The 56,531-nt window shown below is 70.8% G+C and carries 52 protein-coding genes (2 of these 52 running past the window's edge); 29 read left to right on the plus strand and 23 right to left on the minus strand.

Going from position 1 to position 56,531, the window contains the following annotated elements:
• The 8 genes from CXQ97_RS07320 to CXQ97_RS20265 form a co-directional block, all read left to right on the plus strand.
• Positions 1-867, plus strand: the 3' portion of a protein-coding gene (locus CXQ97_RS07320; RefSeq protein WP_104180343.1) for an FAD-dependent oxidoreductase. Its footprint begins 270 nt before the window's first position; 867 of the gene's 1,137 nt are visible here — the last part of the coding sequence; its start codon lies off the left edge, out of view; it ends in the stop codon at positions 865-867.
• Positions 868-1,728 (plus strand): formyltetrahydrofolate deformylase, encoded by an 861-nt coding sequence (purU, locus tag CXQ97_RS07325; RefSeq protein ID WP_104180173.1) that lies wholly within the window; start codon positions 868-870, stop codon positions 1,726-1,728.
• Positions 1,729-1,752: 24 nt separating this feature from the next.
• The gene (locus CXQ97_RS07330) at positions 1,753-2,274 is read left to right on the plus strand and encodes a gamma carbonic anhydrase family protein (RefSeq protein ID WP_104180174.1); all 522 of its coding nucleotides are present in this window, start codon (positions 1,753-1,755) and stop codon (positions 2,272-2,274) included.
• Positions 2,275-2,306: 32 nt separating this feature from the next.
• Entirely contained in the window at positions 2,307-3,530 is a 1,224-nt protein-coding gene (locus tag CXQ97_RS07335) for an ROK family transcriptional regulator (RefSeq protein WP_104180175.1), read from the plus strand.
• Between the two features lie 126 nt (positions 3,531-3,656).
• On the plus strand, positions 3,657-5,195 hold the full coding sequence (gene mmsA, locus CXQ97_RS07340) for a multiple monosaccharide ABC transporter ATP-binding protein (protein WP_104180176.1): 1,539 nt from the start codon (positions 3,657-3,659) through the stop codon (positions 5,193-5,195).
• Positions 5,196-5,219: 24 nt separating this feature from the next.
• Positions 5,220-6,521 (plus strand): multiple monosaccharide ABC transporter permease, encoded by a 1,302-nt coding sequence (gene mmsB, locus CXQ97_RS07345; RefSeq protein WP_104180177.1) that lies wholly within the window; start codon positions 5,220-5,222, stop codon positions 6,519-6,521.
• 69 nt (positions 6,522-6,590) lie between these two features.
• Positions 6,591-7,688 carry a sugar-binding protein gene (locus CXQ97_RS07350; protein ID WP_104180178.1) on the plus strand — a complete coding sequence of 366 codons (1,098 nt, stop codon included), beginning with the start codon at positions 6,591-6,593 and terminating at the stop codon, positions 7,686-7,688.
• Positions 7,689-7,829: 141 nt separating this feature from the next.
• On the plus strand, positions 7,830-7,961 hold the full coding sequence (locus tag CXQ97_RS20265; RefSeq protein ID WP_258062400.1) for a hypothetical protein: 132 nt from the start codon (positions 7,830-7,832) through the stop codon (positions 7,959-7,961).
• Here the strand turns inward: CXQ97_RS20265 and CXQ97_RS07355 are convergent.
• Positions 7,958-8,182 (minus strand): hypothetical protein, encoded by a 225-nt coding sequence (locus CXQ97_RS07355; RefSeq protein WP_104180179.1) that lies wholly within the window; start codon positions 8,180-8,182, stop codon positions 7,958-7,960. The genes CXQ97_RS20265 and CXQ97_RS07355 overlap by 4 nt on opposite strands.
• Here CXQ97_RS07355 and CXQ97_RS07360 point away from each other — a divergent pair.
• On the plus strand, positions 8,181-9,260 hold the full coding sequence (locus CXQ97_RS07360) for a Gfo/Idh/MocA family protein (protein WP_104180180.1): 1,080 nt from the start codon (positions 8,181-8,183) through the stop codon (positions 9,258-9,260). The two genes, CXQ97_RS07355 and CXQ97_RS07360, sit on opposite strands and share 2 nt — an antisense overlap.
• Before the next feature lie 86 nt (positions 9,261-9,346).
• Here CXQ97_RS07360 and CXQ97_RS19770 read toward each other — a convergent pair whose 3' ends face one another.
• From CXQ97_RS19770 to purH, 4 genes are all read right to left on the minus strand, one after another.
• Positions 9,347-11,158, minus strand: a complete 1,812-nt coding sequence (locus CXQ97_RS19770; protein WP_104180181.1) for a chaplin family protein — start codon at positions 11,156-11,158, stop codon at positions 9,347-9,349.
• 84 nt (positions 11,159-11,242) lie between these two features.
• Positions 11,243-12,256 carry a hypothetical protein gene (locus CXQ97_RS07370; protein WP_104180182.1) on the minus strand — a complete coding sequence of 338 codons (1,014 nt, stop codon included), beginning with the start codon at positions 12,254-12,256 and terminating at the stop codon, positions 11,243-11,245.
• A gap of 127 nt (positions 12,257-12,383) precedes the next feature.
• Positions 12,384-14,606, minus strand: coding sequence for an NADP-dependent isocitrate dehydrogenase (locus tag CXQ97_RS07375; protein WP_104180183.1), 2,223 nt, complete (start codon positions 14,604-14,606; stop codon positions 12,384-12,386).
• Between the two features lie 130 nt (positions 14,607-14,736).
• Positions 14,737-16,341 carry a bifunctional phosphoribosylaminoimidazolecarboxamide formyltransferase/IMP cyclohydrolase gene (gene purH / locus CXQ97_RS07380; RefSeq protein WP_181035000.1) on the minus strand — a complete coding sequence of 535 codons (1,605 nt, stop codon included), beginning with the start codon at positions 16,339-16,341 and terminating at the stop codon, positions 14,737-14,739.
• A 142-nt stretch (positions 16,342-16,483) separates the two neighbouring features.
• Between purH and CXQ97_RS07385 the strand changes: the two genes are divergently transcribed.
• Both CXQ97_RS07385 and CXQ97_RS07390 read left to right on the plus strand, forming a co-directional pair.
• Complete coding sequence (locus CXQ97_RS07385) at positions 16,484-17,836, plus strand: MFS transporter (RefSeq protein WP_104180185.1); 1,353 nt, start codon at positions 16,484-16,486, stop codon at positions 17,834-17,836.
• A gap of 122 nt (positions 17,837-17,958) precedes the next feature.
• Positions 17,959-20,673, plus strand: a complete 2,715-nt coding sequence (locus tag CXQ97_RS07390) for an alpha-amylase family glycosyl hydrolase (RefSeq protein WP_258062402.1) — start codon at positions 17,959-17,961, stop codon at positions 20,671-20,673.
• Positions 20,674-20,728: 55 nt separating this feature from the next.
• On the opposite strand, the gene CXQ97_RS07395 is transcribed toward CXQ97_RS07390, so the two are convergent.
• Both CXQ97_RS07395 and purN read right to left on the minus strand, forming a co-directional pair.
• Entirely contained in the window at positions 20,729-21,745 is a 1,017-nt protein-coding gene (locus tag CXQ97_RS07395) for a magnesium and cobalt transport protein CorA (protein ID WP_104180186.1), read from the minus strand.
• Position 21,746: 1 nt separating this feature from the next.
• Entirely contained in the window at positions 21,747-22,343 is a 597-nt protein-coding gene (gene purN / locus CXQ97_RS07400; RefSeq protein WP_104180187.1) for a phosphoribosylglycinamide formyltransferase, read from the minus strand.
• A 56-nt stretch (positions 22,344-22,399) separates the two neighbouring features.
• Between purN and CXQ97_RS07405 the strand changes: the two genes are divergently transcribed.
• A complete protein-coding gene (locus tag CXQ97_RS07405; RefSeq protein WP_104180188.1) occupies positions 22,400-22,828 on the plus strand; it encodes a hypothetical protein in 429 nt (142 codons plus the stop codon).
• An 18-nt stretch (positions 22,829-22,846) separates the two neighbouring features.
• Here the strand turns inward: CXQ97_RS07405 and CXQ97_RS07410 are convergent, their stop codons facing one another.
• On the minus strand, positions 22,847-24,094 hold the full coding sequence (locus tag CXQ97_RS07410; RefSeq protein WP_104180189.1) for a DUF6350 family protein: 1,248 nt from the start codon (positions 24,092-24,094) through the stop codon (positions 22,847-22,849).
• Between the two features lie 80 nt (positions 24,095-24,174).
• On the minus strand, positions 24,175-24,927 hold the full coding sequence (locus CXQ97_RS07415; protein ID WP_104180190.1) for a sulfite exporter TauE/SafE family protein: 753 nt from the start codon (positions 24,925-24,927) through the stop codon (positions 24,175-24,177).
• 90 nt (positions 24,928-25,017) lie between these two features.
• On the opposite strand from CXQ97_RS07415, the gene CXQ97_RS07420 reads away from it, so the two are divergent.
• The 5 genes from CXQ97_RS07420 to CXQ97_RS07440 all read left to right on the plus strand — a co-directional run bounded on the left by CXQ97_RS07420 (position 25,018) and on the right by CXQ97_RS07440 (position 30,412).
• A complete protein-coding gene (locus CXQ97_RS07420) occupies positions 25,018-25,653 on the plus strand; it encodes a DUF1684 domain-containing protein (RefSeq protein ID WP_104180191.1) in 636 nt (211 codons plus the stop codon).
• Positions 25,654-25,747: 94 nt separating this feature from the next.
• Positions 25,748-26,536, plus strand: coding sequence for a potassium channel family protein (locus tag CXQ97_RS07425; RefSeq protein ID WP_104180192.1), 789 nt, complete (start codon positions 25,748-25,750; stop codon positions 26,534-26,536).
• Between the two features lie 98 nt (positions 26,537-26,634).
• Positions 26,635-27,807, plus strand: coding sequence for a glycosyltransferase family 1 protein (locus CXQ97_RS07430; RefSeq protein WP_104180193.1), 1,173 nt, complete (start codon positions 26,635-26,637; stop codon positions 27,805-27,807).
• A gap of 299 nt (positions 27,808-28,106) precedes the next feature.
• Complete coding sequence (locus CXQ97_RS07435; protein ID WP_258062425.1) at positions 28,107-29,522, plus strand: stealth family protein; 1,416 nt, start codon at positions 28,107-28,109, stop codon at positions 29,520-29,522.
• Between the two features lie 41 nt (positions 29,523-29,563).
• Positions 29,564-30,412: an MSMEG_6728 family protein gene (locus CXQ97_RS07440; RefSeq protein WP_104180195.1), complete on the plus strand. Its 849-nt coding sequence runs from the start codon at positions 29,564-29,566 to the stop codon at positions 30,410-30,412.
• Here CXQ97_RS07440 and CXQ97_RS07445 read toward each other — a convergent pair.
• Positions 30,399-31,319, minus strand: coding sequence for a phosphodiesterase (locus CXQ97_RS07445; protein ID WP_104180196.1), 921 nt, complete (start codon positions 31,317-31,319; stop codon positions 30,399-30,401). The two genes, CXQ97_RS07440 and CXQ97_RS07445, sit on opposite strands and share 14 nt — an antisense overlap.
• Positions 31,320-31,514: 195 nt before the next feature.
• Between CXQ97_RS07445 and CXQ97_RS07450 the strand changes: the two genes are divergently transcribed.
• Genes CXQ97_RS07450 through CXQ97_RS07465 form a run of 4 tightly spaced genes read left to right on the plus strand, consistent with a single transcriptional unit; the run spans position 31,515 to position 34,742 of the window.
• Positions 31,515-31,925: a hypothetical protein gene (locus CXQ97_RS07450; RefSeq protein ID WP_104180197.1), complete on the plus strand. Its 411-nt coding sequence runs from the start codon at positions 31,515-31,517 to the stop codon at positions 31,923-31,925.
• A 29-nt stretch (positions 31,926-31,954) separates the two neighbouring features.
• Positions 31,955-32,695, plus strand: coding sequence for an SOS response-associated peptidase (locus tag CXQ97_RS07455; RefSeq protein ID WP_104180198.1), 741 nt, complete (start codon positions 31,955-31,957; stop codon positions 32,693-32,695).
• A complete protein-coding gene (locus CXQ97_RS07460) occupies positions 32,692-33,435 on the plus strand; it encodes an MBL fold metallo-hydrolase (RefSeq protein WP_104180199.1) in 744 nt (247 codons plus the stop codon). Before CXQ97_RS07455 ends, CXQ97_RS07460 begins: the two co-directional genes overlap by 4 nt.
• 50 nt (positions 33,436-33,485) lie before the next feature.
• Positions 33,486-34,742, plus strand: coding sequence for a phosphatidylserine/phosphatidylglycerophosphate/cardiolipin synthase family protein (locus CXQ97_RS07465; RefSeq protein ID WP_104180200.1), 1,257 nt, complete (start codon positions 33,486-33,488; stop codon positions 34,740-34,742).
• Here CXQ97_RS07465 and CXQ97_RS07470 read toward each other — a convergent pair.
• From CXQ97_RS07470 to CXQ97_RS07495, 6 genes are read right to left on the minus strand one after another with little or no spacing between them, the layout of a single operon-like run.
• Entirely contained in the window at positions 34,711-35,475 is a 765-nt protein-coding gene (locus CXQ97_RS07470) for a GntR family transcriptional regulator (protein ID WP_258062403.1), read from the minus strand. The two genes, CXQ97_RS07465 and CXQ97_RS07470, sit on opposite strands and share 32 nt — an antisense overlap.
• Positions 35,441-37,102 (minus strand): ABC transporter ATP-binding protein, encoded by a 1,662-nt coding sequence (locus tag CXQ97_RS07475; protein WP_104180202.1) that lies wholly within the window; start codon positions 37,100-37,102, stop codon positions 35,441-35,443. Before CXQ97_RS07475 ends, CXQ97_RS07470 begins: the two co-directional genes overlap by 35 nt.
• Positions 37,086-38,894: a gamma-glutamyltransferase family protein gene (locus CXQ97_RS07480; RefSeq protein ID WP_104180203.1), complete on the minus strand. Its 1,809-nt coding sequence runs from the start codon at positions 38,892-38,894 to the stop codon at positions 37,086-37,088. Before CXQ97_RS07480 ends, CXQ97_RS07475 begins: the two co-directional genes overlap by 17 nt.
• Positions 38,891-39,790, minus strand: coding sequence for an ABC transporter permease (locus tag CXQ97_RS07485; protein ID WP_104180204.1), 900 nt, complete (start codon positions 39,788-39,790; stop codon positions 38,891-38,893). The genes CXQ97_RS07480 and CXQ97_RS07485 overlap by 4 nt, the downstream gene beginning before the upstream one ends.
• The gene (locus tag CXQ97_RS07490; RefSeq protein WP_104180205.1) at positions 39,790-40,743 is read right to left on the minus strand and encodes an ABC transporter permease; all 954 of its coding nucleotides are present in this window, start codon (positions 40,741-40,743) and stop codon (positions 39,790-39,792) included. Before CXQ97_RS07490 ends, CXQ97_RS07485 begins: the two co-directional genes overlap by 1 nt.
• A 1-nt stretch (position 40,744) precedes the next feature.
• Positions 40,745-42,445, minus strand: coding sequence for an ABC transporter substrate-binding protein (locus CXQ97_RS07495; RefSeq protein WP_258062404.1), 1,701 nt, complete (start codon positions 42,443-42,445; stop codon positions 40,745-40,747).
• Between the two features lie 133 nt (positions 42,446-42,578).
• Here CXQ97_RS07495 and CXQ97_RS07500 point away from each other — a divergent pair, with 133 nt between their 5' ends.
• Together CXQ97_RS07500 and CXQ97_RS07505 are read left to right on the plus strand one after the other, a co-directional pair.
• Complete coding sequence (locus CXQ97_RS07500) at positions 42,579-43,304, plus strand: YoaK family protein (RefSeq protein WP_181035001.1); 726 nt, start codon at positions 42,579-42,581, stop codon at positions 43,302-43,304.
• Between the two features lie 4 nt (positions 43,305-43,308).
• Positions 43,309-44,658: a CPBP family intramembrane glutamic endopeptidase gene (locus CXQ97_RS07505; protein ID WP_104180206.1), complete on the plus strand. Its 1,350-nt coding sequence runs from the start codon at positions 43,309-43,311 to the stop codon at positions 44,656-44,658.
• A gap of 18 nt (positions 44,659-44,676) precedes the next feature.
• Here the strand turns inward: CXQ97_RS07505 and CXQ97_RS07510 are convergent, their stop codons facing one another.
• On the minus strand, positions 44,677-45,348 hold the full coding sequence (locus CXQ97_RS07510; protein ID WP_104180207.1) for a pentapeptide repeat-containing protein: 672 nt from the start codon (positions 45,346-45,348) through the stop codon (positions 44,677-44,679).
• A 123-nt stretch (positions 45,349-45,471) separates the two neighbouring features.
• Between CXQ97_RS07510 and CXQ97_RS07515 the strand changes: the two genes are divergently transcribed.
• Together CXQ97_RS07515 and glsA are read left to right on the plus strand one after the other, a co-directional pair.
• Complete coding sequence (locus CXQ97_RS07515; protein ID WP_104180208.1) at positions 45,472-45,936, plus strand: hypothetical protein; 465 nt, start codon at positions 45,472-45,474, stop codon at positions 45,934-45,936.
• A 99-nt stretch (positions 45,937-46,035) separates the two neighbouring features.
• Positions 46,036-47,850 carry a glutaminase A gene (gene glsA / locus CXQ97_RS07520; RefSeq protein WP_104180209.1) on the plus strand — a complete coding sequence of 605 codons (1,815 nt, stop codon included), beginning with the start codon at positions 46,036-46,038 and terminating at the stop codon, positions 47,848-47,850.
• Here glsA and CXQ97_RS07525 read toward each other — a convergent pair.
• Entirely contained in the window at positions 47,847-48,362 is a 516-nt protein-coding gene (locus CXQ97_RS07525) for an SRPBCC family protein (protein WP_104180210.1), read from the minus strand. The two genes, glsA and CXQ97_RS07525, sit on opposite strands and share 4 nt — an antisense overlap.
• Positions 48,363-48,532: 170 nt before the next feature.
• Here CXQ97_RS07525 and CXQ97_RS07530 point away from each other — a divergent pair, with 170 nt between their 5' ends.
• Positions 48,533-49,375, plus strand: coding sequence for an SDR family oxidoreductase (locus tag CXQ97_RS07530; RefSeq protein ID WP_104180211.1), 843 nt, complete (start codon positions 48,533-48,535; stop codon positions 49,373-49,375).
• On the opposite strand, the gene CXQ97_RS07535 is transcribed toward CXQ97_RS07530, so the two are convergent.
• Positions 49,362-50,615, minus strand: coding sequence for a glycosyltransferase 87 family protein (locus CXQ97_RS07535; RefSeq protein ID WP_104180212.1), 1,254 nt, complete (start codon positions 50,613-50,615; stop codon positions 49,362-49,364). The two genes, CXQ97_RS07530 and CXQ97_RS07535, sit on opposite strands and share 14 nt — an antisense overlap.
• A 44-nt stretch (positions 50,616-50,659) precedes the next feature.
• Positions 50,660-51,379: a VOC family protein gene (locus CXQ97_RS07540; protein WP_219815383.1), complete on the minus strand. Its 720-nt coding sequence runs from the start codon at positions 51,377-51,379 to the stop codon at positions 50,660-50,662.
• Between the two features lie 102 nt (positions 51,380-51,481).
• Here CXQ97_RS07540 and CXQ97_RS07545 point away from each other — a divergent pair, with 102 nt between their 5' ends.
• Positions 51,482-51,871, plus strand: coding sequence for a glyoxalase/bleomycin resistance/extradiol dioxygenase family protein (locus CXQ97_RS07545; protein WP_104180213.1), 390 nt, complete (start codon positions 51,482-51,484; stop codon positions 51,869-51,871).
• On the opposite strand, the gene CXQ97_RS07550 is transcribed toward CXQ97_RS07545, so the two are convergent.
• Positions 51,852-52,562, minus strand: coding sequence for a TetR/AcrR family transcriptional regulator (locus tag CXQ97_RS07550; RefSeq protein ID WP_104180214.1), 711 nt, complete (start codon positions 52,560-52,562; stop codon positions 51,852-51,854). The two genes, CXQ97_RS07545 and CXQ97_RS07550, sit on opposite strands and share 20 nt — an antisense overlap.
• A gap of 137 nt (positions 52,563-52,699) precedes the next feature.
• Between CXQ97_RS07550 and CXQ97_RS07555 the strand changes: the two genes are divergently transcribed.
• Positions 52,700-53,650: an NAD-dependent epimerase/dehydratase family protein gene (locus CXQ97_RS07555; RefSeq protein ID WP_219815384.1), complete on the plus strand. Its 951-nt coding sequence runs from the start codon at positions 52,700-52,702 to the stop codon at positions 53,648-53,650.
• Between the two features lie 10 nt (positions 53,651-53,660).
• Here CXQ97_RS07555 and CXQ97_RS07560 read toward each other — a convergent pair whose 3' ends face one another.
• Positions 53,661-54,632 carry a D-2-hydroxyacid dehydrogenase gene (locus tag CXQ97_RS07560; protein ID WP_104180215.1) on the minus strand — a complete coding sequence of 324 codons (972 nt, stop codon included), beginning with the start codon at positions 54,630-54,632 and terminating at the stop codon, positions 53,661-53,663.
• Positions 54,625-55,935 carry an AI-2E family transporter gene (locus CXQ97_RS07565; protein ID WP_104180216.1) on the minus strand — a complete coding sequence of 437 codons (1,311 nt, stop codon included), beginning with the start codon at positions 55,933-55,935 and terminating at the stop codon, positions 54,625-54,627. Before CXQ97_RS07565 ends, CXQ97_RS07560 begins: the two co-directional genes overlap by 8 nt.
• Before the next feature lie 60 nt (positions 55,936-55,995).
• Here CXQ97_RS07565 and CXQ97_RS20535 point away from each other — a divergent pair, with 60 nt between their 5' ends.
• Positions 55,996-56,531, plus strand: the 5' portion of a protein-coding gene (locus CXQ97_RS20535) for a ScbR family autoregulator-binding transcription factor (RefSeq protein WP_104180217.1). 106 nt of this gene lie beyond the right edge of the window; only the first 536 of its 642 coding nucleotides appear in the window; it begins with the start codon at positions 55,996-55,998; the stop codon falls past the right edge of the window.

Consider the following 56,531-nt stretch of genomic DNA (forward strand, 5'->3'; position numbering starts at 1 on the left):
GCCTCCGCCGTCGTGAACCGCTACTACGGCGCCTTCGAGCGTGAGTTCGGGCTGCCGGTGATCCGGCCGGTCTCCGTGCTCCGCGTCGAACCGGACGGACTCGGCGCGGAGCGCCCCCTGAGGGTCACGACGACGGGCGGCACGTGGATCGCCGACGTCGTCGTCAACGCGACGGGCACCTGGGACCGCCCGTACTGGCCCTACTACCGCGGTCGGGACGTGTTCGCCGGACGCCAGCTGCACACGCACGACTTCCGGTCGGCGACCGAGTTCACCGGGCAGCGTGTCCTCGTCGTCGGCGGCGGGACCTCCGCGGTGCAGTTCCTGCTGCAGCTGGAGGAGGCCGGTGCGCGGACCACGTGGTCCACGCGCCGTCCGCCCGCCTTCACCCGTCGTGCGTTCGACCCGGAGTGGGGTCGGGAGGTCGAGGCGGAGGTCTCCGCGCGGACGAGCGCCGGCCTCCCTCCAGCCAGCGTCGTGTCGGTCACCGGCCTGTCGCTCACCCCGCGGTACCAGGCGGGGATCGACGCCGGCATCCTCGTCTCGCGCGGTCCCCTCACCGGCCTGCGCGAGCACTCGGCGGTCTTCGCCGACGGCTCCGAGGAACCCGTCGACGCGGTCCTCTGGGCGACGGGCTTCAGGGCCGCGCTCGACCACCTGGCCCCCCTGCGCCTCCGGGAGCCGGGCGGCGGCATCCGGACTGACGGCGTACGGGTGGCGAAGGAACCGCGGCTCCTCCTCGTCGGCTACGGCGCCTCGGCATCGACGCTCGGTGCATCCAGGGCCGGCCGTGCGGCGGCGATCGCGGCGATGGACGGGCTGCGGGACCTCGCGCCCCGCCCGGAGGCTACCGGTACGCTGGCTTAGGTGGACTCCCCCGACGCATCGCCCTCGTACTCCCTCACGCTGTCCTGCCCCGACAGGCCCGGCATCGTCCACGGCGTCTCCGGTGCCCTGGTGGGGGTCGGCGCGAACATCACGGAGTCGCAGCAGTACGGCAGCCCGGACACGGGCACCTTCTTCATGCGGGTCGAGCTCACCACCGGAGCGGGACTGCAGGATCTCCGGGCGGCCCTCGAACCCGTCGCCGCGGGCTTCGGCATGCAGTGGTCGCTCGCCGCGTCCGCCCGGCGCACCCGGACGCTCATCATGGTCTCGAAGGCCGCGCACTGCCTCAACGACCTCCTGTTCCAGCACCGCTCGGGCACTCTCGCCATCGACATCCCCGTCATCGTGTCCAACCACCGGGACCTCGAGGGCCTCGCCGCGTTCTACGGCATCGAGTTCCACCACATCCCCGTGACCCCCGGGACCAAGCACGAGGCCGAGGATGCGCTGCGCGCCCTGATGGACCAGCACGACATCGAGCTCGTCGTCCTCGCGCGCTACATGCAGATCCTCAGCGACGGGCTCTGCGAGGACCTGCGCGGTCGCGCCATCAACATCCACCACTCGTTCCTGCCCTCCTTCAAGGGCGCCCGCCCCTACCACCAGGCCCATGCGCGCGGCGTCAAGCTGATCGGCGCCACCGCACACTACGTCACGGCGGCACTCGACGAGGGCCCGATCATCGAGCAGGAGGTCATCCGCGTCGACCACGCGCGCACGGCCGAGCACCTGGCGTCGATCGGGCGCGAACTCGAGGGACGCGCCCTGGTGCAGGCCGTGCAGTGGCATGCGGAGCGGCGGGTACTGCTCGACGGGCGTCGCACGATCGTCTTCAACTGACGCCTGCTGGCCTAGGCTGGCGCCATGGCACACCTCACCACGTTCCGCGGGAAGACCCCGGACATCGGCGCCGCCGCGTTCACCGCCCCCACGGCCTCCCTCATCGGCGAGGTCACCCTCGGAGACTCCGCGAGCGTCTTCTACGGGGCGAGCGTCCGCGCCGACACCGCCCCCATCTCCATCGGGAACGGCACCAACCTGCAGGACAACGTGGTGGTCCACGCGGACCCCGGCTACCCCGCACGGATCGGGAACGGCGTCAGCGTGGGGCACGGCGCGGTCGTGCACGGCTGCACCGTCGAGGACGACTGCCTGATCGGCATGGGTGCCACCGTCCTGAACGGAGCGGTGATCGGATCCTGTTCGCTGGTCGCCGCGGGCGCCGTCGTCCTCGAGGGCACAGTGGTCCCACCGCGCTCGCTCGTCGCAGGGGTTCCCGCGAAGGTGCGGCGGACGCTCGACGACGACGAGATCCAGGGGATCCGGGACAACGCCGACCGGTACACAGCACTCGCGGAGGAGCATCGTCAAGCGTTAACTTCTTGACTACAAGCACGGCCTGCGGCAATCTAGGGAGCATGCCCGCAGAAATCCCCTCGACGGCGAGGACACCCCTGAGCGCCGCGCTTCCGAAGCCCGGCTCCCAGTCCGCACTGCGCGAGCAGAACCAGCGGCGGGTCATCGCCGCCCTGATGAGCGGCGGATCGCAGACGCAGGCGGAACTCTCCCGGCAGACCGGCCTGTCCACCGCGACCATCTCCAACATCGTGAAAGTCATGGCCGCCACGGGCGTCGTGAACACGGCACCGACCACGAGCTCCGGACGCCGGGCGCTCTCCGTGATCCTCAACGACAAGGGCCAGGTCGCAGCGGGGATCGACATCGGCCGGCGCCACCTCCGTGTGGTCCTCGCCAGCCCCAACTACCGGGTCCTGCAGGAGGCCTCGGTCAGCCTGCCCCCGGGACACAGCGCCGTCGAAGGGCTCCGCGCGGCCTCCGACCTCCTCGACGCCCTCCTGGCGAACGGCGGTATCGACCGCCGCGCGCTCCTCGGCGCCGGCATCGGCATCCCCGGACCCATCGACCGTCGCACCGGGACCGTGGTGCAGGGCGCCATCCTGCCCGAGTGGGTGGGCATCAACATCCATGACACCTTCGGCGAACGGCTGCAGGTCCCGGTCTTCATCGACAACGACGCGAACCTCGGCGCGCTCGCCCAGGTGACCTGGGGTCCGCACAGCGCCGTGGAGAACCTGCTGTTCATCAAGGTGGGCTCGGGGATCGGCTCCGGGATGGTCCTGAACGGGTCGCTGTACTACGGGAACGTGGGCGTCACCGGCGAACTGGGCCACACCACCATCAACGAGCACGGCGTCATCTGCCGGTGCGGGAACCGGGGCTGCCTCGAGACCGTCGCCTCCACCTCGACGATGATCGAACTGCTCAGCCGGGGCAGCACGGAGACCGTCGACACGCAGCGCATCATCGAGTGGGCCCTGGCCGGCGACACCGCCGCCCTCCGCGTCATCGACGACGCCGGTGCGGCCATCGGGCGCGCCCTGGCCCACGTGGCGAACATGATCAACCCCGAGACTATCGTCATCGGCGGGCCGCTGACGAGTCTGGGCGACATCCTGCTCGAGCCGGTCCGGCGAGGCCTGGCCCGCCACGCGGTCCCCATCATCGGCGAGACCACCGGCGTCTGCATGTCCTCCCTCGGTGACCGCGCGGAGGCGCTCGGCGGTGCCGCCGTCGTCCTCGCCCAACCGGGACTGTCGCCCGTCTTCGCCAGCACGGCGTAACATTCTCATCTCTATTTACTGTATGTTTGCGTTAAACACTTGACGACAACACCTTTCAAAGTGTTCAATTCTTTCGGGCCGAGGTTGGGCCTGCACCAAGACAACGCCGTCACTGCGGGAGGCTCCATGAACAACCACACCATCCTTGAGATGCGCTCCATCACCAAGGAATTCCCGGGAGTCAAAGCCCTCTCCGACGTGTCCCTCGAGGTCCAGGCGGGCGAGATCCATGCGATCTGCGGGGAGAACGGCGCCGGCAAGTCCACCCTCATGAAGGTCCTCTCGGGGCTCTACCCCCACGGCGACTACACGGGCGAGATCATCTTCCAGGGTGAAGAGGTCCGGTTCAAGGACATCCGTTCCAGCGAGGCCGCGGGGATCGTCATCATCCACCAGGAACTCGCGCTCATCCCCGAGCTCTCCATCGCCGAGAACATCTTCCTCGGCAACGAGCCCACCCGCTTCGGGGTGATCAACTGGGACTACGTCAACAACACCACGCTGGAACTCCTGGCCCGGGTCGGCCTGAGCGAGGACCCGATCACCAAGATCAAGGACATCGGGGTCGGCAAGCAGCAGCTGGTGGAGATCGCCAAGGCCCTCAACAAGTCCGTGAAGCTGCTCATCCTCGACGAGCCCACCGCCGCCCTCAACGAATCCGATTCCCAGCATCTCCTCGACCTCATGGCCGGGCTGCGCTCCAAGGGCATCTCGTGCATCATGATCTCCCACAAGCTCAACGAGATCGAGCAGATCGCCGACTCCATCACGATCATCCGTGACGGCAAGTCGATCGAGACCCTCCACGTCAAGAACGACGGCGTCGACGAGGACCGCATCATCCGCGGCATGGTGGGCCGGTCCCTCGAGTCCCGCTTCCCCGACCACACCCCGTCGATCGGCGAGACCTTCTTCGAGGTCCGCAACTGGACGGTCGGCCATCCCACGGTCTCCGACCGCCTGGTCTGCAAGAATTCGAGCTTCCACGTCCGCCGGGGCGAGATCGTCGGGTTCGCAGGCCTCATGGGGGCAGGGCGCACCGAACTGGCCCGATCCGTCTTCGGCCGCTCGTACGGCACCTTCAAGTCCGGGCAGATCCTCATCGACGGCAAGGAGGTCACACTGCGTTCCGTGCCCCAGGCGATCGACGCCGGGCTGGCCTACGTGACCGAGGATCGGAAGTCGCTTGGACTCAACCTGCTCGACGACATCAAGACCACCACGGTCTCCGCGGACCTGAAGAAGATCACCCGCGGGCTCGTGGTCGACAGGGACGAGGAGTTCCGCGTTGCAGAGGAGTACCGCCAGACGCTGAGGACCAAGACACCGAGCGTCAACGAGGGCGTCGCGAAGCTCTCCGGCGGGAACCAGCAGAAGGTGGTCCTGGCGAAGTGGATGTTCACGGACCCCGACCTGCTGATCCTCGACGAACCAACCCGCGGGATCGACGTCGGCGCGAAGTACGAGATCTACGGGATCATCCAGAAGCTCGCCGAACAGGGGAAGGGCGTCATCGTCATCTCCTCGGAGCTGCCGGAACTGCTCGGCCTCTCGGACCGGATCTACACGATCTTCGAAGGCGCGATCACGGGCGAACTGACCCGTGACGATGCGAACCAGGAATCACTGATGAAACTCATGACCGCCAGCAGGAAATCTGCCTGACCGTAGCATCCAAGGAAAGACACCATGAATTCCCTCAAACAAATCTTCGGCGGGAACACCCGCCAGTTCGGGATGATCTTCGCCCTGGTCGCGCTCGTCGTGTTCTTCCAGTGGCGCACGGGCGGGAAGACGCTCACGTCCGGCAACATGATGAACCTCTTCAACGGCAACTCGTACATCCTCATCCTGGCCATCGGCATGGTGCTCGTCATCATCGCCGGCCACATCGACCTGTCGGTCGGCTCCATCGCCGCGTTCGTCGGCATCGTCGTCGCCATCGCGATGCGTGACTGGGGCATCCCCTGGTACATGGGCGTGGTGCTCGGCCTGCTCCTCGGTGCGGTGATCGGCGTCTGGCAGGGATTCTGGGTGGCGTACGTGGGGATACCGGCGTTCATCGTCACCCTCGCCGGCATGCTCATCTTCCGAGGTGCCAACCAGGCGGTCGGTGACTCGAACACCGTCCCCGTCCCCGAGGGCTTCCAGTACCTCGGCGCGGGCTACCTCCCCGAGGTCGGACCCAACACCGGCTACAACAACCTGACGCTCCTCATCGGCTTCGCCCTGGTCGCGTTCGTCGTCTACAGCGAATTCAAGAGCCGCCGCAAGCTCGAGAAGATCAACGCGGACCTGCCTCCGATGTGGGTCCCGATCGTGAAGCTCGTGCTGCTCTCCGCCGTCATCCTCTACGCGACCTACCTGTTCGCCACGGGCCGCCCGGGCACCTCCTTCCCCATCCCCGGCATCATCCTCGGCATCCTCGTCATCATCTACGCCTTCATCTCGAACAAGACGATCGCCGGTCGGCACGTCTACGCCGTTGGTGGCAACCGCCACGCGGCCGAACTGTCCGGTGTGCAGAGCAAGCGCGTGAACTTCATGGTCATGATGAACATGTCGATCCTCGCCGCCCTCGCCGGGATGATCTTCGTCGGTCGCTCGACCGCCTCGGGACCGTTCGACGGTACCGGATGGGAACTCGACGCCATCGCCGCCGTCTTCATCGGCGGTGCGGCGGTGACGGGCGGCGTCGGGACCGTGGTCGGGTCCATCATCGGTGGCCTCGTCATGGCCGTCCTGAACAACGGACTGCAGCTCCTCGGCATCGGCGCCGACCTCACGCAGATCATCAAGGGCCTCGTGCTGCTCGTCGCCGTGGCCTTCGACGTCTACAACAAGATCCAGGGCAAGCCGTCCATCATCGGCCTGCTCACCAGGAACTTCGGCGGAGGCGGCGGCGCGAAGAAGCCCGTCACTCCCGCGCCCCAGTCCGCCCCCACGGAGCAGGCTGTCGGAACGAAGGAAGTCATCTCCCACGACGTCTAGGGCCCAGCTGCATCGGATTCCCAGGCATCAGAGCTCCATCCGTCCAGAAGCAAGAGAAAGAGAATGCACATGCGTAAGTTCGCAAAATCCCTCGCAGCGATCGCTGCCATATCAGCGCTGACGCTGACCGGGTGCGGCCGTGAAGAGACGGCCCCCGCAGCCGAGGGCGGCGACGGCGCCGCCGCCGGCTTCGAGACGGGGTCCGCCATCGGCATCGCCCTCCCGCAGAAGACGTCCGAGAACTGGGTCCTCGCAGAGACACTGTTCAACGACGGCCTCACCGAGGCCGGCTACGAACCGAACGTCCAGTTCGCCAACGGCGGTGTCTCCGAGCAGCAGAACCAGATCAGCTCGATGATCACCAACGGCGTGAAGGTCCTCGTCGTCGGAGCCATCGACGGCGCACAGCTCGGCACCCAGCTGGCGCAGGCCAAGGAAGCCGGCATCACCGTCATCGCGTACGACCGCCTCCTCACGAACACCGAGAACGTCGACTACTACGTGGCGTACGACAACTTCCAGGTCGGCGAGCTGCAGGGCCAGGCCCTCCTCGACGGCATGAAGGCCGCGAAGCCCGAAGGACCGTACAACATCGAGCTGTTCGCGGGTTCGCCCGACGATGCCAACGCGAAGGTGTTCTTCGACGGTGCGATGAGCATCCTGCAGCCCGAGATCGACAACGGCAACGTCGTCGTCGTGTCGGGCCAGGAGACCTTCGAGCAGGCCGTGACCCAGGGCTGGAAGGCGGAGAACGCCCAGCGCCGCATGGACACGCTGCTCTCCGGTAGCTACGGCTCCACCGAACTCGACGGCGTCCTCTCCCCCAACGACACGCTCGCCCGCGCCATCCTGACCTCGGTCCAGGGTGCCGGCAAGCCCGTCCCGGTCGTCACCGGGCAGGACTCCGAGGTCGAGTCCGTGAAGTCCATCATGGAGGGCAAGCAGTACTCCACGATCAACAAGGACACCCGCGCGCTCGTCGAGCACGCCATCGAGATGGTCGGCAACCTGCAGGCCGGCGAGGAGCCCGAGGTCAATGATCCCGACTCCTACGACAACGGCGTGAAGACCGTTCCCGCCTACCTCCTCGAGCCGCAGATCGTGACGAAGGAGAACGCGGCGGAGGCGTACGCCAACGACCCCACGCTGTCCGCGCTCACCAAGTAGCACACCGACCGGATCCGTCCGGTAGCACCACCTGAAGCGCCCCGGCCCTCGGCCGGGGCGCTTTCTTGCTGCCAGCTGTTCCTGTCACCTCCGCACCCTCGCCGGCACCGAAGTGCGCAGGCAGTACGAACGGATCACAGGATGGCTCGGCGAGGCACCGTCCCTGCCGATGGACCAGGTGACCTCTCCTGCACCACCACCTGTCTCTTCTACGTGACACCGGAGGAACTCGAGCGGTTCCGGGAGCAGCTCATCGCCCTCACCGTTCCCTAGGAGGGCCGCCGGGCGGATCCCGGCTCCGCCCGCACGACGCCCTGCCCGCACGGTTCTTCGCCACCCTGCTGGCGGCGGTCCTCATCGGTGGGCTGCACGACCGGATCCTGGTTCTCGGCACCGCCGTCCTCGACGCGATGGGCGCCCTGCCCCTCGCTCTGCTGCGCGGAGCCCCTGCGGGTGCTGGACGCGGCACCCGCAGGCAGTAAGGATGGGTTCATGAACCCACAGAACCGCATCGCCGTTCCCCCCTGCGCCGAAGCAGGAGCTCCCAGCCCCACCGTCGCCACCGGCCGCCCCCTGAAGTGGGGCGTCATCGCCACGGGTGGGATCGCCTCCAAGGTCACCCCAGACATCGCCCTGCTGGAGGACGCGGTGCTCCACGCGGTGAGCTCGCGCAGCGCGGACAGCGCCGCCGCCTTCGCCGAACGGTTCGGGTTCGCCACGAGCTACGGGAACGACGACGGGACGGCGGGGTACCAGCGTCTCGTGGACGACCCCGAGGTCGACGTCGTCTACATCACCACCCCGCACGGCCAGCACCACGAGGTCGCCAAGGCGGCCCTGACAGGCGGGAAGCACGTGCTGTGCGAGAAGCCGTTCACCATCAACGCGGCGGAGGCCGAGGAACTCGCGGCGCTCGCGGCCGACCGCGGGCTGTTCCTCATGGAGGCCGTCTGGACGCGCTTCCTCCCCAGCGTCAACCGGGCCTGGGACATCATCCACTCCGGGGAACTGGGCGACATCCGGTGGGTCCAGGCCGACCTCGGCTTCGCTGCCCCCGACGATCCGAGCAGCCGCCTGTGGGACCCGAAGGCGGGCGGCGGGGCCCTGATGGACCTCACGGTCTACCCGCTCACCTGGGCGCTGGGCTCGCTCGGCTTCCCCGATGCGGTCTCCGCCGTCGGGACCCTCAACGACGACGGCGTCGACCTGCAGGCGGCCGTGACCCTCAGCTACGGGAGCGGGGCGTACGCCCAGCTCTCGTCGTCGTTCATCGCCTCCTGCCCGGGACAGGCGACCGTCTGCGGATCCAAGGGCTGGCTGAAGACCGGCGGCGGGAACCTCCACAACCCGAAGGCGCTGACGGTCAAGGCCGGCCAGGGCGGGGCCAGGGTGGAGGAGTTCGAGCAGGTGGGTGCTGGGTACACCTATGAATTGCGCGAGGTGACGCGCTGTATCCAGCAGGGACTCACCGAGAGCCCCACCATGCCGGTCGGCGACACGCTGGGGACCATGCGGCTGCTCGACGGCGTCCGGGCGCAGATCGGCCTGCGGTACGAGAACGACGCCGCCTGACGGATCGTCGGGACCGGCGCACGCCGAAGGACAGGCCCCGCAGCCTTCGCTGCGGGGCCTGTCCTTCGTGTCGTACCCGGACCGGCCTAGGCGCGTGCCTTCGCGCGGCGTGCAGCAACCAGGCCGCCTGCGCCGGTGAGGAGCAGGAGCGACCCGAAGAGCAGGATCTGCTGCTCCGCGAATCCGGTGGAGGCCAGGGCCTTCGGAGTGCCGGCTACACCGGTAGCACCTGCAGCCGTGGTGACCTCCACGCCGTTGCTCGCCACGGCGATGGTGCCGGGTGCCGTGTCGGTCCCGGTGCCGGTGAGAGTTCCCGCCGTGCCACCCTCGTTCGTGCCGCTGTCGTTCATGCCGCCCTCGTTCATGCCGCTGTCGCTCGCGCCACTGGCGGCGCCGTCGTCGGCCGGACCCTCGTCAGTACCTCGGTCGGGGCCATCGGCTCCGCCGTTGTCACCGGACGCCGGGCCCTCGGGGGCGACGGGTGACGCCGGGGTGGTCGGGGTGGTCGGGGTGGTCGGGGTGGTCGGGGTGGTCGGGGTGGTCGGATTGACAGGAGTTCCTGCCTCTGCACTGCAATCTGTGCTGTGATCGCCGAGCAGGGTGACGTTGTTGCAGCCGACATTCACCGGAACCACGACCTCCGGCGAGATCACGTTCCCGTCGACAATGCCGCCATCGTTCGTGCTTCCGGTCGAGCCATCATTCGTACCGCCGGCCGTCCCTCCGGTGGTGCCGCCGGTCGAACCCGTCGTGCAGTCCGCGGCACTGTCGCCCAGGACGGCGACGCCGTTGCAGCCGACCTTCACCGGAACGACAACCTCCGGCGAGATCACGTTCCCGTCGACAATGCCGCCATCGTTCGTGCTTCCGGTCGAACCTCCCGTGGAACCATCATTGGTACCGCCGGCCGTCCCGCCGGTGGTGCCGCCGGTCGAACCCGTCGTGCAGTCCGCGGCACTGACGCCCAGGACGGCGACACCGTTGCAGCCGACATTCACCGGAACCACGACGTCCGGAGAGATCACGTTCCCGTCGACGATGCCGCCATCGTTCGTGCTTCCGGTCGAACCTCCCGTGGAACCATCATTGGTACCGCCGGCCGTCCCGCCGGTGGTGCCGCCGGTCGAACCCGTCGTGCAGTCCGCGGCACTGACGCCCAGGACGGCGACACCGTTGCAGCCGACATTCACCGGAACCACGACGTCCGGAGAGATCACGTTCCCGTCGACGATGCCGCCATCATTCGTACCGCCGGGGGTGCCCCCGGTGGTGCCGCCGGTCGAACCCGTCGTGCAGTCCGCGGCGCTGTCGCCCAGGACGGCGACGCCGTTGCAGCCGACATTCACCGGAACGACGACCTCCGGCGAGATCACGTTCCCTGCCAGGATGCCGCCGTCAACCGCCGGAGCCGGAGCCGGACCACCCGTCGAGCCGGATCCACCGGTCGAGGACGAATCCCCCAGAACGGACACCGGGTTACCGGACACATTCACCGGCACGACGACCTCCGGCGAGATGACGTTCCCGGCCAGGATGCCACCGTCGACCGCCGGAGCGGGAGCCGGAGCCGGACCGCCCGTCGAACCGGCCGAGCCGGATCCACCGGTCGAGGACGAATCCCCCAGAACGGACACCGGGTTACCGGACACATTCACCGGAACCACAACCTCCGGCGAGATCACGTTCCCTGCCAGGATGCCGCCGGTGGAACTCGTGGTTCCGGACTGCAGGGGTGCGGTGATGATGGTTCCGAGGGTCGAATCGAGCCCGGTGCCTGACGCTGCCGAAGTATCGGACGTTGCCGAGAGGTCCGCGGCTACTGCCGAACCTGCCCCGAGGACGGCGACGCCCCCGGCGAGAAGAATTCCGTAGAATCCTCGCTGCACGCTTGTACGCATGATGTTCTCCTGTGGATCGAAGTGGTGTGGAGGTGCCCTTGGCACCGTGAGCCGTCGGCCGCGCAGAGCACGGCGAGGCCACCACTAGTCAGGAGAGGAGCCGGGATCGTAGCTGGGGGATGTCGGGAGGCCCGCCGCCGCTGAGCGGCAGGCCCGGCCGGAGACCAGGATGAAGACGAGGAGGCCTGCAGCCGCGAGCGCCGCGAGCGGGGCCGCAGAGCCGCTGCTGGTCATGGACGCCAGGACTGTCGAGAACGCCGCGAAGGGTGTCCCCGGAAGGTCCGGCAGGTCGGCTGCGACCAGCGCGACCCCCGCCCGGGCAGGTACGACCGCGTCGACAATCCCGCCGACCGCCGGCATCAGCGTGACCGATGCGAGGTTCGCACCCCTGGTGGCCGGCTCAGGACTGACATCGGAGGAAGCGGGAGCGACGGGCCGCGACGTGGTCGGCACAGCGGCGACGCCGGACCCGTCGTCCGAGAGATCGACGGCGGTATCGCCACCGGAGACCGGCGCGACGGCAGGCCCGGACACGGCGTCCACCACCGGTGCTGCCACATCCTGAACCGGACCCACGACATTCGGAACCGGAGCGACGACGTCGGGAACCGGGACGGCGTCGAGCACCGGGGCTAGGGGCTCCGTGACCGGGGTGACGATGTCGAGCACCGGCTCGGTGACGCCTCCCACGGTTCCGTCGACGACACCGACCACCGGGGAGGTCACCTGGGTGACCGTCCCGGCGGGGATCAGATCGTGGATGACAGGGATCTGTACGACAAGTTCGTCGACGGCCGATGTCACGGGGACCAGAACGGTGCCTGCGGGCTGGCCCAGGAGCTGGGGCACGTGTGCCGCCAGCTCGGGAACGACGGGAAGATCCGGGAGCAGGGGCCGGGGATCCGTGAGAGCGGAGACGGCGGGGGTTCCTGCGGGCTCCACCACACCTGCCACCGAATCGAGCAGACCTGCGTCGCGGGGAGTTTCTACGGCCGCTGCGCCGGAAGCGCCGACGGCCATCCAGCCGAGGGCTCCGACTCCCGTGAGGAGCGACAGGCGCAGGGTGGTGGAGAGAGACCGACGCTTGTGCGCTGTCATCGCTATACCCCCCCAGGCTGAGACCGTGATGAAACCATAGACCTCGCCTGGGGCTGTTGTAAAGAAGTGTTCTTAACGTGATCAGCCGGCGTACCGCGGAGCGGCACGCCGGCCGACCTGTGCCGTGCTACTTCGCGAGGATCGCCAGGACCTCGGAGAGCTTCGCTGAGGGACGCATCACCTGGGTCACTCGTGCGACGTCGGGGTGGTAGTAGCCTCCGATGTCTGCGGGCGAACCCTGCACGGCGAGCAGCTCGGACACGATCTCGTCCTCGTTGCCGGTCAGCGCCTCGGCCACACGAGAGAAGCTCGCGGCGAGCTCGACGTCCTGCTCCTGCTCGGCCAGCTCCTCCGCCCAGTAACGGGCGAGGAAGTAGTGACTCCCACGGTTGTCGATCTCGCCGACGCGGCGGCTCGGCGACTTGTTCTCGAGCAGGAACGTGCCGGTCGCGCGGTCGAGCGTGTCGGCGAGGACCTGGGCGCGCGCATTGCCCGTCGATGTCGCGAGGTGCTCGAAGCTGACGGCGAGGGCGAGGAACTCACCGAGGCTGTCCCAGCGCAGGTGGTTCTCCTTCACGAGCTGCTGGACGTGCTTGGGCGCGGATCCGCCGGCGCCGGTCTCGAAGAGTCCGCCGCCGTTCATCAGCGGCACCACCGAGAGCATCTTGGCGCTCGTGCCGAGCTCGAGGATCGGGAAGAGGTCCGTCAGGTAGTCGCGCAGGACGTTGCCGGTCACCGAGATGGTGTCGGCACCCCTGCGGATGCGCTCGAGCGTGAAGGCCGTGGCGTCGACGGGCGTCAGGATCTGGAGCTCGACGTCGTCCGTGTCGTGCTCGGCCAGGTACGCCTCCACCTTGGAGATCAGGTTGGTGTCGTGTGCGCGGCTCTCGTCGAGCCAGAACACGGCGGGTGTCGCCGAGGCACGCGCGCGGGTGACGGCGAGCTTCACCCAGTCGAGGATGGCGGCGTCCTTGGTCTGGCACGCACGCCAGATGTCGCCGGGCGCGACGTCGTGCTCGATCAGCACGGTGCCATCCGCGTCGAGGACCTGGACCTTGCCCGCGGTCTGGATCTCGAACGTCTTGTCGTGGCTGCCGTACTCCTCGGCGGCCTGTGCCATGAGGCCGACGTTCGGCACGGTGCCCATGGTGGTCGGGTCGAAGGCACCGTTGGCACGGCAGTCGTCGAGGACGACCTGGTAGATACCGGCGTAGCTGCTGTCGGGGATGACGGCGAGCGTATCGGCTTCCTTGCCGTCCGGCCCCCACATGTGGCCGGAGCTGCGGATCATGGCCGGCATCGAGGCGTCGACGATCACATCGCTCGGGACGTGCAGGTTGGTGATGCCCTTGTCGGAGTCCACCATGGCGATCGCCGGGCCGTCCTCCATGCCCTTGGCGATGGCCTGCTGGACGCCCTCGCGGACGTCCGCGGGCAGCTTGTCGAGGCCGCCGAGGATCGAGGCCAGGCCGTTGTTCGGGCTCAGGCCCGCCGCGGAGAGCTGCTCACCGTACGTCGCGAAGAGCTCGGGCAGGAAGGCGCGGACCACGTGACCGAAGATGATGGGATCGGAGACCTTCATCATGGTGGCCTTGAGGTGGGCCGAGAAGAGCACGCCCTCCTCCCTGGCCCGGACGACCTGGGCCGCCAGGAACTCGTTGAGCGCATCGGCGCGCATCACGGTACCGTCGACGACCTCGCCGGCGAGCACGGGGATCGAGTCCTTGAGCACGGTGACGGAGCCGTCGGCCGCGACCTGCTGGATGCGGATCGTGCCGTCCACCGGGATGACGACGGACTGCTCGTTCGAGCGGAAGTCCCCCGTCGTCATGTGTGCCACGTTCGTCTTCGACTCCGGCGTCCAGGCGCCCATGCTGTGCGGGTTCTGGCGCGCGTAGTTCTTCACCGACGCGGGTGCGCGGCGGTCCGAGTTCCCCTCGCGGAGCACCGGGTTGACGGCGCTGCCCTTGACCTTGTCGTACCGGGCCCGGACTTCCTTCTCCTCGTCCGTGGACGGGTGGTCCGGGTAGTCGGGCAGTGCGTAGCCCTGGCCCTGGAGCTCGGCGACGGCCGCCTTCAGCTGCGGGATGGAGGCGCTGATGTTCGGCAGCTTGATGATGTTGGCTTCCGGCGTCTTCGCCAGGGCGCCGAGTTCGGCAAGCGCATCGGCCATCTGCTGGTCCTCGGTGAGGTGGTCGCCGAAGAGCGCGAGGATGCGTCCCGAGAGCGAGATGTCCCGGACCTCCACCTCGACACCGGCCGTGGAGGCGAAGGCCTCGATGATCGGCAGGAACGAATAGGTGGCCAGCATCGGCGCTTCGTCGGTATGGGTATAGATGATCTTGGCCATGGGTTGGCGTCTCCCTGGTGCTCTGCGGTGGTCGGTTTGGGGGTTGCCCATCGGCTCTAACCTACCGAGGTCCCCGGGTCTTCGCCTAACGACGGGACCATGGGAACGACGGCGGGACGGCGGTGCGGCGTCAGTGGAAGAAGTGGCGCGCACCCGTCAGGTACAGCGTCACCCCGGCAGCATTCGCGGCGTCGATGACCTCCTGGTCGCGCACCGAGCCGCCCGGCTGGACGACGGCACGGACGCCGGCGTCGAGCAGGATCTGCAGCCCGTCGGCGAAGGGGAAGAAGGCATCGGACGCCGCGACGGACCCGCGGGCCCGCTCGGTGTCGGTGAGGGTGTTGGCCCGCTCGACGGCGAGGCGGCACGAGTCCACGCGGTTGACCTGGCCCATGCCGACGCCGACGGATGCGCCGTCGCTGGCCAGCAGGATCGCGTTCGACTTCGCGGCGCGGCAGGCCTTCCAGGCGAACCCGAGATCGGCGAGCGTGGCGGCGTCGGCGGCGTTCCCCGCGGCGAGGGTCCAGCCCGAGGGGTCGTCGCCGTCGGCGTCGAGCGTGTCCGCCACCTGCATGAGCACTCCCCCGGACACCTGGCGGAACTCGACGGGATTCCGTCCGTACCCCTCGGGGAGGGTCAGGAGCCGGATGTTCTTCTTCTGCGTGAGGATCTCGACGGCCTCGGCGGAGAACGACGGCGCGATCACGACCTCCGTGAAGATGTCCTTGACCGTCGCGGCCATGCCGGCCGTGACTTCGCGGTTCGCCGCGATGACCCCGCCGAACGCCGACACCGGGTCGCAGGCGTGCGCCTTCGCGTGCGCGTCCGCGATCGGGTCCTCGGCATCCGCGGACCCGACGGCCACACCGCAGGGGTTGGCGTGCTTGATGATCGCGACGGCCGGCTCGTCGAAGTCGAAGGCGGCACGGAGGGCCGCATCGGCGTCCACGAAGTTGTTGTAGCTCATGGCCTTGCCGTGGAGCTGGTCCGCCTGGGCGATACCCGGCGTCGCACCCTTCTCCACGTAGAGCGCCGCCTGCTGGTGCGGGTTCTCGCCGTAGCGCAGGACCTCCGAGCGCTCGAGCGCGAGGCCCGCGTAGCCGGGCCAGGAGAATGCGTCGTCGTCCGTCTCGAACTGCTCGGCCGTCCAGGACGCGACGGCTGCGTCGTATGCGGCGGTGTGCGCGAAGGCGAGAGCTGCCAGCCGCCGTCGTGCCCTCAGGTCGAACCCGCCCTCCGCGGCCGCGGTGACCACGTCGCCGTACCGGGCCGGATCGACGACGACGGCGACCGACGGGTGGTTCTTGGCCGCGGACCGGACCATCGCGGGGCCGCCGATGTCGATCTGCTCGACGACGGCGTCGGGCTCCGCGCCGGAGCGGACCGTCTCCACGAAGGGGTACAGGTTGACGACGACGAGGTCGAAGGCCTCGATGTCGAGTTCGGCGAGCTGGTCCACGTGCTCCTGGCGGCGGCGGTCGGCGAGGATGCCCGCGTGCACCTTGGGGTGGAGGGTCTTGACGCGCCCGTCGAGGGTCTCCTCGAAGCCGGTCACCTCCGACACCTCCGTCACGGGGACACCCGCGGCGGCGATCCGCTGCGCCGTCGACCCGGTGGAGACGATCGAGACGCCCGCGCGGTGCAGGCCCTGCGCCAGCTCCTCCAGGCCGGTCTTGTCGAACACCGAGATCAGTGCGCGACGGATGGGGACACGGTCGAGGTGGATCGGGCTCACGCAGTTCTCCGTCAGTCGGGGTTCGCTGGGGTCGCGTACAAGTCTATAGTGGCGGTCCATGGCTCCGCCCGGCCGGACGGACGCCCCGGGGATGCTTCCCGGTACAGTTCTCGCAGTACCCGGCCCCTCCCACGAAGGCATCATGAGCATCAACACGCAGCTTCCCACCGGCGACCAGGTGGTGCAGGACCTCCCCTGGCGCTGGAAGGTCCAGGGGAGGATCTTCCTCATCGGCGGTCTCGGCTTCATGTTCGATGCCTGGGACGTCACCCTCAACGCCTACCTGATCCCCCTGCTCATCGGGGACTGGGGGCTCTCCGCCGGCCAGGCGGCGTGGATCGCCACGTCGAACCTGATCGGGATGGCCGTCGGCGCGTTCGCCTGGGGATCGGTGGCGGACATCATCGGCCGCAAGCGCGCGTTCACCCTCACGCTCCTCGTCTTCTCCATCTTCACGGTGCTCGGGGCGTTCTCCCCCGACATCGTCTGGTTCTGCGTGTTCCGGTTCCTCGCGGGCTTCGGCCTCGGCGGGTGCATCCCCGTGGACTACGCGCTGGTCGGCGAGTTCACCCCGCGCCGCCAGCGCGGCAGGGTCCTCACCGCGATGGACGCGTGGTGGCCGATCGGCGCCTTCCTGTGCGGCGTGGTGACGACGGCGATCGTGGCCCAGACCGGCGAGTGGCGCTACGCGATGCTCGTCATGGTGCTCCCGGCGCTCCTCGTGTTCTGGGTGCGGCGCGGGGTCCCCGAGTCACCGCTGTACCTCGTGCAGCGCGGCCGGCAGGAGGAGGCGCGGACCGTCATCGACGACCTCGTCGCACGGACCGGCGGCGAGCAGCGGGCATGGCGCCTGCCCGACCCCGAGGACACCCCGCGCCTGTCCCTCGGCAGCATCTCGGGACAGCTCACCGGGCTCTGGCGCTACAACTGGCGCATCACCCTGACCGCGTGGAGCCTGTTCCTGACGATCCTGCTCGTCTACTACGGTGCGCTGACCTGGATGCCACGCATCCTCATCGCCTCGGGCTACGCGCAGTCGGTCGCGTTCATCACGACCACGTTCATGACGGGCGTCGGCTTCCTCGGCGTCGTCGCCGCGGCCCTGCTCGTGGAGCGGGTGGGCCGCAAATGGCTCCTCGCCATCACGGGCCCGGGGTCCGCCGCGCTCCTCGTGGCCTTCGCGCTGACCCTCGACCTGCCCGCCGTCGCCACGGCCTGGCTGCTGGGCTTCGGCTTCGTGGTGCAGGTGGCCATCCCCGTGCTCTACACGTACGTCTCGGAGCTGTACCCCACCGAGCTCAGGGGCAGCGGCTTCGGCTGGGCATCGACCGTCTCCCGCGTGGGGGCGGGCCTCGTCCCGCTGATCTTCGGCAGCCTCCTGTGGCCCCTCCTCGGGCTTCCGCTGACCTTCGCCCTCACGGGCGCCCTCGTGCTCCTCGCCGTGCTGTTCATGGCCTTCAACGCACCCGAGACGAAGGCGGCCCGGCTGCACTGACAGGCCGGGGACCGGACGACGGCGGCCGGCACCTTTCTCCGCGACACGGGCCGGACCGGATTGACTCGCCCTGTGACGTGGGACACGCTGATCCTTCACCCTGTGTTCCCTGAAGGAGACCTGTGAAATCCCGCCACGCCACTGTCGTCGTGCTGACCGCGCTCGTTGCCGACTCCGCCACGTCGCTGCCCGCCCATGCCGCCCCGAAGGACCCCGGTTCCCCTCCCGCCGTCGCGCAGCACTCGCTGCGCACCGCCGTCACCGACGAGAACTTCTACTTCGTCATGGCCGACCGCTTCCGGAACGGCAGCACGGCCAACGACGACGGCGGACTCGGCGCCGACCCGTCCGTCTCCGGGTTCGATCCCACCCGGAAGGGCTACTACAACGGCGGCGACCTCGCGGGCCTGCTGCAGGAGCTGGACTACATCCAGGGAATGGGCACCACGTCCATCTGGCTGACCCCGAGCTTCAAGAACCGGGCCGTGCAGCCCGAGGACGACTCGGCGGGGTACCACGGCTACTGGATCACCGACTTCACGCAGATCGACCCGCACCTGGGCACCAACGAGGACCTCAAGGCCCTCATCGACGCGGCGCACCAGCGTGGCATGAAGGTGTACTTCGACATCATCACCAACCACACCGCCGACGTCATCGGCTACGACGCCGGCGAGCGCGCGCCCTACGTCTCGAAGGACGAGGAACCCTACCGCGACGCCGACGGCAGAGCGTTCGACGACCGTGACTACGCCGGCACCGGCACCTTCCCCACCCTCGACCCGGCGACGTCGTTCCCCTACGTACCGGTGATCCCGGAGGCCGACCGCGACCTGAAGGTCCCCGAGTGGCTCAACGATCCCACGCTCTATCACAACCGCGGTGACACGACCTTCACCGGGGAGGACTCCTACTACGGCGACTTCTTCGGCCTGGACGACCTCTCCACCGAGCACCCCCGCGTGGTCGACGGCATGACCGACATCTACAAGACGTGGATCGCCGACTTCGGGGTGGACGGCTTCCGGATCGACACCATGAAGCACGTGGACGACGCGTTCTGGCAGGCCTTCGGCCCCGAGGTGCTGGCCTACGCCAGGGAGCAGGGCAAGGACGAGTTCTTCATGTTCGGCGAGGTCTTCGACACCACGAAGTCCTTCACCTCGCAGTTCACCACCCGCAACAGGATGCAGTCCGTGCTCGACTTCCCGTTCCAGGCCGCCGCCCGCGGGTACGCGTCGCAGGGCGCGCCGGCGACCGACCTCGAGGCCTTCTTCGCCGGTGACGACTGGTACACGGATGCCGACTCGAACGCCTACAGCCTGCCGACGTTCCTCGGGAACCACGACATGGGGCGCATCGGCAGCTTCCTCGCCACGGACAACCCGGGGGCGCCGGAGGACGAACTCCTGGCCCGCGACACCCTGGCCCACGAACTCATGTACTTCTCCCGCGGCAACCCCGTGATCTACTACGGCGACGAGCAGGGCTTCACCGGACCCGGCGGTGACCAGGACGCGCGGCAGACGCTGTTCGCGAGCCAGGTGCCCGAGTACCTCGACGACGACCTGCTGGGCACCGCGTCGACGCACGCCACCGACAACTTCGACACCGGCCATCCGGTCTACGAGGGCATCGCGACCCTGGCCGGGGTCACCGCCGACCATCCCGCACTGCGGGACGGCGCCCACCAGCACCGGTACGCGTCCGACGGCCCGGGCATCTACGCGTTCTCGCGCGTGGACGCCGAGAACCGGCGCGAGTACGTGGTGGCCCTCAACAACAGCACCGAGCCGCAGACCGCGGCCATCCCCACCTATGCGGCCAAGCGCAGCTTCGGCCTCGTGTACGGCGACGCCCCGAAACGCACGAGGTCGGCCGCCGACGGCACCCTCGGCGTCACCGTGCCCGCCCTGTCCACGGTGGTCTACGAGCTCTCCGGCTCGATCCCGCATTCCAGCAAGGCACCGGCCATCGGCCTGCAGCAGCCCGCCCCGGCCGCCGAGGACAACGGCCGCATGAGGGTCGCCGCCGACGTCGCCGGCTCCTCGTTCTACGAGGTCACCTTCGAGGCCCGCACCCCCGGTACCGGCTGGACGGGCATCGGCACCGACGACAACGCGCCCTACAGCGTCTACCACGACACGAGCGCCCTGGCGGCGGGCACCCCCGTCGAGTACCGCGCCGTCGTCCTCGACAACGGACGCCACACCCGGACCTCGTCCCCGGTATCGGCGACCGTGCCCGCACCTGAGCTCACCCTCGGACTGCCCGGCGAGGGGACGCAGGTCCAGGGCGACGTCGAGGTCACCGCGACCGCGAGCCCCGAGAACTCCGACCACGCCGTGACGCTCGAACGGAGCGTCGACGGGGGCGCATGGACCGCGATCGGCACCGACGACTCCTCGCCCACCTACACGGCGGTCGACGACCTGGCGGCGCTCGGCCTCCCCGAGGGCACCCAGGTACGGTACCGGGCGGTGCTCGGCACCTCCGTCAGCGACATCAGGACCGTGACCGTCGGCTCGGTCGTCCAGCAGCCGGACACGGTCGCGGTGGCCGGCAGCCTCGACTCCGAACTGGGCTGCGGCGCGGACTGGGACCCGGCATGCGACCAGGCGCAGATGACGTTCGACGACGCGTCGCGGACCTGGGTGCTCCGGGTCGCCGACCTGCCCGCCGGCCGCTACGAGTACAAGGCCGCCCTCGACCGCGGCTGGACCGAGAACTACGGGGCCGGCGGCGGCCGGGACGGCAGCAACATCGTGCTCGATCATCCCGGAGGCCCGGTGACCTTCACCTACGACCACCGGACGCACGTGATCACGACGCGCTGACCCTGGGATGACGGCGGCCGGGACCCAGCGGTCCCGGCCGTCGTCGTGCGCGGGCCTAGAGCCAGTCGTTCCGCTTGAAGGCCCAGTACAGCCCGCCACCCATACCCATCATGAGCACGATCGCGAACGGATAGCCGAGCGTCCAGTGCAGCTCGGGCATGGTGTCGAAGTTCATGCCGTAGATCGACGCGATCAGGGTCGGCGCGAACAGGATCGCCGCCCACGAGGAGATGCGCTTGACCTCCTCGCCCTGCTTCAGCGACGTCTCCGTCATCCGCGTCATCTCCTCGTTCTGCCGCTGTGCCACGAGCGTGGAGTGCACCGTCAGTGCGTTCTGCAGCAGCGTGCGGAAGGTGTTCACGCGCTCCACGACGCGGATCACGTGGTCCTGCACGTCCCGCAGGCTGCGACCGAGCTCGGCATCCAGCTGGTACTTGTCGGAGCCCCGGAGCAGGGAGTCCATCATGGCTTCGAGGGGCTGGGTGGCGCGCTGGAACTCGATGACCTCACGGTGCAGCTCGTAGATCCTGCGCGAGACGTCGGGCGCTCCCCCGAACAGCTCGTTCTCGATCTCGTCGATGTCGTTCTCGAGCCCCTGCACCACGGGCCCGTACTCGTCCACCACCTGGTCGAGCATCGCGTAGAGGACGGCCTGCGGACCCGTGCAGAGGAGCTCCGGATCCCCCTCGAGTCTGCGGCGCACCACCCCGAGGTCCGGCGACTCCGCATGCCGGATGGTCACCACGAAGTCCTGTCCGATGAAGATGTGCAGTTCGCCGAACTCGACCTTCTCCTCGGCGTCGAGGTAGCGGGCGGGCCGCAGCACCACGAAGAGGGTGTCGCCGTAGCGTTCGAGCTTCGCCCGCTGGTGTCCGTTCGTGGCGTCCTCGACGGCGAGGGGATGCAGGCCGAACTCCGTCTCGACCGCGCTGATCTCCGCCGGCTCGGGACGGTACAGGCCGATCCAGCCCATCCCTCCGCTGTCCCGCATGAGCTCGAACGTCTGGTCCAGGGTGTCGGGGTTGATGCGCTTCTTCCCGCCGACGTAGACGGCGTTCGCGACGAGCGACACGTCAGGCTCCGGCAGTGGTGTCGGCAGTGGTGTCGGCAGCAGCCGAGAGCCCCGCGAGGGTCTCGATCAGGAGCCTGCGCTCCTCGACCTTGATGCGCTCGTGCAGGGTGTCCTCCGTGTCCTCGGGCAGGACGGCGACCGCCGCCTGGGCGAGGATCGGGCCGGTGTCCACGCCGGCGTCGGCGACCATGACGGTGCAGCCCGTGACCTTCACGCCGTGGGCCAGCGCGTCACGCACGCCGTGCGCGCCCGGGAAGCTCGGCAGCAGGGCGGGGTGGGTGTTCAGGTAGCGGTTGGGGAAGCGGTCCAGGAAGTGCTGGTCGAGGATCCGCATGAAGCCCGAGGACACCACGTAGTCCGGCTCGGCGGCGGCGACGGCGTCCGTGAGCGCCCGGTTCCACTCGGCCCGGTCCGGGTACTGCCGGAAGTCGACCTCGAACGTCGGGATGCCCGCCTCGGCCGCCCGCTCCACACCCCGGGTGCCGGGGCGGTCCGCCCCCACGGCGGCGATGGTCACGGGCAGGGAACCGTCGGCGACGGCGTCGATCACGGCCTGGAGGTTCGATCCGGTTCCGGAGACGAGGACTACGATGCGCATGGCTCAACCTTAAGGTCTCCCCTCGCCTAGGGTTGAACCATGCCGATGGAGGAACGATGACGCAGCAGGGCACAGGACAGGGCGGGCCGGGACAGGCCCGGACAGGGCGGAGCGGGCCCGACGGCGACACCGCCTCGGCGCGGATGTGGCTGCGGCTGTTCCTGCTCGCCCTGCTCGGCGCGGTGCTGACGAGCAACCTGATGCTGCCCTGGAAGGTACTCGCGCTCGTGCTGTCGCTGTTCGCGCTCGGGGCCGGCGTCGTCGCGCTCATGAAGGCGATCGGCGCGAAGCTCCCCCGCCTCGTCCTGGTGGCGACGTCGCTCGGGCTCGCGGCCACCGTGTTCCTCCTCCTGGGGACGGGTGCCTCGGTGCTGCTCTGGCGCGTGACGGAGACCTACGAGGACTGCATGTCGCGCGCGCTCACCCTGCAGGCGCAGGGCCAGTGCGAGGACGGCCTGCGGAAGCTCGACGGCTTCGGCGGCTGACCCCGGACCGGCCGACGCTCAGCGGCGGCGCGGTTCGCGCTCGAGCACGGGCCCGACGGCGTGGCCGAGGACGGCTCCGACCGCCACCTCCACGGCGAGCCACAGGCCGACCGCGAGCGGATCCGGCCCGAGGTCGGTGAAGCGGCCGAGACCGAGCGAGGCCCGCGAGAGCAGGGCGACGGCCGCCCCGCCCAGCCCGGCGGCGATGCCGATGAGCAGGGCGAGCGCCAGCGTGGACGCCGTCGCCGTCAGCCAGCGACGGCGGCTGTGCAGGACGAGCCACTCGTCGAGGTGGTTCTCGCCCTCGCGGAAGAACCACCAGCCCGCGAGGAACCCCGCGAGGACGGGGATGGCCAGCGCGGCGTAGCCGTACTCGAGCGTGCCGGCGGGCAGGGCGCCGAGGATGGGCAGGGCGGGCAGGGGGCCCACGGTGCTGGCGAGCGGCGTGAGGGAGCTGCCGGTGCCGAGCGCGAAGCCGGCGCCCGTGGACCAGGCCATGGTCCAGGCCACGAGGTTGGGCAGGAACCCGAGCTGGAGCAGGGTCACCACGGACGCGCCGGCGATCCCGCCGTCGATCCGCTCGTAGATCGCGGCGATGCCCGCCCAGTTCAGCCCGATCGCCACGGCGAGCAGCACGGCCGAGAGGCACAGGGCGACCATCACCGCGAGGAAGCCCGAGCGGAGGATGGACCACGCGTAGGACCCCGCCCAGCGCGAGTGCTGGCTGGTGCGGCTCACCCACGCGGCGAAGTCGACGCCGACGAGGCGGCTCCAGGCTCCCGCCTCGCGGTAGGCGCCCGTGACGAGGCCGATCCCGGCGGACACCGGGGGGATCAGCGCCCCCGCGACCAGGGGTGCCGACGCCTCGGGTGTCGCGGACACGTACGCCACGGCCGCGCCGATCACGGCGTAGGTCAGCAGGGCTCCGAGGAGGGCCTGCCACAGCTGGTCCGTGTAGGACGCCCGGGCGAGGCGGCGGCCCGCCCGCCAGGCGAGCAGCAACGGCACGAGGACCAGTCCGAGCGGCACCACGTGGAGGAGGCCCGCGTCCAGCACGAGGGGCACGCCGTGCAGGACGAGCCACCCCTGGCCGGCCAGCCGGGCGGCGGACTCCGGCGAGCCGTCCGCGAAGCCGCCCGTGAGCCAGACGGCGGCGACCGGCAGGAGGACGAGCAGCGCCGAGAGCACGGCGGCCTGGCCGAGTTCGAACACCCCCTGCAGCCACAGGGGCATGGGAAGGGCACGGGGTTTGGTGGGGAGTTTCATCCCCTCCATGGTGCCACCGGCAGGAGCCCGGGGCGCCGAGCGACGCGGAGCGGGACCTCCCGCGGGTGCGGTGGGGCGGATCACCCGGAGAGGTCGAGCACGCCCTTGACGACGGCGAGGGCCGCACCGATGAAGGCGATCACGATGACGAACAGCCGCGCCTGGTCGTCGCGGACGAACCGCCCGAGCTTCTCGCCCGCGTAGATCCCGGCCACGATGGCCAGCCCGATCGCGATCCACATCCACGTCGCGAGGACCGGCGCCTGGGACGGGTCGAGGAGCAGTTTGACCGTCAGCGTCACGGTCCCGATGCACACGAAGAAGGGCTGCAGGGTCGCCGCGAAGGGGCGCTGCGGCCAGCGCGAGAGGACGGCGTACGCGCTCACGGCCGGGCCGCCGACCCCGGCCATCGAGTTGGTGAGGCCCGCGGTGAAGCCCGCGACGACCTTCGGTATGTTGCCGCGCACCACGACGTCGGAGCGCTGGAGCACGAGGGAGATGCTCAGGGCGACGAGCACGACGGCGCCGACCGTGACCGACAGCGGCGCCGACGGGACGGCGACGGCGAGGAAGGAGCCGGGGACGGAGCCGAGCAGCGAGGGCAGCACGAGCCAGCGGAACATGCTCCAGTCGATGTCCTTCCACACCCGGCCCACGATGATGGCCGAGGACACCACGCCGCAGAGGTTGACGAGGAGCACGCCGGCGTGGGGTCCGAGGATGATCACGAGGAACGGGGCGATCAGCAGGGCGAAGCCGAGGCCGGCGATGCGCTGCGCGACGGCCCCCACGAGGATGGAGGCCAGCACGATGCAGAAGATGCCGAGGGTCACCCCGCTACAGTACGCCGGGGCAACCAGTCGCTCCCGCCCCGCCCTCCGGCCTGAGGGGCGGACGACGCCTCCCGGCGGTAGCCTGACACCATGACGGCCCTCACCACCGCCCTGGCCACGGCCGACTGGCGCCGCCGCGTCTTCGGCCTCTACGACGACGTCCGCGGGCTCGCGGCGTCGGAGTCGCCCGAAGCCGCGCACGGCCTGTGGCGGCGGGGCCGCGACGAGCTGTTCCGCACCCACCCGGCGTCCGCCCTCGCCGACTCCGCGAAGGCTTCCTTCCCCGGGCTCGCCGTCGCCCCCTACGATCCGGCGTTCCGCTTCGAGGCCCTCCTCGACGACGACGGCGCGGGCGAGGAGATGGACGTCGCGACCGGGACCGACGGCGTCGTGCCGTTCCGGCGCCTCGGCACACTCCTGCTGCCCGGGCTCGGGAGCCTTGCGCTGTGGAAGCTCGCCTCCTACGGCGGCGGCCTGTTCCTGCCCCTGCGCGACGGCACGGCGGGGACGCCGGGCGGCACCTACGGGGGCGGACGCTACGTCCTCGACACCGTCAAGGGCGCGCACCTCGGCGAGGGACGGGCCCCCGGGAGCCTCGTGGTGGACCTCAACTTCGCGTACAACCCGTCCTGCGCCTACGACGAGCACTGGGCGTGCCCCCTGCCCGGTCCCGGCAACCGGCTCCCGGCCGGCGTCCCCGTCGGCGAGCTCTACCGCGAGTACTGAACCGGAGGCGTCGTCACTGCGCCGACACGGAATAGTACGTAGGCTGAGGAATCCCGGCGCGCGCCGGGCCCGGAGCCCAACGAGGAGTGCGGACGTGCCGACGCAGCAGACGAAGCAGGCGCAGTGGCGCCGCCGCTCCGAGATCCCCCTCATCCTCGCCGCCGTGCTCTACCTCGCGGCGTACTCGATCCAGGTCACGGGTGACCCGGATCCGGCCACGGCCAGGCTCCTCGAGGGCGTCATCTGGTGCGTGTGGGCCCTCTTCCTCGCCGACTACCTCGTGAGCCTCCTGCTCGCGCCGTCGCGGGGGCGGTGGTTCGTCCGGCACCTGCACGAACTCGTGATCCTGCTCCTGCCCATGCTGCGCCCGCTCCGCCTGCTCCGGCTGATCCCCCTGCTGCGCGTCCTCAACCGGACCGGGGGCGACGCGCTGCGCGGGCATATCGTCCTCTACGTCATCTCGGCCATGGCGGTGCTCGGGTACGCGGGGGCGCTCGCCGTGCTCGACGTCGAACAGGACGTCCCGGGCGCCAACATCCTCTCGCTCCCCGACGCGCTCTGGTGGGCGCTGACCACCGTCACGTCCGTCGGTTACGGCGACTACTACCCCGTGACCGGAGCCGGGCGGCTCGTGGCGGCGGGGCTGATGCTCGGCGGCATCGGCGTGCTCAGCGCGGTCACGGCGGCCTTCGCCTCGTGGCTCGTGGAGAACGTGGCGACGGCGCGCGCGGCCGGCGAGGAGGCGGCCGAGGCGCAGGACACGGAGTCGGACGCCCGGGTGCAGGACCAGCTGAGGACGGTGAGCCTGCAGATCGACACCCTGACGCGGCAGCTCGCCCACGGCTCCCACAGCGGGCAGGGCGAGCGCTCCGGCCGGGAGTAGCCCCGGCCCCGGCACGTCGGGGCCGAGTTCGCCGGACGTTCACCCCTCCTCCATCCCGCGGTGGCCCCTCCTCCGCCTCGGCGGCCGAGGGTTGGACCGTGAGGATCGCCGTTGTCGCAGAATCATTCCTGCCCCACATGAACGGGGTCACCCACTCGCTGCTGAAGGTGCTCGCCCACCTGCGCAGCCGCGGGGACGAGGTGCTGGTGATCGCGCCGTCGTCGTCCTGGCTCGACGACGAGGCGCCCGCCTTCGTGGAGGGGTATCCCGTCCATTCCCTTCCCTCCGTGCCCCTCTCGGGCTACGCCAACGTGCGGCTGGCCGCCGGGACCGTGACCCGCGTGCGCCGCATCCTCGCCGAGTTCGGGCCCGACGTCGTCCACATCGCCTCGCCGTTCGTGCTCGGCTGGCGCGCCGTCCAGGCGTGCGCCCAGCTCGGCGTCCCGACGGTCTCCGTCTACCAGACGGAGGTCCCCGCGTACGCCGCGCACTACGGGTTCCCGTGGCTCGAGTCCTTCCTGTGGCAGCGCGTCGAGAACATCCACGACGCCTCGAGCCTCACCCTCGTGCCGTCCACCTTCGCCCTGGAGCAGCTGCGGTCCCACGGCGTGCAGCGGCTCAACCTGTGGCGGCGGGGCGTGGACACCGAACGGTTCTCCCCCACGCGGTACGACGCCGGCTGGCGGTCCACCGTCGCGGCGCCCGGGGAGCGCATCATCGGCTACGTGGGGCGCCTGGCGGCGGAGAAGCAGGTCGCGGACCTCGCGGTGCTCGACGCGATGCCGGGCACCCGGCTCGTGATCGTCGGTTCGGGACCGCAGAAGGAGAGCCTGCGCGCCCGGCTGCCGCGCGCGCACTTCGCGGGCTTCCAGACCGGCCTGGACCTCGCCCGCATGGTCGCGACGTTCGACGTCTTCGTGCATCCCGGCGAGTCCGAGACGTTCTGCCAGACCATCCAGGAGGCGATGGCGTCCGGGGTGCCCGTCGTCGCGGTGGGCAGGGGCGGGCCGCTGGATCTGGTGGACTCCTCCCGCACGGGGTGGATCTACGAACCCGGCGACCTGCAGGGGCTGCGCGCGGCCGTCGCCGACCTCACCGGCGACGACGCGAAGCGCCGTGCGTTCGGCCGGGCAGCCCACGCCTCGGTGCAGGGCCGGACCTGGCCCGTCCTGTGCGAGCAGCTCGTCACCTACTACGGGAAGGCCATCGCCGTCCAGGCGAGGCGGGCGGAGGTGGCCTCCGGCGTGCGGCGCGCCCCCCTGGAATCCTGAATCCCGCACCTCGAAGTCTGGACCGTGCCGTCCCGAGGCGGTATTGTGCCCACTCGCATCGGCGGCACCCCGTCAGGCCCTATCATGGGGAACGACCACACCCGCCTTTGGAGGTTCCGATTACAGACACGGCTGCGCAACACGACATCTATTTCGGTGCTCCGGAGCCGGAGAACGAAGCCGAGATCCTCGAGTCGGCGTCGCGCGCAGCGGTGGCCCGGTTCGAGGGCCGCTCGGACATCACCACCGTCAAACGGCGCTTCACCCTCATCAACCAGGACCGCACCCCCCACCAGGCCATGGTCGAGGACCTGCTGTTCATCCGCCGCGCACTCGACGACGCCGGCATCGGGTTCCTGCTGGTCCGCGGCAACGACGAGCGGCCCGTCATCGCCGTGGATCTCGTGGACCGCGAACGGCTCCGTGCCGCGCTGGTCGCCGCGTGCCGTGACGAACCGTTCTACTCGCGGACCGTGGACACCAAGCGTCGCACCACGCTCCTGGTGAGCGACGGCGAGCTCTCGAAGACCCGGAAGGCACGGATCTTCCGCCTGTTCCGCCCGCGCATCGAACCGCTCGGCGGCCTCGCCTTCGGTCCCTCCGCGGGCGTGCAGATCGAGCTCTGGGCGCTCGGGGAGACGGACATCGAGCTGCCCGTCGAGAACTCCCTGACCCGCCGCACCCTGCCCGCCGCCGAAGTGGTGCGCGGCGAGGTGGATCGCCACGGCCTCACCTGGCCCACCATCGACAACATGTTCGCCGATCACGCCACCGACATCGACTTCGACATCGACCTCGTCTTCTCCTGGGTGGACGGCAGCAGCCCCGCCTTCCAGGCGGCACGTGCGGCCCGGATGAAGGGTGTCGTGGTGGGCGAGGGGGACGACCACGAGGCCCGCTTCCGCCAGATCGACGAGCTGAAGTACGCGCTCCGTTCCGTCTACATGTTCGCGCCCTGGGTCCGCCGCATCTTCATCGCCACGGACTCCGACCGGCCGGCCTGGCTCGCCGAGCACCCGTCCGTGACACTCGTGCGCTCGGAGGAGCACTTCAAGGACCCGTCCGTCCTCCCGACCCACAACTCGCAGGCCGTCGAGGCGCAGCTGCAGCACATCCCGGGCCTGTCCGAGTACTTCCTCTACTCCAACGACGACATGTTCTTCGGGCACCCCGTGGCGCCGGACATGTTCTTCTCCCCCGGCGGGGTCACCAAGTTCATCGAGGCGGACACGCGTATCGGGCTCGGCGAGAACGACGCCGAGCGCAGCGGCTTCGAGAACGCCGCGCGCGTCAACCGGCGGCTGCTGCACGAGCGGTTCGGACGGATCACGACCCGGCACCTCGAGCACACCGCAGCTCCCCTGCGGAAGAGCGTCCTGCTCGAGATGGAGGAGGAGTTCGCCGCGGAGTTCCAGGCGACGGCGGCGTCGCGCTTCCGCGCCAAGGACAACATCTCCGTCACCAACTCGCTGTACCACTACTACGCCCTGCTGACCGGCCGGGCCGTCACGCAGGAGATGGCCCGCGTGAAGTACGTGGACACGACGATGCGCTCGGGGCTGAAGAGCCTGAACAAGATGCTGGACAAGCGCAGCCAGGACTTCTTCTGCCTCAACGACGGCAGCTTCCCCGAGGTCCCGGCGGACGAGCGGGCGTACCTGGTGACGGACTTCCTCGAGAAATACTTCCCGGTCAAGGCTCCCTGGGAGGTCTAGGCCTCCCGCCGGGTGGCGGGGCCGCGTGCGAGACTGGCGCGATGCAGACCTTCCTGCCCTACCCCGATTTCGCGGCGAGCGCCCGGGTGCTGGACCAGGCGAGGCTCGGCAAGCAGCGCGTCGAGACCCTGCAGGCCCTGCGCGCCCTCGTGATCCCCGACTACGGCTGGCGGCAGCACCCGGCCATCCGCATGTGGATGGGCCATGTCCCGGCCCTGACCGTCTACGGCCTGGCCATGGTGTCGGAGTGGGTCGCGCGTGGCCACGCCGACTCGACGCATCGGCAGATCCTGGAGTTCGCCCCGCACGTCCTCGACGACCCGGACGTGCCCATGCCGCCCTGGCTGGGAGACCCCGCGTTCCACGTGAGCCACCAGTCCAACCTGATCCAGAAGGCGCCGGAGATCTACCGGAGCCGCTTCCCCGGCATCCCCGAGGACCTGCCCTACTGCTGGCCCCGGCCCGAGGAGGAGCGCGTCCCCACGGAACCGGAGGGTCGGCGCCTGTGGGTCTGGCGGGCCGCGTTCCATCCTCCCGAGGGCGACGCGACACTGCTCATGCCGCCCGAGCCGCCGGGCGGGAGGGCCGCGCCGAAGTGGGAGCGGCAGCTGCAGGTGTTCGAGGAGGCAGTGGAGGACGGCGACGCCGTGGCCATCGCCGATCCCGACGGTGAGCACTTCCGGACCGGCCGCGTGGGTCCGGTACTCATGCACGAGGACGGGCTGCTGCGCCCGGCGCGCCTGGACGGCTGGCTGCGCCGCTCGGACTTCGATCCGCCCGCCCTGCTGCAGGACCCACGGACGCTCTTCGGTGTGGGACTGCCGGACGCCCTCGAGGCGGGAGCGGAGGGCGTGGAGCCGGCCCCGGGGCCGGGCGTCAGGCCGAGGTGAGCTGCCGGGCCCGGCGCCGGTCGGGGATGGAGACGCCCGCGGCCTCGAGCCGGCGTCGGGCGTCCTCGCGCGGGACGACCTCGCCCACGGAGGTGTGGCGTCCGGCCGGCACCACCGAGTGGACGATCGTCTCCTCGTAGACGTGCACGAGGTTGTAGGACTGCGCGCCGTCGCGTCCGCGGCTGCCGCCGCCATCGAACAGGAGGTCCTGCGTGTAGCAGGTGGCGCTCGCCACCGAGACCGGCACTCCGGCGAACACCGCCGTCGTCGAGTAGTGCAGGTGCCCGGCGAGGATCGCGCGGACGTCCGAACCGCGGACGACGTCGGCGAGGGCGCGCTGGTCGCGCAGCTCCACGAGGACGGCGAGGTCCTGCACGCTGGGAACGGGCGGATGGTGCAGGGCGAGGATGGTCCCGTGGGGCGCCGGGACCACGAGCTCGTCCGCGAGCCACCGGAGCTGCCCGGAAGTGAACTCGCCGTGGTGGTGGCCCGGGACCGTGGAGTCCAGGGTGATGATCCTCAGCCCGTCGACGAAGTGGACGGCGTCCACGGGAGCGTCCGGGCGGGCGGGCACCGGTTCGTCGAGCAGGCCCGCCCTGAACGCGGCGCGGTCGTCGTGGTTGCCCATCGCCCAGATGACCCGGGCCCCCAGCCGCGTGGCGGCCGGATCCACGATGGCCCGGAGCTTCGCGTACGCGCCGGGCTCCCCCTTGTCGGCGAGGTCCCCCGTGAAGACGATGGCCTGCGGCCGCGCACCCGAGGCCTCGAGGTCGTCGAACACCTCCCGGAGCCGTTCCTCGCTGTCCACCGCCCCGTACAGGGGGCCGTCGCCGTCGATCAGGTGGGTGTCGCTCATGTGCAGGAGGAAGTGCTGGGGCCGAGGGTGCTCTGCCGTCCGGGTGACCATGGAACCTACTTTTGGTGGCTGGTGGGTCTTCACTCGCTTCCGACCATCAAAGCAGAGACCCCTGGAGACTTCATGAACACCCTGCGGCACGGCGTGGAACTTTGCGGAAACACGCGCACCGAGCGAGGACTGGCGGGGTGGGATCACGCGTCGTAGGCTCAGGCGAAGGATCTTCCGCCAGCGAAAGGCACCACCATGGGTTTCCGCCTCAGCCACATCCCCCTCCGGCTCGCGACAGGGGCGTTCATCCTCAACTCCGGCCTCGGCAAGACCGGCCTCGACGAGGGCTCGGCGGGTTACCTGCAGGCCATGGCGTCCCGGGCCTTCCCGCAGGTCGCCCAGCTCGAGGCCCAGCAGTTCGGCAAGGCCCTCGCGGCCTGCGAGATCGCCCTGGGCTCGGCGCTCCTGGCACCCTTCGTCCCGAGCAGGGTGGCCGGCCTCGGGCTCCTGGCCTTCTCGGCGGGCATGATCACCATGTACCTGCGCACGCCGGAGCTCACGATGGAGGACGGGATCCGTCCCACGCAGGACGGCGTCGCCCTCGCGAAGGACAGCTGGATGGTGGGGATCGCCCTGTCCCTGCTCCTCGACCGCAGGAAGAAGTAGCGCCGGCGGCGCCACGGGAGGTCGGGCGGATGTGCGGGCGGTTCGTCATCGCGGGCAACAAGGCCGACCTCATCGACGCCTTCGAGGTGGACGAGTCGGTCGAGGACGAGGTGCGGCCCTCGTGGAACGTGGCGCCGACCGACACCGTGCAGCTCGTCGTCGAACGGCTCGACCCGGAGACCGGGGAACTGACCCGGCGGTTGGAGCGGGCGCGCTGGGGGCTGATCCCGTCCTGGGCGAAGTCCTCCTCCGTGGGTGCCCGCATGATCAACGCCCGCAGCGAGACCGTCCTCGAGAAGCTGTCCTTCCGGGCGGCAGCGCTCAAGCGCCGCGCGATCGTGCCCGCCGACGGGTACTACGAGTGGCGGAAGAACGCCGACGGGTCGAAGACGCCGATCTACCTGCACGGCCCCGACGGCGCGCACCTCGGCTTCGCCGGCCTGTACGAGTTCTGGCGCGATCCCGCGACGGCGTCCGGTGAGCACCCGAAGGGATCGTGGGTGGTCAGCTGCACCATCATCACGCGGCCGGCGAGCGACGCCCTCGGCGAGATCCACGACCGTACCCCGGTGATCGTGCCGCCGGGCCTGCGCGGCGACTGGCTCGATCCGCGGAACGACTCGCGGCCGGCCGTCCAGGAGCTCCTCGACGCCATCCCCGACCCGGAGCTGGTCCCCCGGCTCGTTGGGGACCGCGTGGGATCGGTCCGCAACAACGGCCCGGACCTGATCGAACCCCTGCCCGACGCGACGAACGAAGGAGACGCATGATCAGGACCGACATCGCCCCGGGGATCCACTTCCTCGAGCACGCCCGGACGAACGTCTACCTCGTGGAGGACGACGACGCCGTGCTCCTGGTCGACACGGGCCTCCCCCGCTCCACGGCCCTGCTGCTCGAGGCGCTCGCCCGGATCGGCCGATCCGTGCAGGACATCCGCGCCGTCGTCCTGACGCACGGCCACTTCGACCACGTGGGCACCGCCGAGCATCTGCGCTCGCGATACGGCATCCCCGTGTACTGCCACCCCGACGACGCCTTCATCGCCGCGCACCCCTACAGCTACGAGCGGGAACGCTCCCCCTTCCTCTACCCGCTGCGGTACCCGCGTGCCATCCCGGGCCTGCTCCACATGGCCGCCGCCGGCGCGGTCACCGTCAAGGGCCTGGAGGGCACCCTGCCGCTGACCCCCGAGGCCGCCGCAGCGCTGCCCGGCGCGCCCCTGCTCGTCCCCACACCCGGCCACACCAAGGGCCACTGCGGCCTGCACTTCCCGGGCCGTGACGCGGTGATCAGCGGCGACGCCCTCGTCACGCGCGACCCCTACACGGGTCGTCCGGGCCCGCAGGTCGTGGCCCGGGCCGCCACCGCCGACTTCGCGACGGCCCTGCGCTCGCTTGAGGCGCTGAGGTCCACCTCCGCCGGCGTCGTCCTTCCGGGCCACGGCTTCCCGTGGCTGGCCGGCGTCGATTCGGCCGTGGCGCACGCCGTCGAGGTCGGTGGCCACTAGCACCTGCGCCGCAGCGGGGCCCGCCCGGGCGGGGGCGATACGCTGGGCCCATGAGCTGGATCAAACGCCGGACCGTTCTGGGATTCGCCCGTGTCACGATGAAGCGCGCCGTGGTCACCCTGTTCGCCGCGCAGGCCGTGGTCATCGGCGGGCTCGTCGGCGTGGACACCTACCAGAAGCGCCGCCGCACCCGGCGCCCCGGCTTCCCCCAGCCCGGGACCTTCCGCACGAGGATCGCCGACACGGACACCACGGTGTACACGTACGGCGAGGACCTCTTCGACGCCATGATCGCGGCCATCGACGGGGCCGAGCACCAGGTGCTGCTCGAGACGTACATCTGGAAGGGCGACGCCGTCGGCGCACGGTTCCGCGATGCCGTGAACCGCGCCGCCGAGCGGGGCGTGGAGGTCTACGTGATCTACGACGGCTTCGCGAACCTCGTGGTCAACCCGTTCTTCTACCGGTTCCACCCGCTCGTCAACGCCTACCGCTTCCCCGTCCTGCGCCCGTCGATCGTCTTCACGAACATCCGCGGGACCGGCTTCGACCACCGCAAGGTGCTCGTGGTCGACGACGAGGTCGGCTTCGTGGGCGGCTACAACATCGGCTCGCTCTACGCGACGAAGTGGCGCGACACCCACCTCGAGATCCGCGGGCCCTCCGTCTGGGAGCTCCGCGAGGCCTTCGCCAACTTCTGGAACCTCCGGGCCCGGCCGCTTCGGCCCGAACTGCCGGATCGCAGCGCGTCGTTCTGGGAACCGCGCATCCGCGCCGTCAACAACATCCCCGCCTACCTCGTGTTCCCCATCCGGGGCGTCTACCTGGACGCGATCAACCGGGCGAAGGACCACATCTTCATCACGACCGCCTACTTCATCCCCGACCGGCAGATCCTCGACGCCCTCCTGCGGGCGAGCCGCCGCGGCGTGGACGTCCGCGTGATCCTCCCCGAGGACTCCAACCACGTCGTCTCGGACTGGTTGTCCCGCGGGTTCTACTCGTCCCTGATCAACGCCGGCGTGCAGATCCTGCTGTACCAGAACTCGATGATCCACGCGAAGACGGCGACGATCGACGGCGAGTGGAGCACGGTCGGCACCGCGAACATCGACCGCCTGAGCCTCACCGGAAACTACGAGATCAACCTCGAGATCTTCGACCGGGACCTCGCGGCCACGATGGAGACGATCTTCGCCGTCGATTCGTCCAACAGCCGCGTACTGACCCGGGAGGAGTGGGAGGGCCGCCACCTCGTGGCGCGCGCCAGCGAACTCATCCTCGCGCCGCTGCGTCCGTTCCTGTAGCGCCGACCGCGCCCGTCCCGGTCCCGTCGGGGGCCGCGAAGCGCTCCATGTACCCGCGCTGCGAGGACCCCACATGGCCCGCCATCAGGCGGTCCGCCTCGTCCGCGTTGCCGGCGTCGATCGCCGCGATGATCAGGCGGTGCTCGCCCCATGACTGCTTGCCGCGGTTGTCGACGTCGGCCGCGTAGAGCCATTCGATCTTGCCCGAGATCTGCCGGAGCAGGGCTGCCAGCGACGCGCTGCCGCTGAGCTCGGCGACACCCAGGTGGAAGCGGATGTTCAGGTCGGGCAGGTCCGCGAGGGCGTCGGCGGCGACCGCGCGGTCGCCGTCGTCGAGGATGGCCGCCAGCGCCCGGCGGGCAGTCCACCACTCGGTGCTGGGCGCCTCGCCGGTGAAGTGCGCCGCCGCCCGCAGCGCCGCGCGGCGTGCGATCGTGGCCTCGATGACCCCGCGGACGGCGAACAGGTCCTCCGCGTCGTCGAGCGGGATCTTCGCGACCGTGGAGCCCGCGTAGGGCTTCGACTCGACGAACCCCTCCGCCTCGAGGGCGCGCAGCGCCTCCCGCACCGGGATGCGCGAGACGCCGTACGTCGCGGCGAGCGCCGCCTCCGTCACGCGGGCCCCGGGGCGCAGCGCGCCGAGGATGATGTCGCGTCGGAGCGCGTCGAGGACGCGCTGCGGGGCCGCCGCGTCCGTCTCAGGCCGCGAAGGCCGCACCGGGGATCGCTCCAAGAAGTTCCTTCGTGTACTCGGCCCGTGGGCGGTTGAAGACGTCGTCCACCGAACCGCTCTCGACGACGTCGCCCGACTTCATCACGACCACGGTGGACGCGATCTGCCGCACCACCGAGAGGTCGTGCGTGATGAAGAGGTAGGTGAGTCCGAGCCTATCCTGCAGGTCGGCGAGCAGCCCCAGGATCTGGTCCTGCACGAGCACGTCCAGTGCGGACACCGCCTCGTCGCAGATCAGCAGCTCCGGTTCGAGGGCGAGCGCCCGGGCGATGGCCACGCGCTGCCGCTGGCCGCCCGAGAGCTCGTTCGGCCGGCGCTGCGCCACGGAGCGGGGCAGGGCCACCTGGTCCAGGAGCTCGCCGACCCTCGCCTGGCGGCCCCGGCGGTCCCCGACGCCGAAGATGCGCAGCGGCTCGTCGATCAGGCGCTCGATGCTGTAGGTCGGGTCGAGGGAGCCGTAGGGGTCCTGGAACACGGGCTGCACCTTCCGGCGGAGCGCCCGGCGCTGGGCGCCGCGCGTGGTCGTGAGGGACTCGCCGTCGATCAGGGCCTGCCCCGACGACGCCGTCTCCAGCCCGAGGATGATGCGCGCCACCGTCGTCTTGCCGGAGCCGGACTCGCCGACGACCGCCGTCGTCGTGCCCCGTTCCACCGCGAAGGAGACGTCGTTCACGGCGCGGACCGTGCTGCCGCGCTGGCCGCGGAGGGCGAACTCCTTGACGAGGTTCTCGACCACGAGGATCGGCGGGGCGGGCACCTTCCCGGCGTCCGGGAGGGTGCCCGCCAGCGGTTCCGAGTCGAGCACCGCCGCCACGGACGGGGCGGCGGCGACGAGCCGCTGCGTGTACTCCTCCTGCGGGTCGAGCAGGATCTGGCGGGGTGTCCCCACCTCGACGATGCGGCCCTCCGACATCACGATGATGCGGTCCGTCCGGTCGGCGGCGAGCCCGAGGTCGTGCGTGATGAACAGCAGCGAGGTGCCGCGCGCGTCCACGAGCGACTGCAGGTGGTTGAGGATCTGCCGCTGGACGGTGACGTCGAGCGCGGAGGTCGGCTCGTCCGCGATGAGCAGCTCGGGCTCCCCCGCGAGGGCGATGGCGATGAGGACGCGCTGCCGCATGCCGCCCGAGAACTCGTGGGGGTACTGCCCGTAGCGGCGGTCGGCGTCCGGGATGCCCGCCTCGGACAGGAGGGCGACGGCCCGCTTGCGCACCTCGGCGCGGTCGGGCTTCGCCTCGCCTCGCAGGCTCGCCACGATCGCGTCGGCGACCTGCGGGCCGATCTTCATGGCCGGGTTCAGGTTGGACATCGGGTCCTGCGGGACCAGCGCCACGCGCTGGCCGCGGATGGTCCGCAGCACGGGCTCGGACGCCGTGGCGAGGTCCTCGACGTCGCCCCGCGTGCGTCCGGCGCCGAGCACGATGGACCCGTGCGAGATGCGTCCGCTGCCGGGCAGCAGGCGCAGGATCGCACCGATCGCCGTCGACTTGCCGGAGCCCGACTGGCCCACGATGGCCACGCGCTCGCCGCGCCGCATCGAGAAGCCGATGCGGTGCAGGACGGGGGTCCCGCCGAAGGTCACCTCCAGGTCGGTGACCTCCAGGATGTTCTCAGCGTCCTGCAGCATAGCCCTGTGCTCCTCGCGGGTTGGCGGCGGCCGAGAGCACGCCGGTGTCGTGGTCCTTGGAGACGGAGGAGAGGCGCCCGAGGGACCAGTCCCCCGCCCGTGTCACGGCATGGCCCCGGCGTTCGAGGTCCGCGATGACGTCCTCGCCCAGCCGGTCCTCGACGACGGCGCCGCCCGGTTCCCAGGTGCGCGGCCAGAAGGATCCGGGGATGGACGTGGTGTGCAGGGACGGTGCGTCGATGGCCTGCTGCGGCGTGTACCCGCCGACGATCGTGCGGAGGATGTAGAGCAGCTGCCACTGGTCCTGCTGGTCGCCGCCGGGCGAGCCGAGGGCGACGACGGGTCTCCCGTCCCGGAGGATCAGCGTGGGGGTGAGGGTGGTGCGGGGCCGCTTGCCGGGCTGCAGCGTGGAGGGCGCGCCCTCCTCGAGCCACGTCATCTGGAGCCGCGAGCCGAGGCAGAAACCGAGTTCGGGGATGGTCGGTGAGGACTGCAGCCAGCCCCCGCTCGGCGTCGCGGAGACCATGTTCCCGGCCGAGTCGACGACGTCGATGTGGCACGTGTCGCCGCGCGTCTCGCCGCTGCGGGACACCGTGGGTTCCCCCACGCCGGCGAAGCCGCCGGAGCCGACCAGCGCGGGCGGCGTGTAGTCGGTGCGCAGCGGCGGGGTGAAGGGCTCCACGCCGGGGACGGTCCCGGGCCGGAACTCGAGCGAGGCATCAGCGGTGATCAGGGCCCGGCGCTCCGCGGCGTACTCCGCGGAGAGCAGGTACTCCAGGGGTACGTCGGCGTCGCCGTAGTAGGCCTCGCGGTCGGCGATGGCGAGCTTCTGCGCCTCGAGGATGGTATGCGCGCCGAGGGCGGTGGACGGGTCGAGCCGGTCGTCGTCGAACCCGTCGAGGATGGCGAGGGTCTGCAGCAGGGCGGGGCCCTGCCCCCACGGTCCGGTCTTGGCGATGGTGTGGCCGCGGAACTCGAGGGTCGCGGCCTCCTCGTAGCCGGCCCGGAACCCTGCGAAGTCCTCGACGGTGATCACGCCGGCGTGGTCCAGCCCGGAGGAATGCCGGTGCGGCGTCGCCACGAACGCGGCGGAGGCCTGCGCGACGAGCCCCGTACGCCACTCGAGCCGTGCGGCGTCGATCCGCTCGGCCCGTGTCCCGCCGTCGCCGGCGGCGCCGACCAGGGACCCGAGGACGCGGGCATAGGCCTCGTTCCGGATCACCTCGCCCTCGCATGGCGGCCTGCCCTTGGGCATCCAGAGGGCCGCGGACGTGGGCCAGTGCTCGGTGAAGAGGTCCGCCACGGCCGCGATGGTCGCCCCCACGCGTCCGACGATCGGGTGACCGTCCCGCGCATAGCCGATCGCGAACGCCAGGACGTCCTCGAGCTCCCACGTGCCGTGGTCGCGCAGCAGGAGCAGCCACGCGTCGACGGCGGCGGGGACGGCCGCGGCGAGGGCGCCCGCGCCCGGGACGAGCTCGAGGCCCTCGGCGAGGTAGTGCTCCCGCGTCGCGGCGGCCGGGGCGGGGCCCTGGCCCATGAGGACGACCGGCCGGCCCGGCTCCTCCGCCGTGGCGAAGACGCCGGTCATGTCGCCGCCGGGTCCGTTGAGGTGCGGTTCGACGACGTGCAGGACGAACGCCCCGGCGACGGCGGCGTCGAAGGCGTTGCCGCCGCGCTCGAGGACGGCCTGCGCGGAGGCGGTGGCCAGCCAGTGCGTCGAGGCGGTCATGCCGAAGGTGCCCTGGAGGGTGGGTCGGGTGGTGAAGGAGGGAGGGGGTGTGTACGTCATCGTTGTCCCTTTCGGCTGGTGTTCGTCGGGTCGAAGGCGTCGCGCAGGGCGTCCCCGAACAGGTTGAAGGCGAGGCAGATCAGGGCGATCGCGATGCCCGGGAAGATCGCCGCGCTGGGTGCGCGGAAGAGGTACTGCTGGGCGTCGGAGAGCATGATGCCGAGGCTCGGTGTGGGTGGCTGGATGCCGAGCCCGAGGAAGGACAGCAGTGCCTCGCCGATCACCGCGACCGGCATGATCACCGTAGCCTGCACGATGATGGCCGACGTGGCGTTCGGCAGGACGTGCCGCAGCATGATCCACGTCGGTGAGGCGTCCATGGTGCGGGCACCGAGCACGAAGTCGCTCTCCTTGATGCGCAGGGTCTCACCCCGCACCACCCGGATCATGGTGGGGATCTGCGCGATGCCGAGCGCGATCGCGGCATTGCCGAGGCTCGGGCCGCTGATCGCTGCGAGGCCGACGGCGATGATCAGGAACGGGAACGCGAGGGTGACGTCGGTGAGGCGGGAGATGACGGCGTCGAACCCGCGGGAGTAGCCCGCCAGCAGGCCGAGGGGCGTCCCGATGACGACGGCGAGCAGCACGGACAGCACGCCGACCTGCAGGGAGGTCTGGATGCCGAACAGCAGGCGCGAGAGGATGTCCCGACCGAGGTCGTCGGTGCCGAGCGGGAAGCCCTCCGTGAGGGGCCGCTGGAACGGGGTGTCGAAGTGCACCTCGGTGGGCGGGTAGGGCGCGAGGACCGGCGCGAGGAGCGCCGCCAGCACCACGACCACGAGCAGGATGCCGCCGGTGATGCCGAGCGGGTTCGAGCGCAGGGAGGACAGGATGCGCCCCCGGCCGGAGCCGAGCCCCGACCCGCCCGCTCCCGGGGTCAGTGTTTCGACGGCCATCAGTTGGCTCCTCCGACGCGGATCTTGGGATTGACCACCGAGTACAGGACGTCCACGGCGAGGTTGATGAGGATGTAGCTGACGGTGATGATCAGCACCACCGCCTGGATGACGGGATAGTCGCGCGTGAAGACGGCGTCGAGGGTGAGCTTCCCGAACCCCGGCAGCGCGAAGATGCGCTCCGTCACCACGGCTCCCGAGATGAGCCCGCCGAGCTGCAGGCCCACGATGGTCACGACGACGATGAGCGAGTTCCGCAGCCCGTAGCGCATCAGCACGCGGCCGCGGCCGAGGCCCTTCGCGCGGGCCGTCCGGACGTAGTCGGTGGTCATGGTCTCGATCATCGACGCCCGGGTCTGGCGCATGATGACGGCGGCGAGCCCGGTGCCGAGGATCAGGGCGGGCAGCGTCAGGTAGTAGAGGCCCCGGAGCGGATCGGAGAGCACGTCGACGTAGCCGGAGGCGGGGAACCAGCCCAGGCTGACGGCCAGGTACAGGATGGCGAGGATGCCGAGCCAGAAGTTGGGCACCGAGAGACCGATGAGGGCGAAGGCGTTCGCGACCCACTCGGGCCAGCGTCCCCGGAACCGTTCGGCGATCACGCCGAACAGGATCCCGACGACGATCGCCACGACGATCGCGTACGCGGAGAGCCAGAGCGTGACCGGCAGGGTGGTCGCGATCAGCTCCGTGACCGGGGTGCCCGTCCGGGTGGACTCGCCGAAGTCGCCGCGGAACATGTTGCGCACGAAGGCGAAGTACTGGGTCACGAGGGGCTGGTCGAGCCCCATCTCGGCGCGCACGGCGGCGAGCTGCTCGGGGGTCGCCTCCTCCCCCGCCATGGCGAGGGCTGGGTCGCCGGGCAGCTGGCGCACCCCGACGAAGACCACGATGGACGCGAGGACCAGCGTGACGGCCGACTGCCAGAGCTTGGTGAGGAGATAGCGGCCCATGTCAGTTCTCGCTCTCGGAGGATGGCTCGATGAAGGCGGCGTTGCTGAGGTGCACGACGCCGTCGGCGAAGGTCTCCACGCCGGCGATGTCCGTGCTGTAGGCGGTGAGGCTCCGCTGCCGGTACAGGTAGATGAGGGGGTTGTCCTGCTGCACGAGCTCCACGGCCCGGCCGTAGAGTGCCGCGCGCTCACCGACGTCGTTGATCTGTGCGGCGCCGGTCAGCAGCTCGTCCACCGCGGGGTTGCTGTAGCCGGAGTAGTTGTTGCCGCCGCCGGTCGAGAGGAAGTTGAACATGTTGCCGTGCGGGTCGATGCGCCCGGACCAGCCGAGCTGGAGGGCCTCGAAGTCGCCCTGGGACTGCACGTCGAGGAGGGTCGAGTACTCGACCGGCACCACGGTGAGGTCGAAGCCGCCGTCAGCGACGGCCGCCTGCAGCGCCTGCCCGTAGCGGAGGGTGTCGGGGGTGTTGGTCACCTGCATCTCGATGGGGTACGGCGTCTCGACGCCGGCGTCCGCGAGCAGCTTCCTCGCCCCCTCCGGGTCGTACGGCGGGCAGGCCTCGCTCAGGGCGGAGGCGTACGGGCTGTCGGGTGAGATGGGCGAGCACGCGGGTTCGAACCAGCTGTTGAACACGGTGTTCACGAGGGCCTCGCGGTCGATGGACATGGACAGGGCCATGCGGATCGCCCGCTCCTGCGCGAGCGGCGTGTCGATGGTGCCCGGCGGCTCCCCGACGCCGGCGGTGTTGCCCACGTTCACGGTGAGCCCCTGGTAGCCGAGCGAGCCGACCTGCAGCACGCCGACGCCCTCCTCCTGGAGCAGGGCGTCGATGTCCTGCGGCGAGATGGTGTCGGCCACCTGCACGTCGCCGGAGCGCAGGTTCGCGGCCCGGATGTTCGCGTCCGTGATGATCCGGTAGGTGATGGTGTCGAGGTGCACGTCGTCGGCGTCGTAGTAGAGCGGGTCGCGCTCGACGGTGATGGACGTCTGCGGTACGCGGTCGACGAACTTGAACGGCCCCACGCACACCGGGCTGCTGCCGAAGTCGGCACCCTGCTCCGCGATGGCTTTCGGCGAGAGCATCATGCCGGCGCGGTCGGCGAGGGCCGCGGCGAGGGGCGCGAAGGGCTTCTCGTAGCTGATCCGCACCCGGTCGGCACCCACCGCGCGGATGGCGCTGATCGGCCCGAGTTCGCTCTTGCGGGTGGAGCCCTCGAGGGTGAGATGGCGCTCGAGGGTCGCCCGCACCGCCTCCGCGTCGAAGGGTTCCCCGTCCGCGAACACCGCGTCGGTGCGCACGGGGATGGTGACGGTCAGGCCGTCCTCCGAGATCTCCGGGAGGGCCGTGGCCAGCTGCGGGACGAGCTCGCCCTCGGCGTCGATGTCGTAGAGCTTCTGGCACATGGTCTGCATGACGTACCGCGTGTAGAGGGACGACGACGTCGTCGGGTCGAGGCGGTCCGGCTCGGCGGAGAGCGCCATGACGAGGTCCCCTCCCTCACGGATCGCGGCGCCCGTCAGGGGGACGCTCGTCACGTCGTCGCGGACGGGCGCGGCCGGCAGCGGCTGGACGGGCTGGCACGCGGTCAGGGCGGTCAGGGCGGTCAGGGCGAGCGTGGCCGCGGTGAGCAGTCCCGCCGCCCTGCCGTGCCGGCGGCGGTGCATGGGCCTCTGCTGGGGATGCTGCGGGTGCTGCTGCATGGGGTTCCTCACGAACGGGCGGACGGAACTGCTTCTGCATCGCGGTCTGCATTCGCTGTGTTATTGAATACAATCACCGCTACGACGATAAGCTTCGTATACATTCGTTTCAAGACTGTTACCGAAGGAAAACATGGTGAAGAAGAATCGGGTGGCCACGGACCGCCTGCATCTGTGGCTCATGCTCGTGCTCACGTTCTCCACGGGCGTGATCGACGCCGTGGGCTATCTCGGCCTCGACCGCGTTTTCACGGGCAACATGACCGGCAACGTCGTCCTCCTCGGCATGGCCTTCGCCGGCGGCGCCGAACTCCCGATCCTCAGGCCCGCCCTCGCCCTCGTCTTCTTCATGGTGGGTGCGGCCCTCGCGGGCCGGGTGCTGCGGAAGGGCCCCGAGGGATGGTCCGGCCGCACCTCGAGCACCCTCCTCGCGGTGACCGTTGGGCTGACGGCGCTCGCGGTGTACGTCGCACTGGTCGACGTGCATGCCGCGGAGGTCCTCGGCAGCATCACGACGTCGGTGCTCGCGACGACGATGGGCATCCAGGCCGCGACGGCGAAGCGCCTCAAGGTCGCCGAGATCACGACCGTCGTGGTGACCTCGACGATCACCGGGCTCGCCTCCGACTCCCGCCTCGCCGGCGGCAAGAGCCCGTTCTGGGCACGCCGCGCCGCGGCGATCGTGCTGATCATGGCCGGTGCCGTGGTGGGGGCCCTGGCCCTCTCGGTGGGCCTCTGGCTCGGCGTGGCGGTGTCCGCACTGCTCTCCGCCGTCGTCACCCTCCTCGGGCACCTGCGCCACCGGCAGGACCGCGCGGGAAGCGTCGCAGAGAGTACCGAGGAATCCGCACTACGGTAGACCCATGCAACAGGTCGACCCTCAGTACGAGTTCCACCGGCTGGCCCTCTCGTGGCCATGGCACCGCTGGTGGAAACCGCTCCTCACGGCTCTGCTCGGTTTCGTGTTCTACGTCGTCTTCGTCCTCGTGGTGGTCGTGGCGGGCCTGGGTGTCGCCACCCTCTCGCCCACCGGCGTCGACCCGTACCTGGACGCCCTGACGGTCCTGGACCTCAGCAACCCGGTGATGTTCGCCTTCACGCTGGTGTCGCTGATCCTGATGATCCCGGCGCTCGCACTCGCGGCGCTGATCATGGGGCCGAAGCCCCTCGGCCTGCTCTCCTCCGTGGCCGGCCGGATCCGCTGGACCTGGCTCGCGGTCTGCACGGCCGCCGCCCTGGCCGTCTTCCTGGCGAGCCTCGCCGTCTCGACGGGCATCGGGTTCTTCTTCCCCGAGGACGTCGCCGCCGCACCGGCGCAGCAGGACACCTCGATCCTCGTCATCATGCTGGCCCTGTCCCTCCTCGCCGTCCCCTTCCAGGCCGCGGCCGAGGAGTACGTCTTCCGGGGCTTCCTGATGCAGGCCATCGGCAGCTGGCTGAAGCACCCGGCCTTCGCGATCCTCCTCCCCGTGCCCCTGTTCGTCCTCGGCCACGGCTACGACCCCCTCGGCCAGGCCGACGTCGCGCTCTTCGCCGTCTTCGCCGGCTGGATCACCTGGCGCACGGGCGGGCTCGAGGCGGCGATCGCCGTGCACGCGATCAACAACATGACCATCTTCGTGCTCGGTGCCTTCGGGCTGGTGGACGTGAACTCCACCGAGGGGTCGGTGAGTGGACTGGTCGTCTCGGCCCTCACCATGGCGGTCACCGCCGTCGTCATCGTTCGCCTCGCGGACCGTCGGGGCATCGCGCGCACGCGCACCGTCGCTCCGCAGCCGGTCTTCGCGCCGGCCGCCGCGTTCCCCGGGCAGCCCTTCGCCGACGGGTATGCGTACCGCCCTCGCGGCGCCCACTCCGCACTCCCGCCGACGGACCCGGCCGTGCCGCCGTGGACGCGGACGCGCTCGCGGAAGCCCGAGCCGACGCAGGCCCAGCCCGTCCAGCCCCTCAGCCCTCCTGCAGCTGCTCCCGCCACGGGTCCTGGTCGACGGCCGGCAGGTCCCGCGGCCGGCCCCGGAGCCGCTCCTGCCGGGCAGTCCGGTGGGCAGTCCGGCGGCGTGCCGTCGGGCGGTCCCGCCGCTGCCGACCGGGACTACAGCGCCGACCGCCACCCCGCCGGTCCCGCCCACCCGGACGGTCCCGGTCATCCCCCGGGCGTGCCGCATCCCGCGGGCCCGGGCTATCCGGGGGCCGGGACGCCGCGCGAGCCCTGACGGCCGGCTCCCGACGGGTCAGCCGTCGACGCGCAGCCCCATGCTGTCCGCGAGGAAGGGCGCCAGCAGCTGCAGCTGGTACTCGTCGATCGTTGCACCGCGCAGCCCGTCGAGCCCCTGGAGGGCGCGGAAGCTGCTGGTACGGAGGTCCGTGTCCCGGATCTGCGCGCCGTCGAGCGTGAGCGTCCCGATGGTGCAGTCCGCCAGCGCGAGCCGTGTCGCCCTCACCCCGGTGAGGTCCAGTTCACCGATGATGCAGCCGCTCACGAGGACGTCCGTCAGCCGCGCGCCGCGGAGGTTCACGTAGTCGAGCTTCCCGCCGTCGAGGTGGACGCCGTCGAGCCGGCTGTCGTAGAGCTCCGCCGATCCCCACCGCGTACTGCGCAACGACGTCTCCCGCCAGCTGCTGCGGGGGGCGCGGAACACCGGTGCGAAGAGATCCTCGAAGGCGCACTCGACGACGCGCGCACCGCGCAGGTCGGTGCCGTCGAGCGAGACCCCCTCGAACACGCACTCCTGCAGCGTGATGCCGGCGAGCTCCTCGCCGTCGAGGTCCAGCCGCTCGTAGTGCTCGCCCTCCCGGTGGTCTCCGTCGAGCAGGTGCGGGTCGTCCACCCGGGTCACGCCCTGCGGGGCCCGGAGGGACAGGCGCGGGGCGCTCGTCCCGGTGCGCGTGGCTGGGCGTGGCATCGCTGCGTCCGATCGTCGTTCGTGCCGCAGTCCCCTGCGGCCGGACCTCCATTGCATCATGCTGTCCGGAGGCGGCACCGTGCTTTACTAGGGAGCATTCGTCCGTCCAGGGGGAGGAAACCGATGAGCAGCGAGCGCATGCAGTCCACCTACGACCCGCGCTACGAGGGGATCTACCAGCGCGGCGGTGCCACCGAGGCGGTCTCGCGCATGGAGTCGCCCGCGCCGCCGGCCCCTGCCCTGCCGCACGAGCCGGAGCGGCCCGTGGAACCCTCGGCCATCCGCGAGGTGGCGCCCCAGGGCCTTCCCCGGCAGGACGAAGCGGTGCCCCGCAACCCGTACGACCGGTGGCTGTGGATCCTCGCGGGCGCCCTCGTGGCGCTCGGGGTGTTCTTCCTGGCGGCGCCGATGCTCTACGAGCAGCAGTACATGGAGGCCATGACCTCGGGGCAGCCGGGCGGGGGCTACATCAACCCCTGGTACAACTACACGGCGGCGGCGGCGCCCGTTCTCCTGCTGACCGGCGTCGCGACCGCTGTCGCCCAGCTCTTCGTGCTGTCCGTCCGGCACACGCTGGCGACGCGCTGACCCTGCACCGACCCTGCACCGACCACGCGCCGGGCGGTGCCGCCGGGCACGCGCCGACGGCCGTCGGGCGGTCGCTCTCCGCCCCGTAGGGTGGAGAGCATGGAATCACCGATCGAGAGCTACCTGCGGACCATCCACCGGGAGATCTCGGATCTGCGCGACGGCAAGCCGTACAGCACCATCCCCGCCATGGCGAACGTGAACCCGGACAACTTCGGCATCTGCCTGACCACCGTGGACGGGTACATGTACGAGGTGGGCGACACGCGCGAGGAATTCACCATCCAGTCCATCTCCAAGCCCTTCACCTACGGCCTGGCGCTCTCCGACCTCGGCATGGACGCCGTCGACGCCAAGGTGGACGTGGAGCCGTCGGGCGACTCGTTCAACGAGATCTCCCTCGCACCGGGCACCGGCCGCCCCTCCAACGCGATGATCAACGCCGGCGCGCTGACGGCCACGTCCCTCGTCCAGTCGCGCGGCGGGAACCGGCGCTTCAAGCGCATCCTCAGCACCTACTCGCACTTCGCCGGACGCCAGCTCGGCGTCGACGAGGAGATCTTCAGGTCCGAACTGGACCACGGCCACCGCAACCGCGCACTGGCCCACCTGCTGCGGTCCTTCGGCATCATCGAGGACGATCCCACGCCGGTCATCGAGGACTACTTCCGGCAATGCTCCGTGATGGTCAACTGCATGGACCTCTCCGTCATGGCGGCCACGCTCGCGAACTCGGGACGCAACCCGCTGACCGGGGTCGAGGCCATGGATCTCCTGGCCGTCGAGCGGGTCCTCTCGGTGATGACCACGTGCGGGATGTACGACGACGCCGGATCGTGGATCAGCACCGTGGGCATGCCGGCCAAGAGCGGCGTGGGCGGCGGCACCATCGCCGTCCTGCCCGGACAGGTGGGGCTCGCGGTCTACTCGCCCCCGCTCGACGAGCACGGCAGCAGCGTGCGCGGCATGGCCACGAGCCAGCGCATGTCCCGCGACATGGAGCTGCACTTCGTGCGCGCGGCGCGGGCCGGCCGGTCCGCCATTCGCGCCACCTACGACATCCTCGCCGCGCCGTCGGGCATCCGGCGCACGGACGAGGCGATGGACGTGCTGCGCGAGCACGGGAACCAGGCGATGGTGATCGAGCTCAACGGCGACCTCCTGTTCGCGGGCACCGAGTCCATGGTGCGTGAGCTGAGCGGACTCGACGACGACGTCGATTTCGTGATCCTGGACCTGCGCCGCGTCGACGAGGTCGCCGACGTCTCCCTCCGCCTGCTCGGCGAGGTGCGGGAGAACCTCACGAAGGTGGACTGCGACCTCGTGCTGATCGACGGCGAGGGAACGCTCGCGGAGACCTTCCGGGACGTCGACCGGCCCGTCCCGACCTTCGACACCCGCACCGCCGCCGTCGAGTGGTGCGAGAACGAGCTCATCACCCGTTACGGCGGGGACCTCCTCCTCCCCTCGACGGTGGACGTGGCCCAGTGCCCCGCGCTCAACCCGCTCTCCGACGAGGACGTCGAGGCCCTGACGGCGCACATGGAGGACCGCACCTACGAGAAGGGCCACGTGGTGCGGCGCGTCGGGCAGACGTTCGGCGGCGTGTTCTTCATCCTCTCGGGCAAGATCGCCACGTCGGTCCCCGGACCCACCGGCGAGCGCCTCAAGCTGACCACCCTGAGCGCCGGGATGACGTTCGGCGAACTCGCCCTCGGCAGCGACGACCGGCAGGAGACGACGGTCAAGGCGCTCGAGGACGTCCACGTCAAGGTGCTCACCGCCCAGGCCATCAGGACCGTGGAGAAGGACGACCCCCGGCTCGCCGTCGAACTCTGGAAGGCCCTCACGCGCGACGCCTACACCCGGGTGGACCTGTACCTGCGGGAGACGGCCGTGCGGATCCGGGACTAGCGGCCGCGCCGGGGCGGTCCGGCCTCGGCCGCCGCCTTGAGGTTGCGCAGCGTGCGCCGGATGTTCCCGCGCTGGAACGCCGCGAAGGTGGTCCCGCCGGTCGCCACGTAGTCGAACGCCCGCGCGGCGGCGTCGTGCCAGGGGCGGTCGTCGGTCCACGTCTCGGTGACGAGGGTCCCGCCGTCGAGCTCCTCGAAGGTGTACCGCCAGGTCGCGATGCGGGCCGGGACCCGTCGCTTCGCGCCACCGATGGCGTGCACGCGGAAGGCGAACTCCCGGCCGGGCTCGGCGACCGTCACGGTGCAGCGCGTGGTCCAGCTGACGCGCCCGCGCGTGTTGGCGCCGTCGAACACCGTGCCGACCGTGACGCGGCCGTCCCCGCCCGCCAGCACGGCTCCCCTGTTCTCAGGGCTCCACTCGCCCATCCTCGTCACATCGCTGACCATGGCGTAGAGCGCTTCCGGCGGCCGCGCGACCACCGTGCTGTCCGAGACCGAGATGACCCGTCCCATGCGTCCCCTTCGCTGCCGGTCCGTCGCCCGGGCTGCCGGGCGCACCGCGGGCCAGTCTACGTCCGGGACCTGGGGGAGCCGGCCGGGCACGGCACACGCCCCTGCCCCTGCCCCTGCCCCTAGACTGGCGACGATGCGTGGCCTCGTCCGGCCACCGGGACGGGAGTGCGATGACGGTGCTGATAGCGGGCTGCGGGGACCTCGGGACAGAAGTGGGCTTGCGGCTCGCTGCCCGCGGCGAGCGCGTGGTCGGCTGGCGCCGATCCCCCGACCTTCTCCCCGCGGGCATCGAGGGCGTGGCCGCGGACCTGACCCGGCGCCTGCCGCCGGTCCCGCCGGACACGGACGTCGTCGTCATCGCCACCGCCGCCGGGGAGCGCAGCGAGGCGGCCTACCGCAGCGCCTACGTGGACGCGACGGGCAACGTGCTGGACGCCCTCGCTCGCGACGGCGTCTCGCCCCGGCGCATCGTCTTCGTGTCCTCCACCGCGGTGTACGGGGACTTCGACGGCGGTCGGGTCACCGAGGAGTCACCGGCGGAGGCGACCGCTCCGACGGCGCGGCTGGTGCGCGAGGCCGAGCGGGTGCTCCTCGGCAGGTCGAACCGCGGGACCGTCCTCCGGCTCTCCGGGATCTACGGGCCGGGCCGGACACGCCTCATCGACCAGGTGAGGGGCGGGGCCGTGCTGCCGGCGGAACCGCAGTGGACCAATCGGATCCACCGCGACGACGCCGCGGCGGCGATCGTGCACCTGGTCACGGCGGTCGCGGATCCGGCCCCGATCTACCTGGGCAGCGACGAGCTGCCCGTGGACCTCGGGGAGGTGCTGCAGTTCCTCGCCGCCGAGCTCGGCCTGCCGGAACCGCCCCGCGGCGAGGTGGCCGCGACCCGCGGCGGCGCGCGCCGGGTGGACAGCGGCCTGCTCCGGTCCACCGGGTTCTCCTTCACCTATCCGACGTACCGGGAAGGGTACCGAGCGGTCCTCGCAGGGCAGGGCGTCAGGCACCCGTAGCCGCGGCGGCGGGGACGCGGGCGCGGGCCCCCAGGCGTCCGAGCCGCACGAGCGACCAGACGAAGATGCTGATCACCAGCAGGTTCCGGAGCGTGAGCAGGACGGCGACGGCAGGGTTGAGCTCGTAGCGCAGGGCGTCGTAGAACACGGGGTACACGAGCGTGGTGAGGCCCGCCGTCGCCAGCATGGCGATCGCCGGATAGCGCCATTCGGCCGCCCGGTCGAGCACGAGCCCTGCGGCGATGACGGCAGCGATCCAGAGCATGAACTGCGGGGAACCCACCTTGTTGAACACCACGAGGGTGCTCACGAGCGCCAGCGACCCCGCGGCGAGCAGTGGCCCCGCCTCCGCGCCGCGGTGCAGCGCGATCGCGAGGAACGCCGCGACCAGGACGACCGTCAGGACGAGCAGCGGTGTCATGAGGTCCCCGACGAGACCGCTCAGCGCCCCCCGGACCTCCATGGTGTTGATGACCTCGTCCTCGAAGAAGTACGCGCCCGAGGTCCCCGTGATGGCCTGCCACACCCCGGGCGTGCTGAGCGGCGCCTCGAGCTGCATGCCGCGGGCACCCTGCGCCGTGAGGAAACCGGTGAGGTTGCGGACGTCCCCTGCCACCGCGACGACGGCCGCGATGCCGGCGGTGAGGGCGATGCCGGCACCGAGGATGCCCAGTCTGCCCTTGCGCACGACGACGAGGGCTGCGAGCACGACGGCGGCCGGCCACACCTTCATCCATGTCGCCGCACTGAGGATGAGGGCCGCGACGAACGGGCGCACGGCGACCAGGAGCAGCGCGGTGATGACCAGGGGCGCCGTCAGGCCGTCGATCCTGCCGACGGCGACCGGGCCGAGCAGTGCCGTCGCCGTCAGCCACCAGTAGGCGGCGGTGGGCGACGACGCCGCTCCGCGCCGGAGGAGGGCCGCCGTGGCGAGGGCGTTGAGCCCGGCGAAGAGCAGGAACCACGCCAACTGGTAGAGGTAGGGGCCGAACACCGTGGCGGCCACCATGGGTGCCAGGGCCCCGACGGGGTACACCCAGGCCGTGTCGATGCCCTGCCACGTCCCGTCGTCCAGGGCGAGGTACGCCCATTCGCGGTAGAAGCGGATGTCGCTGAGCACTCCCCCGCCGAGGATGAAGGGCAGCAGGCGGGCGAGGAAACCGAGGTGGATGAGGGCGAAGAAGAGCCAGACCGAGCGGGCGCTGTTGCGGGTCTCCGGTCGGGGGAGGCGGATGCGCACGGAGGGGCTCCTGGTCGGTTCGGGCGGTGGCAGCCGCCATCGTCTCACCCGCCGTGCGGCCCGCGCCAATCCCCGACGACCTCGCGGGCGTGGGCGAAATCCTCCGCGAGCGCGTCCCCCTCCGCCGCACCGACGAGGGACTCCGCCCGCGCGAGCGCGGCACGGGCGGGCACGGGATCCCCGAGCCGGACCAGCAGCTCCGCGCGGTACAGCTCGGCCCGCGCCCTGTCCGCGGCGGGGGCGTCGGCATGGCGGGCGAGGCCGCGGTCGAGGACGTCCAGGGCGACGGCGTGGTCCCCGCGGGCGTCCCCCTGACGTGCTGCGACCTCCAGGACGCGGGCCAGGCCCGTGGCGCGGTCGGGCCCCTCCTCCTCGGTGTCCCCGGCCCGGGAGATGCGCAGCCAGTTGCCACCGACGTCCACCACGCTGAATCCGCTGGTGGTCCCCTGCTTCCGGCGGGGCCGCAGCAGGCGCGGGATGCCGGCGGACGGGATACGGCCGCGCGTCCGGCGGAGCCCGTCGGCGAACGTCCGGTAGAGCGCGTCGGCGTCCGGCACCGTGATGATGACGCTGCCCAGCGATGCCGCCGGGTCGAAACCGGGCACCGCGGACAGGTGGATACCCATGTCCTCGAGCTCGACGACGGCGTGCGGGTTCGGGCGCACCTGCCGGTAGGTGCGCCGGAAGCCGAGGTCCTCGTAGAAGGCGATGGCCTCGTCGAGGTCCGGGACCGTCAGGATCGGGTACATACGTTCGCCGGCCACGGTCCCATGCTCCACCGTGGCGGGCGTGGCGTCCACCGGGTCCGGGCGGCGTCCACCGGGCCAACCCTGTGCCGGCGGCGCCCGCGGGCATAGCCTTGGGCGATGACGCGGCGAGAGGTGTTCCCGATCATCAACTGCAGCGACCTGGCCTCGACCCGCGCCTTCTACGAACAGGTGTTTTCGGCCACCCTGCTCTACCGGTTCCCCGGGGAGGGGGAGCCGGAGTACGTCACGCTGGGGATCGGCGACGGCCGGCTCGCCCTGGGCTCCGGTACGACGCAGGCGCTGTACGGGTCCACGCCCCTGCCGGCCACGGGCCATGCGGTGGACGTCTGCCTCTACGTGGACGACCTCCCCGGCGTCGTCGCTGCCGCGCAGGCGGCGGGAGCCCCGGTCCCCCTGCCCCCCGAGCCCATGCCGTGGGGCGAGACCGTCGCCTACGTCCGCGATCCCGAGGGCACCATGCTGCTCGTCATCCAGGCTCCCGCGTAGGCACGCCGAGCCCCAGCTGCACGGAGAGGCGCTCCACCGTGTAGTCGTGGAGCGAGTCCAGGTCGGTGAAGGTGTCGGCACCGTACTGCCCGAACACCTCGAAGGAGACGGCGCCGAACAGGGCCGACCATGCCTGCACGGTCGCCGCGACCACCCCGTCCGGCACCGACAGCGACAACTGGTCCCGGATCGCCCGGTAGTCCGGCGCGAGCGCACCCGGCGCCGTGCCGTCGCCTCCGGCGAGTTCCCCGGCCCGCCAGGCGTCGTCCATGATGTGCGCGAAGAGCGTGACGACGCGGGTCCCCTGCGCCGTCGTGCGCTCCGCCGGAGCCGCGTACCCCGGCACGGGGCTGCCGTAGAGCAGCGCCCAGCGGGACGGCTCCCGCACGGCCCAGGCCCGGACGGCCTGGGCGAGCGCGGAGAACCGGTCGACGGCGGTGGGCCCTGCCGCTCCGACGGCGTCCTCCACCTCGTCCCCGAGTTCCGTGTAGGCATCGACCACGAGGAGGGTCAGGAGGTCGTCGCGGTTCGCGACGTACCGGTACACCGCGGAGGACACGACACCGAGCTCCCGGGCCACGGCCCGGAGGGAGAGCGCTGCCGCACCCACCTCGGCGAGGTGGCGGCGGCCGATACGGGTGATGTCGTCGAGCGTCTGCTCCCGGGCGCGTTCCCGTGGTGTTCCTGGCATCTCCTCACTCTCGCACCGCCACGAGAGCAGCGTCAACAAAAAAGAGCACTGCTCTTGACAAGGGATCGGCGGCCGCGCACCCTGAATCTGAGAGCACTGCTCTCAGTTCTGGTTCCCCGTCCACGAGAGGCACGATCATGACCCTGTACGTCGTCACCGGAGCAGGACCCGTCGGCTGGACCCTCGCCGAGCAGCTGGCCGGGCGCGGGGACTCCGTCCGCATCCTCACCCGGTCGGGCTCCGGCCCCGTCCACCCCCTCGTCGAGAGGCTCCGGGTCGACGCCTCGGACGGCGCCGCGCTCGGTTCCGCCGTGACCGGAGCCGCCGCGGTCTTCCACTGCATCCACGGCAGCACCTACTCCGCGGCGGCGTGGAGGCGCGAGCTGCCCGCGGCCGAGGCGGCCGTCCTCGGGGCCGCCGGCCGGCAGGGCTCCGTCGTCGTCTTCCCGGAGAGCCTCTACTCCTACAGCCGCCCCGACGAGGTGATGACCGAGGATTCCGAGCGGGCCGCGGTCTCGGGCAAGCGCGGCGTCCGGGCGGTCCTCCTCGCGGCCCGCGCGGCGTCGGCGACGGACACCGTCTCCGTCGTCGCCTCCGACTTCTACGGCCCTAGGGTGCGCACGGCGCACGCGGGGGAACGGATGGTCCCGTCGGTGCTGAAGGGCACGCCGATCCGGCTGGTCGGAGACCCCGACGCGCCCCACTCGTTCACCTACGTGCCCGACCTCGCCGCCGCCATGATCGTGGCCGCCGGCCTGCCGCGAACACCGGACCGCGTGCTGCATGCGCCGACCCTCCCGGCGCTGACGCAGCGCCTGCTCGCCGGGGCCTTCGCCGCAGCGGCCGGCGTCGGCGCCCCGCGGCTCCACGGCACCCCGGGCAAGGTCCTCCGCGCCCTGGGCATGGTGCTGCCGTCCCTGCGGGAGATCGGGGAGCTGGCCTACCAGTTCGACCGGCCGTTCGTGCTGGACTCGGCCGCGTCGGAGCGGGCCCTGGGCCTCTCGCCGACACCCCTCGACACGGCCGCCCGTGAGACCGTGCGGTGGTGGCAGGCCGAGCTCGCCGCCGCGCCGTCGTCCCGCCGCTGACCGGAAGGGACTACGCGGTCGAGGGCACGTAGCCGAGCGCCTTGTCGACGACGCCGGGCAGCGGCCGCCCGTCGAGCCACAGCAGGAGGTTCCGCTCGAACTGCGCCGCCAGGTCGTCGAGCCAGGTGTCGGCGTTGCTCGCCATGTGCGGGGTGACGAGCACCGAGGGCAGCGACCACAACGGATGCTCCCGGGGCAGGGGCTCGACGGCGAACGTGTCGAGCACCGCCCCGGCGAGCGTCCCGGCCTGCAGCCGGGCGACGAGGGCGTCCTCGTCGACGAGCCTGCCCCGCCCGGCATTGACGAGGACCGCGGAGGGCTTCAGGGCGGCGACGACCGCCGCGCTGACGAGGCCCTCGGTCGCGGGCGTCAGCGGTGCCAGGAGGATCACGTAGTCGAACGCGCCGACCACGGCCGCGAGGTCCTCCGCGGCGTGCACGCGCCCGAAGTCGTCGTCGTGCTCCCGGGCGGTCCGTCCGGCGCCCTCGACACGCACCCCGACCGCGCGCAGGAGCCGCGCCGTCCGGCGGCCGATGCTGCCCGTCCCCACGACGAGGGCCCTGCTGCCACCGATGTTGCGGCCCTCGCGCCACTCCCAGCGCGCCTCCCGCTGGGCGTCGCGCAACGGGCCGAAGCCCTTCGCTGCGTGCAGGACGGCACCCAGCACGTACTCCGCCATCGGTTGGTCGAAGATGCCGTGCGCGTTGGTCACGACGACGTCGGAGGCCACCAGGTCGGGGAACAGCAGCTTGTCCACGCCGGCCGCCGCCACGTGCAGCCAGCGCAGGGAACCTGCGGCATGCCACGCGTCGGGCAGGGCGCCGGAGAAGTAGTCCCACAGGTACAGCACGTCGGCGCCCGCGAGCGCCCGGTCGAGGCCTGCCGCCCGGGTGACGCGCACGTCGGCGAGCCGGGCCACGCGCTCGAGCCCCCGGACGGGCCGGTCGCCCTCGAGCACGGCGATCACGGGGCGCCTAGTCACCGGGCTGCTCCGCGCGGTGCCCCACGGGCCCGGTCTCGGGCGGCGTGTCGGCGGCGGTCCCGTCGGCTCCCGTGCCGTTCGGGATGCCGGCCGGCACGGCGTCGGGGTTCCCGGAGGCCACTCCGGTCTCCGGGCGGTTCTCGATCGAGAGGTCGCGCAGGTAGCGGAGGACCACGATCGCCACGGCCGTGGTGGGTACGGCGAGGAAGGCACCGATGATGCCGAAGAGCGTGCCGCCGGCCGTGACGGAGGCCAGGACGACGGCCGGGTGGATCTCGAGGGTGCGGCCCACGAGCAGGGGCTGGATGAAGTTGCTCTCGAGCTGCTGGACGAGGACCACGAGCCCCAGCACGATCAGCGCCGTCACCCAGCCGTACGCGAGGAACGCGACGAGCGTCGCCACGAGCCCGGACACGATCGCGCCGATCACGGGGACGAAGGCGGAGAAGAACACGAGCACGGCCAGCGGGATGGCGAGCGGGATGTCCAGCAGGACGAGCCCCAGCCCGATGAACACGGAGTCGACCAGCGCGACGGTGGCCTGCGCGACGATGTAGGAGGAGAGCGCCTTCCAGGTCCCGCTGGCGATCATCGAGGCGTGCGCGTAGGCCGCGGAGTTGGTCCAGCGCGACGTCCACGGCATGAAGCGGTCGCCGTCCTTGAGGCAGAAGAACGTGAAGACGAGCGCCAGCAGCACGACGACGGTGCCCGAGGTCACCTCGCCCAGCCCGGCGGTGACGCCGGAGACGATGTTGCCGACGTTCGCCTGCACCTGGGCGAGGGCGGTGTCCACGATGCCGTCGAGGTTCGCCGCGTCGAGGTTGAACGGCGGCCGCGCGACGAAGGCGGCGAGGTCGGCGACGTTGTCGCGGGCCAGGCCGGAGAGGTCGGCGATCCCGCCGGCGATGGCGGGGACGGTCATCGCGCCGATGCCGACGACGACGCCGATGAAGCCGAGCAGGGTCACGAGGGCGGCGAGGACCTTGGGGAGGCCCTTCCGTAGGAACCTGTTGACGGGCCAGAGGACCGAGGCGAGGAGCAGGGCGAACAGCGCGGGCAGGACGATCGACCACAGCGCCCGGGTGATGTACCAGAGGATGACGAGGCCGGCGAGGACGATGATGCTCCGGGCCGTCCAGGCCGCACTCACCCTCAGCCCGTCGGCGAAGGCGTGCGGGCGGAACCGCCGGGCCACCGAGGAGCCGTGGGGTTCCGGGGCCGGGGCCGTCCGGGCGGGCCGCTTCCCGGGTCGGCGCGGGGCTGCTGTCTGGTCGTCCGGGCTTCCGGCTCCTGCGCGTGTCACGTAGCCATCCTGCCCTAGTCTTCAGGGCATGACGCAAGCATCCCGATCCGGCGGAACCTGATGGTGCAGCAGGAACGCGCGCGGTCCACGCGCGCGGCGATCATCGGCGCCGCCGCGTGCGTGTTCGAGGAGCACGGGTACGGCGGGACCGCCCTCGCGGCCGTCGCCACCCGGGCCGGGGTCACCAAGGGTGCGCTGTACTTCCACTTCCCGGCGAAGGAGGATCTCGCCGTCGCCGTCATCGAGGAGCAGCACGCGATCGCCTCCGCGGACGGCATGCGCGTACAGGCCCTGGGACGGCCGGCGCTGGAGACCCTGATCCTCGTCTCCCGTGGGTTCGCCGTGCAGCTCCTCCGGCACTCGGTCATGCGGGCCGGCATCCGCCTGACCTTCGAGGCGTCGGCCTTCGGGCACGACGTCCGGCAGCCCTACCTCGACTGGGCCGCACGCTTCGCGGACCTCGCGCGTTCCGCCCGGGAGGCGGGTGACCTGCGCCCGGAGGTCGACCCGGAGGCATTCGCCCTCCTGGTGGTGGGTTCCTACACGGGCGTGCAGATGGTGTCCGACATCCTGACGGGCCGGGAGGACGTGCTCGA

Source organism: Arthrobacter sp. B0490, from assembly GCF_002929355.1.
GTDB lineage: Bacteria > Actinomycetota > Actinomycetes > Actinomycetales > Micrococcaceae > Arthrobacter_D.

What these genes read in the sequence shown, in the direction of transcription:
- CXQ97_RS07435 (WP_258062425.1), top strand. Translation starts at nt 28,107, where the DNA reads ATGGTCGAGGACCTGCTGTTCATCCGCCGCGCACTCGACGACGCCGGC.
- mmsA (WP_104180176.1), top strand. Translation starts at nt 3,657, where the DNA reads ATGAACAACCACACCATCCTTGAGATGCGCTCCATCACCAAGGAATTC.
- CXQ97_RS07460 (WP_104180199.1), top strand. Translation starts at nt 32,692, where the DNA reads ATGATCAGGACCGACATCGCCCCGGGGATCCACTTCCTCGAGCACGCC.
- CXQ97_RS07405 (WP_104180188.1), top strand. Translation starts at nt 22,400, where the DNA reads ATGACGCAGCAGGGCACAGGACAGGGCGGGCCGGGACAGGCCCGGACA.
- CXQ97_RS07515 (WP_104180208.1), top strand. Translation starts at nt 45,472, where the DNA reads ATGAGCAGCGAGCGCATGCAGTCCACCTACGACCCGCGCTACGAGGGG.
- CXQ97_RS07385 (WP_104180185.1), top strand. Translation starts at nt 16,484, where the DNA reads ATGAGCATCAACACGCAGCTTCCCACCGGCGACCAGGTGGTGCAGGAC.
- CXQ97_RS07375 (WP_104180183.1), bottom strand. Translation starts at nt 14,606, where the DNA reads ATGGCCAAGATCATCTATACCCATACCGACGAAGCGCCGATGCTGGCC.
- CXQ97_RS20265 (WP_258062400.1), top strand. Translation starts at nt 7,830, where the DNA reads ATGGCTCGGCGAGGCACCGTCCCTGCCGATGGACCAGGTGACCTCTCC.
- CXQ97_RS07500 (WP_181035001.1), top strand. Translation starts at nt 42,579, where the DNA reads ATGGTGAAGAAGAATCGGGTGGCCACGGACCGCCTGCATCTGTGGCTC.
- CXQ97_RS07455 (WP_104180198.1), top strand. Translation starts at nt 31,955, where the DNA reads ATGTGCGGGCGGTTCGTCATCGCGGGCAACAAGGCCGACCTCATCGAC.
- CXQ97_RS07355 (WP_104180179.1), bottom strand. Translation starts at nt 8,182, where the DNA reads ATGAACCCATCCTTACTGCCTGCGGGTGCCGCGTCCAGCACCCGCAGG.
- CXQ97_RS07450 (WP_104180197.1), top strand. Translation starts at nt 31,515, where the DNA reads ATGGGTTTCCGCCTCAGCCACATCCCCCTCCGGCTCGCGACAGGGGCG.
- glsA (WP_104180209.1), top strand. Translation starts at nt 46,036, where the DNA reads ATGGAATCACCGATCGAGAGCTACCTGCGGACCATCCACCGGGAGATC.
- CXQ97_RS07445 (WP_104180196.1), bottom strand. Translation starts at nt 31,319, where the DNA reads ATGGTCACCCGGACGGCAGAGCACCCTCGGCCCCAGCACTTCCTCCTG.
- CXQ97_RS07475 (WP_104180202.1), bottom strand. Translation starts at nt 37,102, where the DNA reads ATGCTGCAGGACGCTGAGAACATCCTGGAGGTCACCGACCTGGAGGTG.
- CXQ97_RS07360 (WP_104180180.1), top strand. Translation starts at nt 8,181, where the DNA reads ATGAACCCACAGAACCGCATCGCCGTTCCCCCCTGCGCCGAAGCAGGA.
- CXQ97_RS07465 (WP_104180200.1), top strand. Translation starts at nt 33,486, where the DNA reads ATGAGCTGGATCAAACGCCGGACCGTTCTGGGATTCGCCCGTGTCACG.
- CXQ97_RS07510 (WP_104180207.1), bottom strand. Translation starts at nt 45,348, where the DNA reads ATGCCACGCCCAGCCACGCGCACCGGGACGAGCGCCCCGCGCCTGTCC.
- CXQ97_RS07350 (WP_104180178.1), top strand. Translation starts at nt 6,591, where the DNA reads ATGCGTAAGTTCGCAAAATCCCTCGCAGCGATCGCTGCCATATCAGCG.
- CXQ97_RS07495 (WP_258062404.1), bottom strand. Translation starts at nt 42,445, where the DNA reads ATGCAGCAGCACCCGCAGCATCCCCAGCAGAGGCCCATGCACCGCCGC.
- CXQ97_RS19770 (WP_104180181.1), bottom strand. Translation starts at nt 11,158, where the DNA reads ATGCGTACAAGCGTGCAGCGAGGATTCTACGGAATTCTTCTCGCCGGG.
- CXQ97_RS07420 (WP_104180191.1), top strand. Translation starts at nt 25,018, where the DNA reads ATGACGGCCCTCACCACCGCCCTGGCCACGGCCGACTGGCGCCGCCGC.
- CXQ97_RS07335 (WP_104180175.1), top strand. Translation starts at nt 2,307, where the DNA reads ATGCCCGCAGAAATCCCCTCGACGGCGAGGACACCCCTGAGCGCCGCG.
- CXQ97_RS07410 (WP_104180189.1), bottom strand. Translation starts at nt 24,094, where the DNA reads ATGAAACTCCCCACCAAACCCCGTGCCCTTCCCATGCCCCTGTGGCTG.
- CXQ97_RS07490 (WP_104180205.1), bottom strand. Translation starts at nt 40,743, where the DNA reads ATGGGCCGCTATCTCCTCACCAAGCTCTGGCAGTCGGCCGTCACGCTG.
- CXQ97_RS07440 (WP_104180195.1), top strand. Translation starts at nt 29,564, where the DNA reads ATGCAGACCTTCCTGCCCTACCCCGATTTCGCGGCGAGCGCCCGGGTG.
- CXQ97_RS07545 (WP_104180213.1), top strand. Translation starts at nt 51,482, where the DNA reads ATGACGCGGCGAGAGGTGTTCCCGATCATCAACTGCAGCGACCTGGCC.
- CXQ97_RS07550 (WP_104180214.1), bottom strand. Translation starts at nt 52,562, where the DNA reads ATGCCAGGAACACCACGGGAACGCGCCCGGGAGCAGACGCTCGACGAC.
- CXQ97_RS07485 (WP_104180204.1), bottom strand. Translation starts at nt 39,790, where the DNA reads ATGGCCGTCGAAACACTGACCCCGGGAGCGGGCGGGTCGGGGCTCGGC.
- CXQ97_RS07525 (WP_104180210.1), bottom strand. Translation starts at nt 48,362, where the DNA reads ATGGGACGGGTCATCTCGGTCTCGGACAGCACGGTGGTCGCGCGGCCG.
- CXQ97_RS07480 (WP_104180203.1), bottom strand. Translation starts at nt 38,894, where the DNA reads ATGACGTACACACCCCCTCCCTCCTTCACCACCCGACCCACCCTCCAG.
- mmsB (WP_104180177.1), top strand. Translation starts at nt 5,220, where the DNA reads ATGAATTCCCTCAAACAAATCTTCGGCGGGAACACCCGCCAGTTCGGG.
- CXQ97_RS07555 (WP_219815384.1), top strand. Translation starts at nt 52,700, where the DNA reads ATGACCCTGTACGTCGTCACCGGAGCAGGACCCGTCGGCTGGACCCTC.
- CXQ97_RS07330 (WP_104180174.1), top strand. Translation starts at nt 1,753, where the DNA reads ATGGCACACCTCACCACGTTCCGCGGGAAGACCCCGGACATCGGCGCC.
- CXQ97_RS07505 (WP_104180206.1), top strand. Translation starts at nt 43,309, where the DNA reads ATGCAACAGGTCGACCCTCAGTACGAGTTCCACCGGCTGGCCCTCTCG.
- CXQ97_RS07370 (WP_104180182.1), bottom strand. Translation starts at nt 12,256, where the DNA reads ATGACAGCGCACAAGCGTCGGTCTCTCTCCACCACCCTGCGCCTGTCG.
- purN (WP_104180187.1), bottom strand. Translation starts at nt 22,343, where the DNA reads ATGCGCATCGTAGTCCTCGTCTCCGGAACCGGATCGAACCTCCAGGCC.
- CXQ97_RS07530 (WP_104180211.1), top strand. Translation starts at nt 48,533, where the DNA reads ATGACGGTGCTGATAGCGGGCTGCGGGGACCTCGGGACAGAAGTGGGC.